39 protein-coding genes are annotated in these 50,254 nt (G+C 74.4%); 20 read left to right on the top strand and 19 right to left on the bottom strand.

All coding sequences use genetic code 11. From position 1 onward, the window contains the following. Window positions 1–252 precede the first annotated feature (252 nt). Window positions 253–1,152: an MmpS family transport accessory protein gene (locus Ani05nite_RS07835; RefSeq protein WP_203766391.1), complete on the top strand. Its 900-nt coding sequence runs from the start codon at window positions 253–255 to the stop codon at window positions 1,150–1,152. A 3-nt stretch (window positions 1,153–1,155) separates the two neighbouring features. Here the strand turns inward: Ani05nite_RS07835 and Ani05nite_RS07840 are convergent, their stop codons facing one another. Next, window positions 1,156–2,301, bottom strand: coding sequence for a DUF5925 domain-containing protein (locus tag Ani05nite_RS07840; protein ID WP_203766392.1), 1,146 nt, complete (start codon window positions 2,299–2,301; stop codon window positions 1,156–1,158). A gap of 151 nt (window positions 2,302–2,452) precedes the next feature. On the opposite strand from Ani05nite_RS07840, the gene Ani05nite_RS07845 reads away from it, so the two are divergent. The 4 genes from Ani05nite_RS07845 to Ani05nite_RS07860 all read left to right on the top strand — a co-directional run bounded on the left by Ani05nite_RS07845 (window position 2,453) and on the right by Ani05nite_RS07860 (window position 6,361). Continuing rightward, entirely contained in the window at window positions 2,453–3,466 is a 1,014-nt protein-coding gene (locus Ani05nite_RS07845) for an ABC transporter substrate-binding protein (protein WP_203766394.1), read from the top strand. Window positions 3,467–3,564: 98 nt separating this feature from the next. Then, a complete protein-coding gene (locus tag Ani05nite_RS07850; RefSeq protein WP_203766437.1) occupies window positions 3,565–4,527 on the top strand; it encodes a FecCD family ABC transporter permease in 963 nt (320 codons plus the stop codon). After that, on the top strand, window positions 4,524–5,555 hold the full coding sequence (locus tag Ani05nite_RS07855) for a FecCD family ABC transporter permease (RefSeq protein ID WP_239129465.1): 1,032 nt from the start codon (window positions 4,524–4,526) through the stop codon (window positions 5,553–5,555). The genes Ani05nite_RS07850 and Ani05nite_RS07855 overlap by 4 nt, the downstream gene beginning before the upstream one ends. Further along, window positions 5,555–6,361 carry an ABC transporter ATP-binding protein gene (locus Ani05nite_RS07860; RefSeq protein ID WP_203766396.1) on the top strand — a complete coding sequence of 269 codons (807 nt, stop codon included), beginning with the start codon at window positions 5,555–5,557 and terminating at the stop codon, window positions 6,359–6,361. The genes Ani05nite_RS07855 and Ani05nite_RS07860 overlap by 1 nt, the downstream gene beginning before the upstream one ends. A gap of 7 nt (window positions 6,362–6,368) precedes the next feature. Here the strand turns inward: Ani05nite_RS07860 and Ani05nite_RS07865 are convergent, their stop codons facing one another. Genes Ani05nite_RS07865 through Ani05nite_RS07875 form a run of 3 tightly spaced genes read right to left on the bottom strand, consistent with a single transcriptional unit; the run spans window position 6,369 to window position 8,134 of the window. Beyond that, window positions 6,369–6,803 carry a nitroreductase family deazaflavin-dependent oxidoreductase gene (locus tag Ani05nite_RS07865; protein WP_203766399.1) on the bottom strand — a complete coding sequence of 145 codons (435 nt, stop codon included), beginning with the start codon at window positions 6,801–6,803 and terminating at the stop codon, window positions 6,369–6,371. Between the two features lie 27 nt (window positions 6,804–6,830). Continuing rightward, complete coding sequence (locus Ani05nite_RS07870) at window positions 6,831–7,226, bottom strand: GNAT family N-acetyltransferase (RefSeq protein WP_203766401.1); 396 nt, start codon at window positions 7,224–7,226, stop codon at window positions 6,831–6,833. Continuing rightward, window positions 7,223–8,134 carry a GIY-YIG nuclease family protein gene (locus tag Ani05nite_RS07875; RefSeq protein WP_203766403.1) on the bottom strand — a complete coding sequence of 304 codons (912 nt, stop codon included), beginning with the start codon at window positions 8,132–8,134 and terminating at the stop codon, window positions 7,223–7,225. The genes Ani05nite_RS07870 and Ani05nite_RS07875 overlap by 4 nt, the downstream gene beginning before the upstream one ends. Before the next feature lie 43 nt (window positions 8,135–8,177). On the opposite strand from Ani05nite_RS07875, the gene Ani05nite_RS07880 reads away from it, so the two are divergent. Next, a complete protein-coding gene (locus tag Ani05nite_RS07880; RefSeq protein ID WP_203766405.1) occupies window positions 8,178–8,987 on the top strand; it encodes an alpha/beta fold hydrolase in 810 nt (269 codons plus the stop codon). A gap of 92 nt (window positions 8,988–9,079) precedes the next feature. Here the strand turns inward: Ani05nite_RS07880 and Ani05nite_RS07885 are convergent, their stop codons facing one another. The 5 genes from Ani05nite_RS07885 to Ani05nite_RS07905 form a co-directional block, all read right to left on the bottom strand. Next, window positions 9,080–10,267 carry a VWA domain-containing protein gene (locus Ani05nite_RS07885; RefSeq protein ID WP_203766406.1) on the bottom strand — a complete coding sequence of 396 codons (1,188 nt, stop codon included), beginning with the start codon at window positions 10,265–10,267 and terminating at the stop codon, window positions 9,080–9,082. Further along, entirely contained in the window at window positions 10,264–13,077 is a 2,814-nt protein-coding gene (locus Ani05nite_RS07890; protein WP_275410520.1) for a DUF5682 family protein, read from the bottom strand. The genes Ani05nite_RS07885 and Ani05nite_RS07890 overlap by 4 nt, the downstream gene beginning before the upstream one ends. Then, window positions 13,070–14,131, bottom strand: a complete 1,062-nt coding sequence (locus Ani05nite_RS07895; protein WP_203766407.1) for an ATP-binding protein — start codon at window positions 14,129–14,131, stop codon at window positions 13,070–13,072. The genes Ani05nite_RS07890 and Ani05nite_RS07895 overlap by 8 nt, the downstream gene beginning before the upstream one ends. Window positions 14,132–14,234: 103 nt before the next feature. After that, a complete protein-coding gene (locus Ani05nite_RS07900) occupies window positions 14,235–17,069 on the bottom strand; it encodes an SWIM zinc finger family protein (RefSeq protein WP_203766408.1) in 2,835 nt (944 codons plus the stop codon). A 103-nt stretch (window positions 17,070–17,172) separates the two neighbouring features. Then, complete coding sequence (locus tag Ani05nite_RS07905; protein ID WP_239129466.1) at window positions 17,173–18,186, bottom strand: EamA family transporter; 1,014 nt, start codon at window positions 18,184–18,186, stop codon at window positions 17,173–17,175. A 91-nt stretch (window positions 18,187–18,277) separates the two neighbouring features. On the opposite strand from Ani05nite_RS07905, the gene Ani05nite_RS07910 reads away from it, so the two are divergent. Further along, window positions 18,278–18,766, top strand: a complete 489-nt coding sequence (locus tag Ani05nite_RS07910) for a MarR family winged helix-turn-helix transcriptional regulator (RefSeq protein WP_239129468.1) — start codon at window positions 18,278–18,280, stop codon at window positions 18,764–18,766. Here the strand turns inward: Ani05nite_RS07910 and Ani05nite_RS07915 are convergent. Next, window positions 18,763–19,584 carry an SAM-dependent methyltransferase gene (locus tag Ani05nite_RS07915; protein WP_239129470.1) on the bottom strand — a complete coding sequence of 274 codons (822 nt, stop codon included), beginning with the start codon at window positions 19,582–19,584 and terminating at the stop codon, window positions 18,763–18,765. The genes Ani05nite_RS07910 and Ani05nite_RS07915 overlap by 4 nt on opposite strands. A gap of 10 nt (window positions 19,585–19,594) precedes the next feature. Continuing rightward, the gene (locus tag Ani05nite_RS07920; protein WP_203766410.1) at window positions 19,595–20,602 is read right to left on the bottom strand and encodes a glutathione S-transferase family protein; all 1,008 of its coding nucleotides are present in this window, start codon (window positions 20,600–20,602) and stop codon (window positions 19,595–19,597) included. Between the two features lie 45 nt (window positions 20,603–20,647). Between Ani05nite_RS07920 and Ani05nite_RS07925 the strand changes: the two genes are divergently transcribed. Next, window positions 20,648–21,748 (top strand): calcium:cation antiporter, encoded by a 1,101-nt coding sequence (locus Ani05nite_RS07925; protein WP_203766411.1) that lies wholly within the window; start codon window positions 20,648–20,650, stop codon window positions 21,746–21,748. A 5-nt stretch (window positions 21,749–21,753) separates the two neighbouring features. Here the strand turns inward: Ani05nite_RS07925 and Ani05nite_RS07930 are convergent, their stop codons facing one another. Further along, window positions 21,754–21,987: a hypothetical protein gene (locus Ani05nite_RS07930; protein WP_203766412.1), complete on the bottom strand. Its 234-nt coding sequence runs from the start codon at window positions 21,985–21,987 to the stop codon at window positions 21,754–21,756. A gap of 50 nt (window positions 21,988–22,037) precedes the next feature. Next, window positions 22,038–23,096 carry a LacI family DNA-binding transcriptional regulator gene (locus Ani05nite_RS07935; protein ID WP_203766414.1) on the bottom strand — a complete coding sequence of 353 codons (1,059 nt, stop codon included), beginning with the start codon at window positions 23,094–23,096 and terminating at the stop codon, window positions 22,038–22,040. Window positions 23,097–23,331: 235 nt separating this feature from the next. On the opposite strand from Ani05nite_RS07935, the gene Ani05nite_RS07940 reads away from it, so the two are divergent. After that, window positions 23,332–24,732 (top strand): DUF1996 domain-containing protein, encoded by a 1,401-nt coding sequence (locus Ani05nite_RS07940; protein ID WP_203766416.1) that lies wholly within the window; start codon window positions 23,332–23,334, stop codon window positions 24,730–24,732. 67 nt (window positions 24,733–24,799) lie between these two features. Here Ani05nite_RS07940 and Ani05nite_RS07945 read toward each other — a convergent pair whose 3' ends face one another. Next, the gene (locus Ani05nite_RS07945) at window positions 24,800–25,336 is read right to left on the bottom strand and encodes a DUF305 domain-containing protein (protein ID WP_203766418.1); all 537 of its coding nucleotides are present in this window, start codon (window positions 25,334–25,336) and stop codon (window positions 24,800–24,802) included. Window positions 25,337–25,458: 122 nt separating this feature from the next. Between Ani05nite_RS07945 and Ani05nite_RS42225 the strand changes: the two genes are divergently transcribed. Next, window positions 25,459–25,866, top strand: a complete 408-nt coding sequence (locus tag Ani05nite_RS42225; protein ID WP_369076844.1) for a LuxR C-terminal-related transcriptional regulator — start codon at window positions 25,459–25,461, stop codon at window positions 25,864–25,866. Here Ani05nite_RS42225 and Ani05nite_RS07955 read toward each other — a convergent pair. Then, complete coding sequence (locus tag Ani05nite_RS07955) at window positions 25,790–26,590, bottom strand: endonuclease/exonuclease/phosphatase family protein (protein ID WP_203766421.1); 801 nt, start codon at window positions 26,588–26,590, stop codon at window positions 25,790–25,792. The genes Ani05nite_RS42225 and Ani05nite_RS07955 overlap by 77 nt on opposite strands. Before the next feature lie 36 nt (window positions 26,591–26,626). Here Ani05nite_RS07955 and Ani05nite_RS07960 point away from each other — a divergent pair, with 36 nt between their 5' ends. Further along, the gene (locus Ani05nite_RS07960) at window positions 26,627–27,103 is read left to right on the top strand and encodes a hypothetical protein (protein WP_239129472.1); all 477 of its coding nucleotides are present in this window, start codon (window positions 26,627–26,629) and stop codon (window positions 27,101–27,103) included. Here Ani05nite_RS07960 and Ani05nite_RS07965 read toward each other — a convergent pair whose 3' ends face one another. Next, window positions 27,104–27,478 carry a VOC family protein gene (locus Ani05nite_RS07965; protein WP_203766422.1) on the bottom strand — a complete coding sequence of 125 codons (375 nt, stop codon included), beginning with the start codon at window positions 27,476–27,478 and terminating at the stop codon, window positions 27,104–27,106. 103 nt (window positions 27,479–27,581) lie between these two features. Next, complete coding sequence (locus Ani05nite_RS07970; protein WP_239129473.1) at window positions 27,582–30,938, bottom strand: galactose-binding domain-containing protein; 3,357 nt, start codon at window positions 30,936–30,938, stop codon at window positions 27,582–27,584. A 379-nt stretch (window positions 30,939–31,317) separates the two neighbouring features. On the opposite strand from Ani05nite_RS07970, the gene Ani05nite_RS07975 reads away from it, so the two are divergent. Genes Ani05nite_RS07975 through Ani05nite_RS07995 form a run of 5 tightly spaced genes read left to right on the top strand, consistent with a single transcriptional unit; the run spans window position 31,318 to window position 35,521 of the window. Next, window positions 31,318–31,677 carry a YciI family protein gene (locus Ani05nite_RS07975; RefSeq protein WP_203766424.1) on the top strand — a complete coding sequence of 120 codons (360 nt, stop codon included), beginning with the start codon at window positions 31,318–31,320 and terminating at the stop codon, window positions 31,675–31,677. Then, window positions 31,674–32,903, top strand: a complete 1,230-nt coding sequence (locus Ani05nite_RS07980) for an RNA polymerase sigma factor (RefSeq protein ID WP_203766425.1) — start codon at window positions 31,674–31,676, stop codon at window positions 32,901–32,903. The genes Ani05nite_RS07975 and Ani05nite_RS07980 overlap by 4 nt, the downstream gene beginning before the upstream one ends. A gap of 41 nt (window positions 32,904–32,944) precedes the next feature. Beyond that, the gene (locus Ani05nite_RS07985) at window positions 32,945–33,634 is read left to right on the top strand and encodes a response regulator transcription factor (RefSeq protein ID WP_203766427.1); all 690 of its coding nucleotides are present in this window, start codon (window positions 32,945–32,947) and stop codon (window positions 33,632–33,634) included. Continuing rightward, entirely contained in the window at window positions 33,627–34,976 is a 1,350-nt protein-coding gene (locus Ani05nite_RS07990) for a sensor histidine kinase (RefSeq protein ID WP_203766429.1), read from the top strand. The genes Ani05nite_RS07985 and Ani05nite_RS07990 overlap by 8 nt, the downstream gene beginning before the upstream one ends. A 41-nt stretch (window positions 34,977–35,017) precedes the next feature. Further along, entirely contained in the window at window positions 35,018–35,521 is a 504-nt protein-coding gene (locus Ani05nite_RS07995; protein ID WP_203766431.1) for a hypothetical protein, read from the top strand. 83 nt (window positions 35,522–35,604) lie between these two features. Here the strand turns inward: Ani05nite_RS07995 and Ani05nite_RS08000 are convergent, their stop codons facing one another. Both Ani05nite_RS08000 and Ani05nite_RS08005 read right to left on the bottom strand, forming a co-directional pair. Continuing rightward, window positions 35,605–36,375, bottom strand: a complete 771-nt coding sequence (locus Ani05nite_RS08000; protein ID WP_203766445.1) for a DUF5995 family protein — start codon at window positions 36,373–36,375, stop codon at window positions 35,605–35,607. A 174-nt stretch (window positions 36,376–36,549) separates the two neighbouring features. Then, window positions 36,550–39,402, bottom strand: a complete 2,853-nt coding sequence (locus Ani05nite_RS08005) for a helix-turn-helix transcriptional regulator (RefSeq protein ID WP_203766432.1) — start codon at window positions 39,400–39,402, stop codon at window positions 36,550–36,552. A gap of 212 nt (window positions 39,403–39,614) precedes the next feature. Here Ani05nite_RS08005 and Ani05nite_RS08010 point away from each other — a divergent pair, with 212 nt between their 5' ends. The 4 genes from Ani05nite_RS08010 to Ani05nite_RS08025 all read left to right on the top strand — a co-directional run bounded on the left by Ani05nite_RS08010 (window position 39,615) and on the right by Ani05nite_RS08025 (window position 50,240). Further along, window positions 39,615–40,205, top strand: coding sequence for an adenylate/guanylate cyclase domain-containing protein (locus Ani05nite_RS08010; RefSeq protein WP_239129475.1), 591 nt, complete (start codon window positions 39,615–39,617; stop codon window positions 40,203–40,205). A 69-nt stretch (window positions 40,206–40,274) separates the two neighbouring features. Then, entirely contained in the window at window positions 40,275–45,542 is a 5,268-nt protein-coding gene (locus tag Ani05nite_RS08015) for a diguanylate cyclase (RefSeq protein WP_203766434.1), read from the top strand. 107 nt (window positions 45,543–45,649) lie between these two features. Further along, a complete protein-coding gene (locus tag Ani05nite_RS08020) occupies window positions 45,650–47,704 on the top strand; it encodes a DNA gyrase/topoisomerase IV subunit B (protein ID WP_203766435.1) in 2,055 nt (684 codons plus the stop codon). Between the two features lie 13 nt (window positions 47,705–47,717). Then, the gene (locus Ani05nite_RS08025; protein WP_203766436.1) at window positions 47,718–50,240 is read left to right on the top strand and encodes a DNA gyrase/topoisomerase IV subunit A; all 2,523 of its coding nucleotides are present in this window, start codon (window positions 47,718–47,720) and stop codon (window positions 50,238–50,240) included. The last annotated feature ends 14 nt before the right edge of the window (window positions 50,241–50,254 follow it).

Consider the following 50,254-nt stretch of genomic DNA (forward strand, 5'->3'; position numbering starts at 1 on the left):
GGCGGGGGCGGTCGGTCGGGCGGGGGCGGTCGGTCGGGCGGGGGCGGTCGGTCGGGCGGGGGCGGTCGGTCGGGCGGGGCGGCCGTTGGAGCGCGCGGTCGAGCGGGCGGGCGGGGCGATTGAGCGGTCGGTCGGTAAGCGCTCGGCTGGTTGAGCGGTCGGTCGGGCTGGCGATTGAGCGGGAGATCGCGCCGGCGGCGGTCGGACGATCGGGCGGTGGCAGCGTTGCGGGCCGGCTCTAGCTTGGACGGTGTGACCAGTCCTGATGGTGACGATCCGGCCGACCGCCGGCCCGCCGACGGCACGCCGGACGACAGTGATCCGGTCCGGCTGTCCCCACCCGTGGATCCCTGGCTGACCGAGGCGCCGACCTCGGTTCTCGGCGATGCCGGGTCCGCTCCCGACCAACTCCCGCCCACCGACCAACTCCCGCCTCCCGGCCAGCTGCCACCCACCGAGCAACTGCCGCCCACCGCCCACGCAGCGCCGGCCGGCCAGACACCACCGGCCGACACGGCACGGTTCGGCAGCGCGGCGGCGTTCGACGGCCCGCCGTCCGGCTGGGCGGATCCGTCCCCGCAGCGCCGGCGCGGTCGCCGTGCGGCCCGGTGGGTGGTGGCGGTGCTCGCGGTCGGCGCGCTGTTCATCGCCGGAATGCTCGCCACGGACGTTTTCGGGTCAGGCGGCGACGGCCGGGGGACTGGCCCGTCGACTGCGGCGAGCCCCGCGGCCGTGCCCGTAGTGGCCACCACCACCCCCGCCGCCCGGAAGACCACGTCGGCGCCGGCGTCGGAGGCGGGCGGGCAGCCCAGTGCCACGGTCAGTGACCAGCCCGGCAGCTCCGGCAGTGCGGCGGCGCCCGGTGCCGGCGGCCCGGTGGTGGTCTACGAGGTCACGGCGAGCGGGTCGCGCAACGTGGGCAGCGTGAGCTACACCGACCAGGACGGCGACATCATCCGCCGCAACGGGATCCGGTTGCCGTGGCGCACCACCTTCACCGTCGGCGGCCAGCGTAAGCCGCTGGTGCTCATCGCCCAGCGTAACGGCGGCGGGGACGCCGGACCGGTGACGTGCACCATCACCCTCGACGGCAAGGTGCTGAGCTCCACCACCGCCGACGGCCGGTACGCCGCCCCGGAGTGCAGCGGTTAGCGGCTACAGGTACATGCCGGTGGCGGGCGGGGTCACCGGCACCGTCACCGGCTGGGCGCCCGTGCGCAGCGCGTACAGCTCGGCCAGCGTCGCCCCGTGCGGCCCGACGCCGGCCGGGGTGCCCAGCCACGCGACCGCCTCCCCGTACGGCAGGCGGCCGACCTCGATGCTGGCCAGGCACCGCCCCGGCCGGACCACCGCGGGGTGCAGGGTGGCCAGGTCCTCGTTGGTGGTGATGCCGATCAGCGCGTTACGGCCCTGCCCGAGCAGGCCGTCGGTCAGGTTCAGCAGCCGCGACAGCGACTGCCCGGCGCTGGCCTTGGCGTCGCCGCTGATCAGCTCGTCGCAGTCCTCCAGCATGAGCAGCCGCCAGCGCGGCTCGTCGTCGTCGCCGCTGCCCAGCGCCACGCTCATCAGGTACGCGGGATCGCCGAACAGCCGTTCCGGGTCGAGGACGCAGTCGACCTGGCACCACGAGCGCCACTGCTGGGCCAGCGCGCGCAGCGCGGTCGTCTTGCCGGTGCCCGGCTCGCCGTGCAGCAGGAGCAGCCGGCCGTTGACCGCGGTGCCGTCGATGGCCATCAGCCGTTCGAGGGTGCGCGCCACCGGCCCGGCGTAGTTGGCCCGGATCTTGTCCCACGGCGCCGCGTCGATCTCGCGTTGCACCCGGCGCGGCCCGTGCGCGCCGTAGTGCCAGAAGCCGATCGGCACGCTGTCGTCGGCCGGCTCGGGCGCCTCGACGGCGTCCTCGATCGCGACCGCGAGCACCGACTCGGCCAGTTCGGAGGTGGTCGCGGTGACCGTCACCCGGGCCCGGCGGCTCTGCCGCCAGCGGGTCACGTGCAGGGTCCAGCCTTCGCCGACCGACAGCCGGCCGTGGCCGTCCTCCTCCACCGCGTCCCGCACGATGCGGGCGTCCTCGGTGGTCAGCAGCGCCTCGGCCCGGACGTTCTCCAGGTACGTGGTGCGGCCGAACGGCTCCCGCCCGGTGACGAACGCGTCGAGGGCGAGCAGGTCGACCACATCCACCAGCCGGTCACCGTCGTCGACGGCGCCGGACAGCGGCAGGGCGGTGGCGGTGGCCGGGGTGGCCGCCGCTTCCACCGGGCGGCTGCCGAGCCGGTCGACGGACTGATGGGGGGTGCGCATTACCCCATGATCGGCCCCGGGTGGGGGATGAGCACCCGGTTTTCCGCCAGGTCCAGCCGATCGGGGCCGGCTATGCGGAGGCTCACTTCCGTTTCCCAAGATCCTTGTCCGTCGGTAAGGTGAGGGTTACCTAACCTGAACGGAGCTCGACATGGCGACCCATCCGCTCATCTCGCGCCGCCACCTGCTCTTCGGCGCAGCGGGCGTGGCGGCCGCCGGACTGCTCGCGGCCTGCGGCGACGGCGACGGCGACAGTCCCGGCGCGAGCGGCTCGTCCGCCGCGGCCACCGGCGGCGCGTTCCCGGCCGCGGCGACCCACCAGTTCGGCAGCACCACCGTCGAGCAGGCGCCCAAGACGGTCGTCTCGCTCGGCTGGGGAGACGCCGACGCGTTGCTCGCCCTCGGGGTGGTCCCGGCCGGCATCCTCGACTGGTTCCAGGCGTGGCCGACCGGCGTCGGGCCCTGGGCCCAGGACCGGCTCAACGGCGCCCGGCCGGTCGTCCTCAAGGGCCCGGAGATCAACTTCGAGAGCGTCGCCACCCTGCGCCCCGACCTGGTCACCTTCACCAAGAGCGACAACGTCAAGGCCACCTGGGAGCAGCTGGAGAAGCTCGCCCCGACGCTGTCCGGCCCGGCCGGCACGGCCCCGTACGGCACCACGCTCAAGGACCAGACGCTGCTGATCGCCGAGGCGCTGGGCCGCCGGGCCGAGGGTGAGGCGCTGGTCGCCGCCAACGACGAGGCGCTCGCCGCGGCCAAGGCGGCCAACCCCGGGTTCACCGGCCGGAGCGTGGTCGTCGCGGCGGCGTTCAGCGGGCAGTACGGCGCCTACACCCGCGGCGACGGCCGGGTGCAGTTCATGGAGGCGCTGGGCTTCCGGAACTCCCAGCGGATCGAGGACCTCAAGCCGGCCAACTTCTACGCCCCGGTGTCCAAGGAGAAGGTCGGCCTGCTCGACGCCGACCTGACCGTGATCTTCGGGCTCGGCGCGGGCGCCGAACTGAAGAAGGACGCCGTGCTCAGCAGCATCCCGTCGGCCCGGGCCGGCCGGCTGCTCATCATCGACGACGCCGACCTGGTCAACGGCTTCTCCACGAACTCCGTGCTGAGCACGCCGTACGTCATCGAGAAGTTCGTGCCGCTGGTCAAGGCCGCCCTGGCGTGAGCCACACCGCCGCCGAGCGCGCCGGTTACACCCCCCTCGAGGCGCGCGTCCGGGCCCGCGGGGGGCTGACCGCCCGCGGCCTCGGGCTGGTCGCCGCGGTGGTCGCGCTGGCGGCGGTGACCGTGCTCAGCATTCTGGTCGGCACCAAGTCGATCCCGCCGGGCACGGTCTGGGACGCGTTGCTCACCCGGGGCGCCGAGTCGGAGGACGTGCGGATCATCCTGGACCTGCGGGTGCCGCGTACCGTCCTGGGCCTGGCCGCCGGGACCGCGCTCGGCCTGGCCGGCGCGCTCATGCAGGCGCTCACCCGCAACCCGCTGGCCGACCCGGGCATCCTCGGCATCAACGCGGGCGCGGCCACCGCCGTCGTGCTGGCCATCCGGGTGCTCGGCGTCGGCTCGCTGACCGGCTACATCTGGTTCGCCTTCGGCGGCGCGGCGCTCGCCTTCGGCGCGGTGTACCTGCTCGGCACCCGCGGCCGCTCGGGGGCCTCACCGGAACGCCTGGCCCTGGCCGGCGCCGCGGTCGGCGCGGCCCTGCTGGCGGTCACCAACGCGGTCGCGCTGCTCGACGTCACCACCTTCGACCGGTACCGCCTGTGGACGGTCGGCACGCTGGCCGGGCGCGACCTCGGCGTGTTCTGGGGGGTGGCGCCGTTCCTCCTGGTCGGCGTGCTGCTCGCCCTCGGCCTCGGGCCGTCGCTCAACGTCATCGCGCTCGGCGAGGACACCGCGCGGGCGCTGGGCGCGAACCTCAACCGGACCCGGGTGCTGTCCGCGGTGGCCGTCACCCTGCTCTGCGGCGCGGCCACCGCGGCGGTCGGGCCGATCGCGTTCGTCGGGCTCGCCGTCCCGCACATCGCCCGCACCGTGGTCGGACCGGACCAGCGCTGGCTGCTGCCGTACTCGCTGGTGCTCGCGCCGGCGTTGCTGCTGCTGGCCGACGTCGCGGGCCGGGTGATCGCCCGCCCCGGCGAGATCCCGGCCGGGCTGATCACCGCGTTCATCGGCGCCCCGGTCTTCCTGGCCGTCATCCTGCGCCGCCGGATCGTGCCGCTGTGAGGCGCCGGATCACCGTACGCGCGCCGGGCGTCGCCGTCCGCCTCGACCTGCGCACGCTCGGGGTCAGCGGCGCGCTGCTGCTGGCGGTGGGCGCGGCGGCGGCCTGGACCGTCGTCGCGGCCGGCGTGCGGCTGCCCGTGGCCGACATCGTGGCGATCCTCGACGGCGGCGGCCGGCGCGCCGACCGGTTCATCCTGCTCGACCTGCGGCTGCCCCGGGTCAGCCTGGGCCTGCTGGCCGGGGCCGCGCTGGCCATGTCCGGCGCGGTCTTCCAGAGCCTGTCGCGCAACCCCCTGGGCAGCCCCGACATCGTCGGCTTCACCACCGGCTCGGCCACCGGCGCGGTGCTGGCCATCGTCGTGTTCGGCGCCGGTCCGGCCGGCGCGGCCCTGGCGGCGATCGGGGGTGGTCTGCTCACCGCCCTGACCGTGTACGGGCTGACGGCGCTCGGCGGCGGCGCGGTGAGCCGCCTCGTGCTGGTCGGGATCGGCATCAGCGCGATGCTGGTCGCCGTCAACAGCTACCTGATCAGCCGGGCCCGGCTCGAAGCAGCGCAGGCCGCCTCGGTCTGGCTGGTCGGCACCCTCAACGGCCGCACCTGGGAGTACGTGCGCCTGCTGGGCCTGGCGCTGCTGGTGCTCACCCCGCCGCTGCTGCGGTACGGCCGCCGCCTGCACCTGCTGGAGATGGGCGACGACGCGGCGCAGTCGCTGGGCGTACGCGTGCACCGCTCCCGCCTGGTCCTGGTGCTGCTCGCCGTCGCGGCCTGCGCGGTGGCGACCGCCGCCACCGGGCCGGTGGCGTTCGTGGCCCTGGCGGCACCGCAGATCACCCGCCGGCTCACCGGCTCACCGGCGCTGCAACTGCTGCCCACCGCCCTCACCGGGGCGCTGCTGATGGTGCTCAGCGACCTCGTCGCGCAACGGCTGCTGGCCCCCGCCCAGCTCCCGGTCGGGGTGGTGACCGGCGCGGTCGGCGGGGTCTACCTGGCCTGGCTGCTCGCCGGGCAATGGCGGAAGGGGAACTGATGACCTCGCGGCTGTCCGGGTCCGACCTGACCCTGGCCTACGGCGACCGGGTGATCACCTCCGGCCTGGACGTGACGGTCCCCGACGGCTCGTTCACCGTCATCATCGGACCGAACGCGTGCGGCAAGTCCACGCTGCTGCGGGCGCTGTCTGGGCTGCTGGCCCCCAGGCACGGCACGGTGGTGCTGGACGGCGCGACGATCGGCTCGTACCGGGCCAAGGAAGTCGCCCGCCGCCTCGGCCTGCTGCCGCAGACGGCGACCGCCCCGGAGGGCATCTCGGTGGCCGACCTGGTGGCCCGCGGCCGCTACCCGCACCAGCGGCTGCTGCGCCAGTGGACGCCCGAGGACGAGAACCAGGTGGCCGCGGCGATGGCGGCGACCGGCGTCACCGCGCTGGCCGACCGGGCGGTCGACGAGCTCTCCGGCGGCCAGCGCCAGCGGGTGTGGATGGCGATGGCGCTGGCCCAGCAGACCGGGATCCTGCTGCTCGACGAGCCGACCACGTACCTGGACATCGCCTACCAGATCGACCTGCTGGACCTCTGCGCCGACCTGAACGAGCAGGGCCGCACGTTGGTCGCGGTGCTGCACGACCTCAACCAGGCCTGCCGCTACGCGAGCCACCTGATCGTGATGAAGGCCGGCCGGATCGTGGCCGAGGGCGAGCCGGGGCAGACCGTCACGGCGGAGCTGGTGGAGGACGTCTACGGGCTGCGGTGCGAGGTGATCGCCGACCCGCAGACCGGGACGCCGCTGGTGGTGCCGGCCGCCCGCGCGCTGCGGGCGGCCCGGCTGGAGCGCTGACGGCCCGTCAGGCGGGGGTCAGCACGAAGACCGGGATCAGCCGGTCGGTCTTGGTCTGGTAGTCGGCGTACGCGGGCCACGCCTCGACGGCCCGCTCCCACCACACGGCCCGCTCGTCGCCGGACACCTCCCGGGCGGCGTAGTCCCGCTTGACGGCGCCGTCCTGGAGCTCGACGTGCGGGTTCTTGGCGAGATTCCAGTACCAGACCGGGTGCGTCGGTGCGCCGCCGCGGGACGCCACCACCGCGTACTCGCCGTCGTGCTCCACGCGCATCAGCGGGGTCTTGCGCAGCTTGCCGCTCTTGGCGCCGACCGAGGTCAGCAGGATGATCGGCTTGCCCTGCAGGTCGGCGGCCTCCTTGCCGCCGCTGGCCTCGAACTTCTCGGCCTGCTCGCGGGCCCAGTCCGACGGGCTGGGTTCGTACTCGCCGGTCAACGGCATGGCTTTCCTCCTGATGGGAACGACGGGTCAGAGCGCCACGAGACCCGCGGCGGTCGGTCGGAAACCGCAGGCCTCGAGGTAGAACGCGGCCAGGTGCGGCTCGTAGTCCACGTGCAGCCAGCGGCAGCCCGCGGCGCGGGCGCCGGTCACCGCGGCCGACACCAGGGCGGTGCCGACGCCGTGCCCGCGGGCCGCCGCGGCCACCACGGTGTCGACCAGGAACGCGTGCACGCCGCCGTCCCCGGCGACGTTGACGAAGCCGACCAGCTCGTCGTCGCGGTGCGCGCAGACCCAGCCCACGCTGTGCCGCTCCAGCCGGGCCCGCCAGTCGGCTCCCTGCGCGGCGTAGCCGAACCCGGCCGCGTGCAGCGCGTCGAGGGCGGCGTTGTCGACAACCGGCCGCCACGCGTACGTGATGGTCACTCCGCGAGCCTAGCCAGTGTCGCGGCCAGTTCGGCGTTGCGCCGGGCGAAGGCCGCCCACGCCGGCGGCGGCTCCGGCGGGGGCCGGACGGACCGGCGCTGACTCCACGCGCGGACCCGGCCGGCGCGGACGGCGAAGGTCACGAGCCAGCCCTCGGCCCACCCCTGCACCGCCAGGTCGACCGGCTCCAGCGCCGTGACCTGCTGCGCGGCGGTCACCCAGGCCAGCGCGCGGATCTCGTCCCGCACCCGGCCGGCCAGTTCGAAGGCGAGCGCGGCGGCGGCCCGGTCGCGTACCCGGACCAGCTCGGCCAGGGCGGCCGCGACCGCGACCGGGTCACGCCGCAGCACCGCCGCGACGCCCTCGGCCAGCTCGGCGCGGTCGGCGGCGCTGACGCCGCGCCGCGCGGCCAGCTCCCGCTCCGCGCCGGTCAGCGTCGAGCCCGCGGCCGCCAGCGGATGGACCCGGTGCAGCGCGGAGACCGCCAGCCGGGCCCGCGTCCCGCCGAGATAGGGCCCGAAGATCCGCACCCCCGCGACCGGCGGCCCGGCCTCGTGGGTGAGGCGCAGCCCGGCCGTCGCCGGCCGGGCATCGAGCCGCAGGTACGCCGGGACCTCCTCGCCGCCGGCCGTCCTGTTCCACCGGGGCAGCGACTCCTCCAGCAGGTTGCGTTCCAGCCAGGCCGCCTCGTGCACGGAGTCGCAGGCCACCGCCTCGACCCGGGTGACCGCGGGCACCATCCGGCGCAGATGCCGGCGGTCGCGCAGGTCGCCGCCGTACGAGCCGACCCGGGCCCGCAGCTCGGTGGCGCGGCCGACGTAGAGCACCCGTCCCCGGGCGTCGCGGAACCGGTAGACCCCCGGAGCGCGCGGCAGCCCGGCGGCCAGCCGGCGGATCTCCGGTCGCATCGCGCCATTATCCGCCCCCGGCGGCTCGGCTAGCCTTCCGCACATGCCAGCGATCGGTGTCGGCGACATCACCTTGCACTACGAGGAGTCCGGCCGGGGCGCACCCGTCCTGCTGCTGCCCGGTTCGGCCGCGTCCGGCCGCACCTGGGCCCTGCACCAGGTGCCGGCCCTGGTCGAGGCCGGCTACCGGACGATCGCGCTGGACCACCGCGGCGCCGGTCGCAGCGGCCCGGCGGCGCCCGGCCTGACGGTCGCCGGGCTGGTCTCCGACGCGGTCGCGGTGCTGGAACGCGTCGCCGGCGGACCGTGCCGGCTGGTCGGCACGTCGATGGGCGCGTACGTGGCCCAGGAGCTGCTGCTGGCCCGCCCCGAGCTGATCAGCCAGGCGGTCCTGATGGCGAGCCGGGCCCGGCCGGACACGCTGTCGCGGGCGCTGGCCGCGGCGGACCGGGTGATGGCGGGCGCCGGGATCACGCTGCCGCCGGAGTACGACGCGGTCAACCGGGCGCTGCTGAACCTGTCGCCGCGCACCCTGGAGGATCCGCAGTCGGCGCAGGACTGGCTGGACATCCTGGAGATGTCGCCCACCGACTGGGCCGGCCCGGCCCAGCGGGCCCACCTCGACGTCGTCGTGGACACCGACCGGCGAGCGGCGTACCGCGGGATCCGGGTGCCGGTGCTGGTGCTGTCCTTCGCCGACGACCTGGTCGCGCCGGAGGCCCGCGGCCGCGAACTGGCCGACGCGATCCCGCAGGCCCGGTACGTGCGCATCCCGGACGCCGGCCACTACGGCTACCTGGAGCAGCCGGCCGCGGTGAACGACGCGATCCTGGGGTTCTTCGCCGGCGCCTGAGGCGCATCCGGCCGCTGGCTCAGCCGCTGCCCTCCTCCGCCGGCTCAGCTGCTGCCCCCGCCGCCGGCTCAGCCGCTGCCCCCGCCGCCGGCTCAGCCGCTGCCGTTCTCCGCGGCCAGGCGGTGCGCGAACGCCGTCAGGTCCCGCCGCTCGATCGCCGCCGCCATCAGCTCCGGGAACGCGTCCGGCGTGCAGGCGAAGGCCGGCACCCCCAGCGCCGCCAGCGCCGCCGCGTTCTCGTGGTCGTAGGCCGGCGCACCCTCGTCGGACAGCGCCAGCAGCACCACCACCTGCACGCCCGCGGCCGTCATCTCCGCCACCCGGCGCAGCATCTGCTCCCGGACCCCGCCCTCGTACAGGTCGCTGATCAGCACGAAGATGCTGTCCCGGGGCCGGGTGATGAGCTGCCGGCTGTAGCCGATCGCCCGGTTGATGTCGGTGCCGCCGCCCAGCTGCGTGCCGAACAGCACCTCCACCGGATCGCTGAGCTGGTCGGTCAGGTCGACCACCGCCGTGTCGAAGACCACCAGCGACGTCCGCAGCGACCGCATCGAGGCCAGCACCGCCGCGAACACCCCGGCGAACACCACCGAGGCGGCCATCGAACCGGACTGGTCGACGCACAGCACCACGTCCCGCTGGACCGCCGTGGCCCGCCGGCCGTAGCCGATGAGCCGCTCCGGGACCACCGTGCGGTGCTCGACCTGATAGTGCTTCAGGTTCGCCCGGACCGTCTTGTCCCAGTCGATGTCGGCGGGCCGCGGCCGGCTGATCCGCGCGGCCCGGTTCAGCGCGCCGCTGACGGCCGCCCGGGTCTTCTGCTCGATCCGCCGCTCCAGCTCGGTGACGACCGTGCGCACCACCTGCCGGGCCGCGTCCCGGGCCCGCTCCGGCATCACCCGGTTGAGGGAGAGCAGCGTGCCGACCAGGTGCACGTCCGGCTCGACCGCCGCCAGCATCTCCGGCTCCAGCAGCAGCCGGGTGAGGTCGAGCCGCTCGATGGCGTCGGCCTGCATCACCTGCACGACGGTGCTCGGGAAGTACTCGCGGATGTCGCCCAGCCACCGCGCCACCCTGGGCGCCGAACTGCCCAGCCCCGCCGACCGTGCCGTCCGGCCGCCCTCACCGTCACCGCCGCCGTCGTACAGCGCGGCCAGCGCGGCGTCCATCGCACCGTCGCGGCCCTGCGCCGCCCCCAGCGACTCGTCGGCCGGCCCGCCGAGCACGAGCCGCCAGCGGCGCAGCCGCTCCCGGTGCGCGGGATCGTCCGTGTCCGTCATGAGACCTCCCGGCCCAGCAGCGCACTCAACGTGGGCAGCACCAGCGCCGCCCGGTCGTGGTCCAGCACCAGCGGCCCGGCCGCCGCGCGTCCGGCGCCGGCCCGGCCCGCGACCCGCTCACCGATTGCGCGCCGCTCACCGGCGGCGAAAGCCCCGAAGGTACGGCGCAGCAGCGGCAACACGTCACCGAAGGCGTCCGCCGGGATGTCGGCGAGCCAGCCGTCCAGCAACTCCAGCAGGGCGTCGTCGTGCACGAGCAGCAGGCCCCCGCCGGCCAGGAAACCCTCCACCCAGGCCGCGCCGTGTGCGGGCGGCGTGCCGACGGTCAGCGGCAGCCGCAACCGCCGCTGCACCTCCGCGATCCCCAGCCGGCCCGCGTCGAGCAGCAACCGGGTGAGCCGCCCGGCGAGCAGCCCGTGCAGATCCGCGCGCCGCGACAGCGACTCCAACGTGGTCAGCCAGCGGTCCCGCAACTCCTCGTCGTCGAGCAGGCTCACCGCCGCGTGCACACCGTCGAGGTGACCCCGCAGATCCTGGGCGGCCTCGTCGGACAGCGACCCGCCCGCGGCGGGCAGACCCGCGCAGACCCGGGTGAGCAGGCTGGCGGTGACGGCGGACAGCCCGGCGACGTCGGTGCGGCGTACGTCGCCGTAGCGCAGGGTGTGCGCCAGCGCGGGGATCGCGGCCATCAGATGACCGATGTCGGCATCCAGCGCGGCCCGGGTGTCGAGCGCCGCGAGCACCGGCGGGTACGCGTCGGCCAGATCGGCCAGCAGGCACACCTCGACCAGCGCGGTCACGGCGCCCAGCGAAGCCGCCTGGCGGGCCGCGTCGGTCACCTTCGTGGTGGCCGCGGCGACGACCGTGGTGCCGTACATGCTGCCCTCGACCAGCTGGACGGCGAAGTCCGGCTGCCACCGCAGCCGCCACTGCTCCCGGAACGTGCCGGTGCCCCGCCGGGCCGTGTCGGCCTCGCCCCACGGCACGCCGATCGCCCGCAACCGGTGCAACAGCCGGCTGCGCCCGAGGTCGATGTCGCGGCGCAGGTCCAGATCGAGGACGCGTTCGAGCGCCTCGGGCTTGAGCCGCACGGACCGCTGCTGCGCGGCCAGATCCCGGGCCAACGGCACGGCCGGCATGGCGTCGGGCACCGCCCCGAGCCGCTCCCCGACGACGAGACGGCGCCCGATGAGCTCCACCCGCAACGGCTCGCCGTCGCACATGACGGCCTCGGCCGCCTCGGTCACCTCGGCCAGCCCCGCCAGCGGCCGCCCCCGCACACCGGCCAGCGCCTCGGCGAGCCGGGTGGCCTCGATGACGTGGGCGGAGGAGGTCGGCACCCCCTCGGCCCGCAACACCTGAGCGGCGTCGACCAGCCAGCGCGGCACGACGTCGGCGCCGGTGGTGAACAGATGGTGGTACCACCCGGGCGAGCGCACCCCGGCGCCGTAACCCGACCACGACGCGAGTCGCCCGTAGGTCCACGGCACCCAGGTGAAAGCGACCTTGGCCCGCTTGCGCCCCTTGAGCACGGCGGCGTCCTCGCGCGCGGTGACCTTGCGGGCCAGCGCGGGCACATGCCAGGCCCCGCAGACCACGGCGATGTTGTCGTGGGTGCGCCGGACCTCCCGCAGCACCGTGCGCATGTAGGCCTCCCGCACCAGGTCGTCGGGATCGTCCGGGGCGTTCTCCCGGATGGCGGTCATGGCCTCGGCGATGGCTTCGAAGGCGGGCATCCCGCGGTGCTCGACGACGTCCTCCCACCACCGCTCCGGGTCGTCGTAGCCGGCGGCGGCGGCGAGCTCGCCGATGGGATCCACGGGCCGGTGGCGCATCGCCGGCTGGGTGTCGTCGGGCGGGGCGGAAGAGGTTTCGGGGGTGGTGGTTGGCCGGGTGGGTTGCGTGGCTGGTTGGCCCACGGCGGGCGGTGTGGGTGGTCCGCCGGCAGAGGCTTGCCCGCCGGCGGGGGTTGGTTCGGTGCCGGGAGTTGGTTCGCCGACGAGGGGAGGTTCGCCGACAAGGGCCGGCTCGTCGGCAGAGGCCGGCGTGGCCGATCTGGCGCCACTCCGGTCCACAAGGGACTTCGGGGCCGAGTCCGAGCAGGCATCCGCCGGAACATATCCGACTTCTACGTTTTGGTGCTCCGCGCCCTCCCCGCCGAGCGCTCGTGCAGGAGTCTCGGCCGGAGGATGCGCGGCCGGGGAGCCGACAGTCGGCGAGCTTCCGGACGATGAGCCGGGAGGTGAGGTCGTTGCGGAGGGCGGGCCGCCAGGCGCGATGGTTGCCGACGGCGATGGGCCGGGAGACACCGTGCTCACGGACGGCAGGCCGGCAGGAGCGGTGGCCGCGGTCGGCGTGCCGGCCACAACCGGTGGTGCGGCTGGCGAAGCGGCCGGGTTCGTTCCAGACGGTGACCCGGTGGGGGCGGTCTCCGCGGAAGGCAGCGCCGCGGTTGGCGGCCCCGCCGACGGGGGTGTGTCCGGGGTGCGGTCGTCGGTCAGGCGGTAGGCGTACGGCAGGTCGAAGAAGCGGACCGGCACCCCGTGCCGCACCGCCCACCGCATCGCCTGCCATTCCGGGGAGAAGACCGCGAACGGCCAGAACGCCGCCCGGGCCGGGTTGTCCGCCGCGTACCCCAGCAGCGCCACCGGCGGTTGCAGGCCCTCGTCCGCCACCCAGCGGACCAGCTCGTCGGCCTCGGGCGGACCCTCGATCAGCACGATGTCGGGGCGCTGGCGGTCGAGCTCCTGCACCACCCCCCGGGCCGAGCCGGGGCCGTGGTGCCGGATGCCGTAGAGCCGTTCAGGCATCGCGGGCGGCTCGGTAGAAGTCGCGCCAGTCGGTGCGTTCGCGGACGACGGTCTCCAGGTATTCGCGCCAGACCACGCTGTCGGTGACCGGGTCCTTGACCACCGCGCCGACGATGCCGGATGCCACGTCGCCGGGGTGCAGCAGGCCGTCGCCGAAGTGGGCCGCCAGCGCCATGCCGCTGGTGATCACCGAGATGGCCTCCGCGGGGGACAGCGTGCCGGTGGGCGACTTGAGCTTGGTGCGGCCGTCCTCGGTCAGGCCGGTACGCAGCTCGCGGAAGATCGTGACGACCCGGCGGATCTCCTCGAGGGCGGTCGGCACCTCGGGCAGGTCCAGGGACCTGCCGAGCTGCGCCACCCGGCGGGCGACGATCTCCACCTCCTCGTCGGCGGAGGCCGGCACCGGCAGGACCACCGTGTTGAACCGGCGGCGCAGCGCACTGGACAGCTCGTTGACGCCGCGGTCGCGGTCGTTGGCCGTGGCGATGAGGTTGAACCCGCGCTGGGCCTGGACCTCGGTGTTGAGCTCCGGCACCGGCAGCGTCTTCTCCGACAGCACGGTGATCAGCGCGTCCTGCACGTCGGACGGGACGCGGGTCAGCTCCTCCATCCGGGCGATCGCGCCGGTGCGCATGGCGCGCATGATCGGGCTGGGCACCAGCGCCGCGTCGGACGGGCCGTCGGCGAGCAGGCGGGCGTAGTTCCAGCCGTACCGGATGGATTCCTCGGCGGTGCCGGCCGTGCCCTGCACCAGCAGGGTGGAATCGCCGGAGATGGCCGCCGCCAGGTGCTCCGACACCCAGGTCTTGGCCGTGCCGGGCACCCCGAGCAGGAGCAGCGCCCGGTCGGTGACCAGCGTGGACACCGCCACCTCGATCAGCCGCCGGGGCCCGACGTACTTCGGAGTGATCTTGGCGCCGTCGCCGAGCAGGTAGGTCACCACCGCCTGCGGGGACAGCCGCCAGCCGGGCGGGCGGGGCCGCTCGTCCGTGGCGGCGAGCAGGGCGAGCTCCTCGGCGTACTCGTCCTCGGCGTGCGGTCGCAGTGCGGTCACTCGAACTCCCTGTCTGTCTTCACGACCGGCCGGCCTTCCGCCCGGATCGCCGGCGATCCCGGTGCCGGGAACGTTACTCAGCACCTCCGACAAGATTGGCCCGTCAGCGCAGCTCCTGGAGCATCTCGTAGCGGAAGTCGAGCGTGCGGGCGAGATCGGCCACCGGACGGACCCGGGAGACGTCGCCCTGCTGCTGGTCCAGCTGCTCCGCCAGGGCCGCCACGGGCGACGCGTACCGGGGCGGCATGGCCAGCGCCGCGGCCCGGCACAGCTCCGCCAGCTGCCAGCTGTGCCGGTCCGTACGGGCGCGGTGCGCGATCGTCTCCACCACCGCGACCGCCAGCTCGTCCGGCCACTCGCCCGGGTGCACGGCCAGCAGCCGGTGGGCGAGGTGGTCCTCGCGCCGCAGGAAGTCCGCCGCGATCCGGGCCAGATCGGCCGGGGGCAGCAGCAGGTGCAGGTCCCACCGCAGCGCCTCGCGCAGCCGCGCGGCGTCGCCGGTGTCGTTGTGGACCAGCGCCGTGGCCCACTCGGCATCGCCCTGGACGATGGCGGCCTTGGCCCACCCGTGCAGCAGCGGCGTCTCCCAGTCGTGGCCACGGGCCAGCTCGAGCACCGCGGCGGGGGACCGGTCGAAGGCCGCCGTCCAGCTCGCCAGCGGCGTTCCGGCGACGATCTCCTCCAGCAGCCAGGCCTGCACCCCGGTGCCGCGCGCCGGCTGCGCGGCCACCCCGTCGCGCCGCAGCTCCGCGGTCAGCTCCGCGGGCGGATCGACGACGAGTCGGCCCTCCAGGCGCACCGCCGCGTGGGCGCGGGCGGCCATCCGCCGGGCCAGCGCCGCGCCGGGAAGCCGTTGCAGCAGGTCGAGGGCGGCCTCGCGGACCTCCTTGCGCCGGTCGTCCAACACCTCCTCCAGGAAGGCGTCGTCGGCGGTGGACAGTCCGGTGTCGAGCGCGCCCACGAAGCGGGCCCGGTCCTCCGGCGCCTCCGTCGCCCACGTGCCGCGCAGCAGCGCGAGCGCGGCGGCCGGGTCGGCGCCGCGCAGCCGGGACAGGTACGCGAGCCGCTCGCCGGTCGTGCCGGTCTCCCACACCTCGGGGTCGGTGGGCGCCGCGGCCGCGGGGGCCTCGTCGCGCAGCCAGCGCCAGTCGGGCCGCATTCCGGCCAGCCAGACGCCGCGCAGGCCCGCGACCCGGCCCAGCGCCGGCCGGATCGCCCCGTTGCGCCGGCCGGCCTCCAGCAGGGCGGGCAGCGTCTCGGGCGGCACGTGACCGCCGTGCGCCGCGGCCGCCGCCAGCCACTGTGCCAGCAGCTCCTGGGCCTGCTGGGCGCCGCCCGGCGCGGCGCCGTCGGTGAGCAACCGCAGCAGCCGGGCCCCGGCGGCCGCCGGCAACGGCGGCTCGGTCTCCGCGGGGGCGGGCTCGACCGGGGCGTGTCCGGTGGCGGGCGTGATCCCGGCGCGACGATAGGTCAGCGCGGTCGCGGCCGCCGCCAGCAACGTCGGCGCCGTGCTCAGCGTGCGATCTCCGATGTGGACGGTGTCGGCCGTCCACGGCCGGCGTGCGGTGCCGACCAGCGCGGCGGCCAGGAGGTCGGCCGGCAGCTCGGGCGGCCGGCCCGCAGCGCCGTCCGGCACCGGCGGGGGCGCCGGCACGTGCCGCCCGCCGACCCAGGCCGCGAGCGGCCGCAGCCCCGACGGCGACCATTCGCCCGCCACGGTGGCCGGTGCCCCGCCGGCCGCGGCCAGCAGCCACCAGGGCTCACGATGCCCGGGCGCCAGGGGCAGCGACTCGCCGGCGGGGTCGGTGAGGTAGCCGTCGGCGGTGGGCACCACCGCGGCGAGCAGCACGGGCGCGTCCGTTCGCCACGGCTCGCCCGCCAGCGTCGCGGACCATCCGGCCAGCGCCGCCCGCAGCCCGGTCGCGCCGGCCGGGGCGGTCAACGGCCGCGGCGGGCCGGTCCGTTCCCGCACCAGCGCCCGCAGCGGCGCGGCGCCGGGATAGAAACACAGCTCGGCGTCGAGGACGGTGCCGGGCACCAGGTCGGCCACCAGCGACTGGCCCGGCGCCGCGAACGACAGGACCAGCGCGAACCGTCCGGTGGCGGCGCCCAGCAGCCACGTCCGCCGGGTGGTGATGGCGCCCTCGTCGCTGTCGACCTGGCCGAGGATCTGCCACCGGTCGCGGACCGGGGCGGTGGCGAGCACGTCCTCCTGGGCGACCGGGAAGCCGATCCGGGATCGGACCGTGGCGGCCAGCGCGGGCGGCAGGGTGTCGAGGCGCTCGTGCCCCTCGACCAGCAGCCGGATCATCGCCAGGCCGCCGAGCAGCCGGTCGGCCCAGTGCGCCCCGATGCCCGCGACGCCGCCCAGCCGGCGCACCGCCGAGGCCACCGTCGGAGCCTGCGCGTCCACGAGGCGGGCGGCCATGACGTCGTACGGCTGATGCCCGGCCTGCTGGGCCGCGGCCAGGCCCTGCTGCACCTGGTCGTCCAGCCACCGCCGCAGCTCGGCCAGGCCCGCCGCGACCCGCTCGGCCCGCTGACGCCCGCGTTTGCGGGCCGCCTCGGGGTCGCCCGGCCCGGCCGGCCGGGGAGCGGCCCGTGCCGCCCGGCCGGCCAGCCATTCCGTCGCGAAGGCCGGCGGCGCGCCGCCCGGCCTGGCCCCGGCGCCTTCGGCCCAGAGCAGCAGCAGGCCGAGCGCGTGCTTGCAGGGGAACTTCCGGCTCGGGCACGAGCACTTGTAGGCCGGACCGGCCAGGTCGACGCAGACCTGGTACGGATTTTTCCCGCTGCCCCGGCACAGCCCCCACAGCGCCTCGTCGAGCTGCCCGGCCTCCTGCCACTTCGAGGCGCTGGCGACCCCGCGCGCGCCCCGCAGCGAGCCCGGATCGGGGGCCAGGGCGGTGACGTGGGCGACGGACCAGCGTTCAACGGGCACGGAAGCACTCTAGAAGCCGGGTACGACATCGCCGGACGACTCGGCCGGCCGGTGGGTCGGCCAGGCTTCTCCTCTCAACCCCGCGATGACCTTCATCTACGTGTCAGGCGCCGGGACGAACCCGGACGGCCGGCAGATGTGGGCCCGGGTCAAGGCCCGCACGGAGGCCGAGGTCGTCAGGACCTTCAGGAACGGGTACGGCTTCCGCCCCGGTATCGTCCAGCCGACCCACGGCGCCACCTCGGGCTTCGGCACCCCCATCGTGGAGAACGCGGACCTGCGCTGACGACCCGGCCAGCACCGCGCCGAAGGCGAGCACCATGCCGAGCACCTGCGCCGCGGTGAGCCTCTGACCCAGGGCGGCCCATCCGACGACGGTCGCCACCAGTGGGGACAGCAGGCCGAGCAGGGAGACCCGGGCGGCGTCGAGGCGCTGCACCCCGCGGAACCAGATCGTGTACGCCAGCGCGGTGCCGACCAGCGACAGGTACGCGTACCCGGCGAGGTTGACGCCGGTCACCGCCGCCGGCAGCCCCTCCACGCCCAGCGTCAGCGGCGCCAGCAACAGGCCACCGGCGGTCAGCTGCCACCCCGTGGTGACCAGCGGCGACCCGGCCGGCTGCCCCCAGCGCTTGGTCAGCACCAGCCCGAACGCCATCGAGGTGGTTCCGGCCAGCCCGGCCAGCAGCCCCACCGGGTCGAGCCGTGCCTCGGCCGTCAGCACCGCCAGCGCCACCCCGCCCGCGCCGGCGACGGCGGCCAGCACCGTGCGCAGGGCCACCCGTTCGGTCAGCAGCAGCACGGTGAGGGCGGCGACGATCAGCGGCTGGGCGGCGCCGAGCACGGCCGCCATCCCGCCGGGCAGCCGGTACGCCGAGACGAACAGCAGCGCGAAGAACACGCCGATGTTGAGCGCCCCGAGCACCAGCGAGCGCCACCACCATTCGCCGTGCGGCAGCCGGCGGGTCAGCGCGAGGAGCAGCAGCCCGGCCGGCAGGGCGCGCAGGGTGGCGGCGAGCAGCGGGCGGCCCGGGGGCAGGAATTCGGTGGTGACGGCGTACGTGGTGCCCCAGGCCACCGGGGTCAGGGCGGTGACCAGCAGGATCGGCGGCCGCATGGCAACTCCTCGACGCAAAGTATCTCGATATCAAGAGACTTGCCCGTAGCTGTCTTCTTGTCAAGAAGCTTGGCATCGAGACAATGGTGGGGTGACAGACCCCGACGGCGTCGACCGGATCACCGAGCAGTGGCGTCGCGAGCGCCCCGACCTGGACACGACCGCGATGGCGGTGTTCGGCCGGATCTTCCGCCTGGCCCGCCTGGCCGGCGACGAGGTGGAGCGGGCCTACGCGGAGTTCGGCATCGGGCGCCCCGAGTTCGATGTGCTGGCCACGCTGCGCCGCGCCGGGGAGCCGTACGAGCTGTCGCCGGGCGCCCTGGCCGCCTCGATGATGCTGAGCACCGGCGGGACCACCGCCCGGCTGGACCGCCTGGAGAAGGCCGGCCTGGCCGAGCGCCGCCCGTCACCCACCGACCGCCGGGGCGTGCTGGTGCGGTTGACGGCCCGCGGGCGCGAGGTCGTCGACCGGGCCGTCGGCGCCGGCCTGGCCCGGCAGCAGGGCCTGCTCGCGCATCTGCCGGCGGCCGACCAGCGCCGGCTGGCCGACCTGCTCCGCCAGGCGCTCGGGGGGTCCTAGGGCTTGCGGCCGACCCCGCCGTACATCGCGATGTGGGCCGGATCCGGGCGCGGTTCCGGCTCGTCCTGCGCGCGCCACTCGCTGACCGGCGTCACCCCCGGCTCGATCAGCTCCAGCCCGGCGAACAGGTCGGTGAACTCGGCCCGGTCCCGGGGCCAGATGTTGGTGGTGCCGGCGGCCAGCGCGGCGTCGTAGTCGGCCGCCATCCGGGCCGGCAACGGGTCCTTGGTGGCGTTGGTGACCACCAGGAAGCTGCCGCTGGGCAGGGCGTCCATCAGCGTGCGGACGATCGGCGCGCCCGCGCCGTACCCCGCGACGAAGTGCAGCACCGCGACCAGCATCAGCGCGACCGGCTCGCGCAGGTCGAGCGTCTCGCGCAGCTGCGGCTGGGCCAGGATGGCGCCGGGCGACCGCAGGTCGGCCTCGAGATAGGTGGTGCGGCCCTGCGGCGTGCTGGTCAGCAGCGCCCGCGCGTGCGCCATGACCATCGGGTCGTTGTCCACGTAGACCACCCGGGTCTCCGGCGCGATGCGCTGCGCGACCTCATGGGTGTTGTCCGCCGTCGGCAGGCCCGTGCCGATGTCCAGGAACTGCCGGATGCCCGCCTCCGCGGCCAGGAAACGGGTGGCGCGCTGCAGGAACCGGCGGTTCTCCAGCGCGGCCAGCCGGGCCGTCGGGAAGGTCCGGAGGATCTCGTCGCCGGACGCGCGGTCGACCGCGAAGTTGTCCTTGCCGCCGAGCCAGTAGTTGTACCGGCGGGCGGGCTGCGCGGTCGTGCTGTCGATCTGGTCGCTCACGGGACCCTCCAGGATGGACACCACGGGCATCCTAGGCGGCGGCGCCATGCCCGGCGGGAACCACCTCCGCCTCCCGCGGCGGCGGGGGCGGGCTGCCGTCGCCGAACGGCCGGCCGCCGAGCGCCTCGCGCCCGTGCTCGGTGAGCCAGTTGCCCAGCTCGGGCCCGGCCGGCACGATCCCGGTCGGGTTGATGTCCCGGTGCACCTCGTAGTAGTGCTGCTTGATGTGCACGAAGTCGATCGTGTCGCCGAAGCCGGGCGTCTGGAACAGGTCCCGGGCGTACGCCCACAGCACCGGCAGCTCGGTGAGCTTCTGCCGGTTGCACTTGAAGTGGCCGTGGTAGACGGCGTCGAAGCGCACCAGCGTGGTGAACAGCCGCACGTCGGCCTCGGTGATGGTGTCCCCGGCCAGGTAGCGCTGGCCGGACAGCAGCTCGGAGAGCTGGTCGAGCCGGTCGAAGAGCCGGTGGTACGCCTTCTCGTAGGCCGACTGGGTGCCGGCGAAACCGGCCCGGTAGACGCCGTTGTTGACGTCGGCGAAGACGACCTCGTTGACCCGGTCGATCCGCTCGCGCAGGTGCTCGGGATACAGCTCCGGGGCGCCCGGGCGGTGATACTTCTTCCACTCCACGCTCAGGTCGATGGTGAGCTGCGCGAAGTCGTTGGTGACCACCTGGCCGGTCGGCACGTCCACGATCGCCGGCACGGTGATGCCCTTGTCGTAGTCGGGGAACCGGGCCAGGAAGGCCTCCTGGAGCCGTTCGATGCCGAGCACCGGGTCGCGGCCGCCGGGATCGAGGTCGAAGGTCCAGCTGCGCTCGTCGTGCGTCGGGCCGGCGACGCCCATGGAGAGCACGTCCTCGAGCCCCAGCAGCCGGCGGACGATGATCGCCCGGTTGGCCCAGGGGCAGGCGCGGCTGACGACGAGCCGGTACCGGCCGGGCTCGACCGGGTAGCCGTCCCGGCCGTCCGCGGTGATCCGGGTGGCGATGTACCGCTGGTCCCGGGAGAACTCCCCGGACGGGTTGACGTAGGTCATACCGCTTATCGTGCCCGGTGCCGAGGATTCTGGCAGGGTTGACGGATGAAAGCCAAGATCACGAGCTACCTGTCCCGCTGGACGGCGTGGGTCCCGGTCCTCGCCGTGGCCGCGCTCATCCTGACCTGGGGCCGGGACCTGCCGCCGCCGGTGGTGATCGTCAGCGGCCTGCTGCTGGCCGGCGCCGTGCTGGCCGCGGTGCACCACGCCGAGGTCGTCGCCCACAAGGTCGGCGAACCGTTCGGCTCGCTGGTGCTGGCCGTGGCCGTGACCATCATCGAGGTCGCCCTGATCGTGACCCTCATGATCAGTGGCGGGGAGAAGACCCAGGCGCTGGCCCGCGACACGGTGTTCGCGGCCGTGATGATCACCCTGAACGGCATCCTCGGCCTGTCCCTGCTGGTCGGCGCGCTCCGCCGGCGCATCGCCGTCTTCAACCCCGAGGGCACCGGCGGCGCGCTGGCCGCGGTGGCCACGATCGCCACCCTCAGCCTGGTCCTGCCCAGCTTCACCACCAGCCGCCCGGGCCCGCAGTTCTCCCCGGCCCAGCTGGGCTTCGCGGCGGTCGCCTCGCTGGCCCTGTACCTGCTGTTCGTCCTGGTCCAGACCCGCCGGCACCGCGACTACTTCCTGCCGATCACGACGGCCGGCGAGGTCATCGAGGAGGAGGCGCACCTCGACCCGCCGACCGGGCGGGCGGCCCTGACCAGCCTGGGCCTGCTGCTGGTGGCCCTGGTCGCGGTGGTCGGCCTGGCCAAGGGCGTCTCCCCGTCGATCGAGTCGGCGGTGGCGGCGGCCGGGCTGCCGCAGGCGGTGGTCGGGGTGGTGATCGCCCTGCTGGTCCTGCTGCCGGAGACGATCGCGGCGGTACGGGCGGCGGCCCGCGACCGGATGCAGACGAGCCTGAACCTGGCGCTGGGCTCGGCGATGGCCAGCATCGGCCTGACCATCCCGGCGATCGCGATCGCCATGATCTGGCTGCCGGGGCCGTTGGTGCTGGGGCTGGGCGGGACGCAGACCGTGCTGCTGGCGCTCACGGTCGTGGTGGGGACGTTGACGGTGGTGCCGGGACGGGCGAACGTGCTGCAGGGCGGCATCCATGTCGGGCTGCTGGCGGTCTTCCTCTTCCTGGCGGCCAGCCCGTAGGTGGCTCAGTAGCCGAGCCCGTTGAGGATGCGTTGCACCGTTTCGGCCACCCCGGCCCCGGCTTTCCGGTCCTCGGGGCCGGCCGCGATGCGCTCGCCGGCGATCAGGCTCATCACCTCATCGACCCGGGCGACGACGTCCTGCCGGTCGGCGTCCGTCGCGGCGTCCCGCAGCTGCAGGCAGAGCCTCAGCAACGTGGCGGTCTGCTGGGCGGCCTCGCCCGCTGGTCGGCGCTCCATGCCACCAGCGTAGGCAGCGGCGGCCACGCCCGCCGGCCCGGGAAGTGCCGTCAGGCCGACTGGCGCGGCACCAGGGTCGGTTCGTAGATCACCGAGGAGATACGCATGGTCGGGTCCTCGATGCGGGCCATCAGCAGGCGGGCGCTCTCCGCCGCCATGTCCTCCAGCGGGTGCCGCACCGTCGTCAGCGCCGGGCTGGCCGCGATCGCCGCGCTGCTGTCGTCGAAGCCGACCACCGCCACGTCGCCCGGGACGTCGCGGCCCGCGTCGCGCAGGGCCAGCAGGGCGCCCAGCGCCATCAGGTCGTTGGCCACGAAGACGCCGTCCAGCCCCGGTTGCTCGGTCAGCAGCGTCCGCATCGCCCGCCGGCCGCTCTCCTGGGTGAAGTTTCCCGAGGCCAGGGGCACCCAGGCGTGCCCGTGCCGGGCCATCGAGCGGCGGAAGCCGGCGATCCGGTCGTTGCTGGCCGGCACGTCCGCCGGGCCGGAGATCATCGCCACCAGTTGGCAGCCGCGGGCGACGAGGTGGTCGGCGGCCAGCGCCGCGCCGGTGTCGTTGGCCAGGTCGACGTAGTTGATCGGCACCGGGTCGGCCGGCCGGCCGATCATCACGGCCGGCACGCCGGCGTCGGTGAGCATGCGCGGCAGCGGGTCGTGGCCGGGCAGCGACAACACGATGACACCGTCGGCCTGGCCGTGGCGCAGGTCGCCGACCAGCCGGGTGCGCTGCTCCTCGGTGCCGACGATCTGCAGCGCGAGCTGGATGCCGGCCGCGCGCAGCACGCTCATCAGGCCGCCGACGACCCGGCCGAAGTACGGGTCGGCGAAGAACCGGCCCATGAACGGGTCGTCGTCGTGCGACTCGGAGTCGGAGACGACCAGCGCCACCGTGCCGGTGCGGCGGGTCACCAGCGAGCGGGCCAGCCGGTTCGGGACGTACCCGGTCTGGCCGACCGCGTTCCACACCAGCTCGTGCAGCTGGGGGTCGACGTTGCGGATGCCGTTGATCACCCGGGACACCGTGGCCCGCGAGACGCCGGCCACCGCGGCCACGTCCTCCAGCGTCGGCAGCCGCTCGCCGACGGGCACCCGGCGGGTGCCGGCGGTCATGGGGTCGTGCTCCCGCTCTGCATAACAGTTTTTATAGCACACCTCGGAGAGCGCTCTCCGAGGCAGCGTCCGGAGAGCCCCGCAGGGGGTGCCGGGTTCCGGAACCACGCGGTCGTATTGACGTACGTGCGAGCCCGGCGTAACACTTCGGAAAGCGCTCTCCAAGCCCGACGGCCGATCCCCGCTCCGCCTCCGGCCGCCGGTGCCATCCGTCCTCACCCCCGTGGGAGAACTCATGAAATCAGGGAAAAGCCGGCTCAGACGGCTCATCGCGCCGCTGGGCGTGGCCGCCGTGGCCGCCTCGTTGCTGGTGGCGGGGGTGCAGTCGGCCCAGGCCGCCGACACCCTGCTGTCGCAGGGCCGGCCGGCGCTCGCCTCGTCGCTCGAGAACGGTGAGTCGCCCGCGGCGGCCGCCGTCGACGGCCGGGCCGACACCCGGTGGGGCAGCCAGTGGGCCGACCCGCAGTGGCTGCGCGTCGACCTCGGCGGCACCGCCACGATCAGCCAGGTCGTGCTCCAGTGGGAGGCCGCGTACGCCAAGGCGTACCAGATCCAGACCTCGCCGGACGGCGCCGCCTGGACCACCGTCTACAGCACCACCACCGCGACCGGCGGCACCCAGACCCTGACGGTCACCGGCAGCGGCCGCTACGTGCGCATGTACGGCACCCAGCGCGGCACCGGCTACGGCTACTCGCTGTACGAGTTCAAGGTCTACGGCACCAGCAGCGCCCCGCCCCCCTCCGGCGGCGGCTACGTCCTGGCCGACCCGCCCGTCACCGGCGTGACCCCGTCGACGGCGACCCCGCCGGCGACCAACCCGCCCACCACGCACCACGAGTTCCAGGCGAACTGCTCGGTGAGCCGGTCCAACCTGCCCGACGACCCGATCGTGTTCCCGAACCTGCCGGGCGCCTCGCACTCGCACACCTTCCTGGGCAACACCACCACGAACGCCGCGACGACGCTGGCCGGCCTCAATGCCGGCGGCACCTCGTGCATCACGCCGGGCGACAAGACCGGCTACTGGATGCCGACGCTGTTCAACGGCGACACCGCCGTGCAGCCGGTCGGCCGCCAGGTCATCTACTACAAGAGCGGCGTGCTCGACTACCGCAGCGTGCGCCCGTCGCCGCCCGGCCTGCGGTACGTGGTCGGCAGCCCGTCCGCGACGCTCGACGAGTTCCGCAACGCGCCGGGCGCGGTCGAGGGCTGGGAGTGCGGCGACAGCGTCCGCAACTGGGACTTCCCGGCGTCCTGCCCGGCCGGCACCCAGCTCAACATCCGCTACCAGGCGCCGAGCTGCTGGGACGGCATCCACCTGGACACGCCCGACCACAAGAGCCACATGGCGTACCCGACGGTCGGCGTCTGCCCGGCCGACCACCCGGTGGCGGTGCCGATGATCGAGTTCAAGATGGCCTTCCCGGTCAGCGGGAACATGGCCGGCGTGCGCCTGGCCAGCGGCCGGGCGTACTCGTTCCACTACGACTTCTACAACGCCTGGGACGCCCCGACGCTGAACGCGCTGGTGACCCACTGCATCAACGGCGGGCTCCAGTGCGACCCCCGCGGCTTCGACCAGTACAAGCCGGAGCGCGGCGCCGCACTGAATGCGAACTACGTCCTGCCGTAACGGCGGAATAATGGTCCGGGTGCCGACCTGAGGGCGCCCGGACCGTTTCGCTGCCCACGAATAACAATTATCCGGGAGGGAGTTTCTCGAGGAATCGGATGCGGTTCGCGACGGCTTGGGCGGCCAGCGTCCTGGTCTGCGGTTCGACGCCGGCCCGCTGCTCGCTGCCGGCGAGCCGGACGCCCTGTTCGAGGTGGGCCCGCAGGTGCCGCGCCAGCAGCTCGTCGAATGCCGGCCCCCGGGCCGCGGCGGCCTCGGTGACCTGCTCCGGGGTGACCATGCCGGGCATCGGCATGCCCTCGTGCGGGTTCTCCGCGGGCAGCCCCGCCTGGTCGTGCAGGGCACGCAGGACGGTGAGCTCCTGCTCGTGACCGGCCCGGACGTCGGCCGCGAGCGCCCGCAGGCCCGCGTCCGCACCGCGGCCGGGCGCCAGCGCCAGCAGCGGCAGCAGTTGCTCGTCCATGGCGATGGTGATCTCGACCCAGGCCAGGTCCGTGCCGCCGAAGAAGCCGCTGCGACCGGGGACCGGAGAGCTCGCGACGGCCGCGGGGGCGGTGGCGACCGGCCCGGGGTCGCACGCGGCCGCGCCAAGCAGCAACGTCAACAGACAACCGCCGGTCACGGCCCGCATTCCGACGCTCACCGGCAATTCCATTCCGGGAAGTCTCGGCGTCCCGGGCCCGGCCTGTCAACATTTCGCCGCGGTTCCGGAACCGCGGCGGCTTATTGACGTGGCGCAACACCACGGCAACAATCGACACAGTCGGAAAACGCTCTCCCGGCTATTCAGAATTCCCCTGCGCGCCAGGGTGCCACCGAGGCTGTGGCGCGCAGGGGCTTCCATCCGGGTGCGGTCAGCCGACGCCAGCCGGGGACGCCTTTCCCCAGCTGACGCCGCGCAAGCGGGAGGTGCTCACCCTGATCGCCGCGGTCCTGGGCAACGCGGCGATCGCGGGACGGCGGCGCCTCGCCGCGGCGACCGTGGGCAACCACATCACCAGCATCTTCGGCAAGCGTCAGGTGCCCAGGCCCGCTCCGCCGGCCCGGGCGCCTGGCGTCACGGGTCCAGGTCGGCGCCGATCGCGTAGTGGTCGGAGGGGTAGAGACCGTCGATCGGCCGGTCGCCGGCGATGAACGCGCCGCGGACGGTCACCGGGGCGCCCGGCCGTCCCGGCCGCACCAGGACGTGGTCGATCCGACGGTCGATCAGCGTCGTGGCCTCCAGCGGCGCGTACGGCAGCAACGAGTCCAACGTGGTCGCCGTGGGATCGCCGCCCCCGGCCTCCCAGGTGTCCACCGTGACGGCCCGCAGCGGCGCGAGTTCCGGCTCGTCCGGTGGCGCGTTCAGGTCGCCGATCAGCAGCACCGGCAGCGGGCCGTCGAACGCGGGATCCGTCACGAGCGCGGCGAGCGCCCGGGTCTGCGCGGCCCGGTCCTGCGCGTAGTGCGGTTCCCATTCCCGGCAGGTGACGATGACGTGCAGCTCGCCCCGGGGGTGGTCGAGGGCGGCGACCAGCGCGGTCGGGGGAGCACCCGGGCGTTGCGGGTGCGGCAGCTCGCGGACCTCGGTGCGCAGGATCGGCCAGCGGCTCAGCAGGCCCAGCCCGACCGTGGCGCCGGCCTGACCGGGCTCCTCGATCGGGTCCGGCGCCGGCGGCAGCGAGGTGGGCGCGAAGCACGCGTGCCGGCCGAGCTCGCCGGCCAGCACGTCCGGCTGCGTCGTGCCGTCGGCGGACCAGGCCTCCACCAGGCCCAGCACGTCCGGTTGGTACGTCTCGAGGGTGGTCCTGATCCCGGCGGCCCGCTCGCGCCAGTTGCCGCCGAAACGCCACCACACGTTCCAGGTCATGACCCGCATGCTCCGAACCTAAGCCCGGCGGGTTTGAATGGCACGGTGAGCCGACCCGTTCTGCTGCTGGATCTCGACGGGGTGCTGAACCCCTTCGCCGCGTCCTCCTGCCCCGACGGATACCTCGAGCACGAGTTCTATCCCGGTGAGGGCCCCGAGCGCTACTGCCCGGACCACGCCGGGTGGATCACCGAGCTGGCCGCCGCCGGTGACCTGCGCTGGGCGACCGGCTGGGGTGAGGACGCCAACGCCCTCTTCGGCCCGAAACTGGGCATCCCCGCGCTGCCGGTGGTGACCTTCCCGCCGCTGCCGTTCCCGCCGGAGGAGAAGGTGCCGGCGATCGCGGCGGCGGTGGGCGACCGGCCGGCTGCCTGGATCGACGACAACCACACCGAGGCGGGCCGCCGCTGGGCCGCCGGGCGGGCGGCGCCCACCCTGCTGGTGCCGATCGACTCGGCGGTCGGCTGGACCCGGCCCGACGTGGACCGGGTCCTGGCCTGGCTGGCCGGGCTGGCCGGCTGATCAGGCGTTCTGCCAGAGCCCGATCAGGTTGCCCTCGGTGTCGTGGACGTAGGCGGCGAAGCCCATGTCCCCGACCGGTTGCCGGCCGATGGCCACCGAGCCGCCGAGCTTCTCGATGCGGGCCAGCGCGTCGTCCAGGTCCTCGACGCCGATGGTGATCACCGGGCCGGTGATGGGGCCCTGCTTGGCCAGCATGCCGCCGTTGATGCCGCCGGGCTCGCCGGGGCCGCCGGACTCGTCGGCCGGCGTGGTCGTCACCATCGTGTAGCCCATGTCCGGCATGCTCTGCAGCTGCCAGCCGAAGGCCTCGCGGTAGAAGGTGTGCGCCCGGTCGGCGTCGTCGAACGGGACCTCGAAGTGGACCACTCTGTCCATGACCCCTCCTCCAGGGGATGCGGAAGTGATGCGGTCGACGGTAGACCCGCCCACCGACAAAAGGGCGCCCCCGCCGGAGGGGGGGGCGCCGGAAAAAACGTGATCAGCTGCGGTACACGCCGAACTCCCAGAGCGAGTACCCGTAGTCGGTCGCCCGGGCGGTGCCGGAGACCCGGACATAACGGCCCGTGCCGCCCACGGCCAGGTCGTCGAAGCCGCCGTTGCCGTTGGTGGTCGTGTGGATCGTCTGCCAGGTGGTGCCGTTGTCGGACACCTGCACTGTGTAGCCCCTGGCGTACGCCGCCTCCCAGGCCAGCAGCACCCGGTCGAACGACTGCACCGAGCCGAGGTCGACCTGCAGCCACGCGGTGTCGACCCACTCGCTGGCCCAGCGGGTGCCGTAGTCGCCGTCCACCGCGTACGCCGGCAGCTGCGGCCCGTTCGTGCCGGTCGGCTGGTACGTCGACGCGGTCGCCGCCCTGCCCCGGGCCAGGTTCGTGCCGGGGACGGTCGGCGGGACCACCCGGAACGAGCGCTGCTCGATGCCCACGTTGCCCTGGCCGTCGAAGGCGTACACGTAGACCTTCCAGACGCCGAGCTGCTCGGGCGCGCGGGCGGTGAACGTGCCGTTGCCGTTGTCGGTGAAGACCACGTTGGTCAGGCCGGTGCCGCCGGTGATGTGCTTGTCGCTGTACATCAGGTTGTAGCGGATCAGGTCGCCGTTCGGGTCGTTGGCCGTCGCGCTGACCGTGAACGTGCCGCCGGCCGGCACGGCCGTCTGGTTGCTCACGGACATGGCGGTGATCTCCGGCGGGGTGTTCGCCGACGGCTGGCCGGTGTACGCCTGTTTGAGCGCGTGATAGCCGAGTCGCCGCCAGCCGCCGGTGAAGGTGTTGAGCCAGACGCCGCCGAAGTCGTTCTCCAGCCCGTAGTGGAACTCGGTCGCGCCCAGCGCCACGCCGGGATGCGATTTGATCGCGTTCCAGCTGGCCGTGTAGCCGGCCCGCTTCTGCAGATCGGTCGGCTCGGTCGGCACCCCGTTGACGTCGGCGGGCACCTCCCACTCGCCGGCCGGGCCGCCCTCGGTGACGATGTACGGCTTGGTGTAGCCGCCGCTGATCCAGTCCTGTTTGATGTTCCCGATCGCCCCGTAGGAGTTGACCGCGAGCAGGTCCAGGGCCGGCGAATCGGCCTTGTAGTACTTCCACGCCCCGGTGTACGCATCCGTCGAGGTGACCGGGTGGTTCGGGTCGGCGGCATGGATGGCGACCGCCAGTTCGTTGACGTACCTGGCGTAGGCGACCCGCCGCGCCTCGACCTCGGCGGCGGGGAGGCCGTGGTCCTGCATGGTCAGGATGACCTCGTTGCCGACGTCCCACATCAGCACGCCCTGGCGGCCCTTCAGCGCGTTCACCCGGGCCACGATCTCGTTCTTGGTGTTCGTCTTGTAGGCGGTGTCGTTGACGTAGTCGGCGCCCTGGTTGAGCCAGTGCCCCACGACGACCTTGATGCCCTGCTGGGCGGCGCGGTCGAGCAGCAGCGGGGTGTTGGTGTCGTCCACGCCCCAGATCCGGATCGTGTTGACCCCCATGTTCCTCAGGTCCCGCAGGTAGCCGTCGGCCGCGGCCTGCGGCGGGCCGTAGGTCAGACCCTTCAGCTCGTACGGTGAGCCGTTGACGGTGAGCTGCCAGTTGCCCTGCGTGCCGGTGACCCGGACGGTGGACGGGCCGGCCGGGGTGGCCGGGTCGGTCATCGCGGCCGGCGTGGTGCCGGCGGAGCGGGCGACCGTCACGGAGTCGACGCTGAGCACGCCGCCCGAGGTGGTGTCCGGGGTGGGCGTGGTGAAGCCGGCGATCGCGTTCGGCAGCGAGCCGCCGACGGCGAGGTCGAAGCGCAGGAAGAAGCCGTGGTGCACGGCCGCGTGCCACGCCGTGACGCCGACCTGCGACTCGCGGACCACCCAGGTCTGCCGACCGTCGAGGGAGAAGCGGATCTCCTCGTCGGTCTTCGTGCGGTCGACGACCTGGCTGTACTCGTGGAAGCCGGTCTGGCAGCCGGCGCAGCTCGCGAGCCCGCTCTGCCGGCCGTTGTACTCCGCGCACGGCCCGTCCGGCGCGGTGCCGCAGTGCAGGGTCTGGGCGAGCTGGCTGCGCCCGTTGACGTCGGTCATGATGTCGGTCTCGCCGACGCCGGGCCAGTTGGTGTAGTTGCCGCGGTACGCCGCCCCGGTGGCGCGGAAACCGGGCCAGTAGCCCAGGCCGTTGGTCACGTCGGGCTGCTTGAGCACGGCGCTGAACCTGGTCAGCTGGCCCGCGAGGGGCTCGAAGTCGGTGCGCTGGGTCTCGATCCGCCCGGAGGTCCACTTGCCGGCGCCGTCGCGGATCGCCTTGATGGTGAGCTTGCCCGCGCCGTCGAGGGAGACGTTGGCGGTGGAGTCCGAGGCGGTCTCGACCTCGCCGGTGCCCCAGTTGGCGGCGCCGCCCGGGTACTGGGTGCCGGTGCGCAGCAGCCAGTTCGCGGCGTCGGGCGAGGTGTTGGCCGGGCCCGAGAAGTCGTCGGTCCAGACGGTGGTGAAGGCGCCGGGCGGTTCCGTGGTGGCGCCCCCGCCGGTCGTGAAGACCTTGAACTCGTAGAGGGAGTAGCCGTAGCCGCTGGCGCGGGTGGTGCCGTACATGCGGACGTAGCGGCCGGTGCCGGTCACGGTGAGGGTCTCGGTGCCGCCCGCGCCGGTGGTCGTGCTGTGGATGTCGGTCCAGGTGGTGCCGTCGGCACTGGTCTGGATCTGGTACGCCTTGGCGTAGGCGCCCTCCCACTGCAGCACGACCTGACAGATCGTCTGCGAGCTGCCCAGGTCGACGCGCAGCCACTGGGGATCGCTGAACTGGCTGGACCAGCGTGAGCCCGCGTCGCCGTCGACGGCCCGGGCGGGTGCGACGTCCGCGCCCTCCTGCGACGAGGCGGTGGCAGGCCGGCCCTGTGCGGCGTTGGTCGAGCCGCAGGCGGAGGGGGTGCCGCCGGCCGAGCCGTAGACCTTGAACTCGTAGAGGGAGTAGCCGTAGCCGCTGGCGCGGGTGGTGCCGTACATGCGGACGTAGCGGCCGGTGCCGGTCACGGTGAGGGTCTCGGTGCCGCCGGCGCCGGTGGTCGTGCTGTGGATGTCGGTCCAGGTGGTGCCGTCACCACTGGTCTGGATCTTGTACGCCTTGGCGTACGCGCCCTCCCACTGCAGCACGACCTGGGTGATCGAGGCGGTGGCGCCCAGGTCGACGCGCAGCCATTGGGGATCGCTGAACTGGCTGGACCAGCGGGTGCCGGCGTTGCCGTCGACTGCGAAGCCGGCGGCGACGTCCGCGCCCTCCTGCGACGAGGCGGTGGCGGGCCGGCCCTGCGACAGCAGGGAGTCGGCGGCGTGCGCGGTGAGCTGCACGAAGCCCAGGGAGGCGGCGACGACGGCGAGCACGGTGACGGGGATCAGCCGTCGCCGGCGTCGGGGGCGGGGAGCGGGCGGGGGTGGCGCCGGGGGATGAGCCGGATGCACGGGAACTCCTGACGTTCGGGGACGGAGTCACGGGGAGAGGGATCGACGGAGAGCGCTCTCCATCTGAGCCCGCAGTGTTGCGTCCGCCTTTCCGATGTGTCAAGCGTTCGATGGCCGGTGCCGGGTTAATAACCTACAAAGACCGCAAATCCGAAGCGGGCCGGGCCGTTCTTGGAAAGCGCTCTCCCATGCCGCATCGGCCCGAAGATTGGTCCGGAGCCGTGTCGAGAACGGCGCGGGGACTCCGACCCACCGGTGGAAGTGCCCCACCGGGGGCGCCAGACGGCTGGGAGACTGAGCCATGAAGTACATGCTGATGATGTTCGGCGACGGCGCCACCATGATGCAGAGCCGCAGCCAGGAGTGGTTCGGCGAGATGATCGCGTTCATGCAGTCGTTCAACGCCGACCTGGAGAAGTCCGGCGAGCTGGTCGAGGCCCGCGGGTTGGCCGACCCCACCACGGCCCGGACCGTCACCCTGGTCGACGGCCAGGTCGTCGTCACCGACGGGCCGTTCGCCGAGGCCAAGGAGTCGCTGGCCGGCTACTGGGTGCTCGAGGTGCCCGACGAGCGGCGCGCGATCGAGCGGGCCGGCGAGGTCGTCGTCTGGGCCGAGCGGGTCGAGCTCCGCGAGGTCCCCGACGGGCCGCCCGAGCAGTGACCACGGACCGGCCCGGGGTCGAGGGCCTGCTGCGCGAGCTCGCGCCGCAGGTCCTCGGCGTCCTCGTGCGCCGGCACGGCCAGTTCGACGCGGCCGAGGACGCGGTGCAGGAGGCCCTGCTCTCGGCCGCTGTGCAATGGCCGGTCGAGGGCGTGCCCGACAACCCGCGCTCCTGGCTGCTCACGGTGGCGGGCCGCCGGCTGGTCGACGAGTGGCGCAGCGAGAGCGCCCGCCGCGCGCGGGAGGAGCGCGTCGCGCTGCTGGAGCCGGCCGAGCCGGGGCCCACAGTGGACCGCGACGACACGCTCACGCTGCTGTTCCTGTGCTGCCACCCGTCGCTGTCGGCGCCCTCGCAGCTCGCCCTCACGCTGCGCGCGGTCGGTGGCCTGAGCACCGCCGAGATCGCCCGGGCCTTCCTGGTGCCCGAGGCCACGATGGCCCAGCGGATCAGCCGGGCCAAGCAGCGCATCCGCGGCAGCGGCCTGGGCTTCGAGGCGCCGCCCGAGGCCGAGCGGGCCGACCGGCTGCGGGTGGTCCGGCAGGTGCTCTACCTGGTCTTCAACGAGGGCTACACCACCAGCGCGGGGCCCGAGCTGCACCGCGCCGACCTCACCGCCGAGGCGATCCGGCTGACCCGGATGCTGCACCGGCTGCTGCCCGGCGACGGCGAGACCGCCGGGCTGCTGGCCCTCATGCTGCTCACCGACGCCCGCCGGGCCGCGCGGACCGACGCGCACGGCGCCCTGGTGCCGCTCGACGAGCAGGACCGCAGCCTGTGGAACGGCGCGGCCGTCGCCGAGGGGGTGGCGCTGATCTCCGGGACGCTCGGGCGCGGGCCGCTGGGCCCGTACCAGTTGCAGGCCGCGATCGCCGCGGTGCACGACGAGGCCCGCACCGCGCAGGAGACCGACTGGCCGCAGATCCTGGCCCTGTACGAGGTGCTCGAGCGGGTCTCGCCCGGCCCGGTGGTCACGCTGAACCGGGCGGTGGCCGTGGCCCGGGCGCGTGGGCCGCTGGCCGGGCTGGCAGTGCTGGCCGAGCTCGACGGCGACGAGCGGATGGCCGACAACCACCGGCTCGAGTCGGTCCGCGCCCACCTGCTCGAACTGGCCGGGGACCGGGCGGCCGCGCACGAGGGCTACCTGCGCGCGGCCGCGATGACGGCCAGCCTGCCCGAGCAGCGGTACCTCACGCTGCGCGCGGCGGCGCTGGGAACCCGTACCTGATCCGAACATGGACCCGGCGCCCGGACGGGCATGATGGTGCGGTGAGCGACGCGGGCGGCAAGGGCCTGATCCTGCTGGTGGAGGACGAGCGGCCGATCGCCGACCTGGTCCGGCTCTACCTGAGCCGGGACGGGTTCGGCGTGCACGTCGAGCACGACGGCCCGGCCGGGCTCGCGGCGGCCCGGCGGCTGCGGCCGGTCGCGTGCGTGCTGGACATCGCGCTGCCCGGGATGGAGGGCACGGAGATCTGCCGCCGCCTGCGCGACGAGGGGGACTGGACGCCCGTCGTGTTCCTCACCGCCCGCGACGACGAGGTGGACCGGATCCTCGGCCTCGAGCTCGGCGGCGACGACTACCTCACCAAGCCGTTCAGCCCGCGGGAGCTGGTGGCGCGGGTCCGGGCCCTGCTGCGCCGCGCCGCCGGGCCGCCCGACGGGGGCCGGGTCCGGACGCTGGGGCCGCTCCAGCTCGACTCCGGCCGGCACCTGGTGACCGTGGACGGCGCGCCGCTGACGCTCACCCCGACCGAGTTCGATCTGCTCGCCCATCTGCTCGGCCGCCCGGGCCGGGTCTTCACCCGCGAGGAGCTGCTGGCCAGCGTCTGGGGGTACGCCTCGCCGGCCGGCACCCGTACCGTCGACGTGCACGTGGCCCAGGTCCGGGCGAAGCTCGGGCCGGCCGCCCACCTGATCCGCACGGTCCGCGGGGTCGGCTACACCGCCGATGCGTAGGTTCCTCGGCACCCTCAGCGGCCGGACCGTGCTGGTCACCGCGGCCACCGCCGTCGTCGCCGTCATCATCACGGCCCTGGTCGCGCTCCCCGTCGCCGTGCGCTCGACCAACAACGCCGCCCGCGACGAGCTGCGGGAGAAATCCGCGCTCGCGGTGGAGCTGCTCACCACGGAACGTCAGGTGGCCCGCGAGCGGATCGTCGCCCGGCTGCGGGCCGACGGCGTCGACGTCTACCTGATCCGGCGGGGCACGGTCGACCGGGCCGGCCTGCCGGACCGGGTGATCACCCAGGTCGCCGGCGGCGCGAGCGTCGACACCCGGGGCGTCGTCGGCGGGCGCACGGTGCTGATCGTCGGCCGGCCATTGCGCGGCAACACCAGCGGGGTGGTGCTGACCCGCGACGTCGCGTCCGGCACGGCCGCCCGGTTGCTGGGCGGAGTGTGGGTCGCTCTGCTCGCCGGCCTGCTCGGTGGCGTCCTCGCCGGGGCGCTGCTGGCCCGCTTCATCGCCCGGCCGCTGCGGCAGGCGGCGGTGGCGGCGGGCCGGCTGTCGGCCGGGGACCGGTCCGTGCGTCTCGCGGTGCGGCCGCCGGCCGAGGTCGCCGAGCTGGCGGCGGCCCTCAACCAGCTGGGCGCGGCGCTGCAGATCAGCGAGGGCCGGGAGCGGGACTTCCTGCTGTCGGTGTCGCACGAGCTGCGGACCCCGCTGGCCACGATCCGGGGCTACGCCGAGGCCCTGGCCGACGGCGTGGTCGCCGCCGACGACGCGGCCCGGGCCGGGCAGACCATGGTCGCCGAGGCGGACCGGCTCGGCCGGCTGATCTCCGACCTGCTCGTGCTGGCCCGGTTGGAGGCGGCCGACCTGCCGGTCGACGTCGTGCCGGTGGACCTGGCCGACCTGGCCGGGTCCGCCGCCGAGGCGTGGGCGCCGCGCTGCGGGCCGGACGGCCCCCGGCTGAGCACCGAGCTGCCCGCCGGGCCCGTCCCGGTGGCCACCGATCCCGGCCGGATCCGCCAGGTCATCGACGGGCTCTGCGAGAACGCCCTGCGGGTGCTGCCGCCCGGCGCGCCGCTGATCCTCGCGGTGCGGGCCGGTCCGACGGGCGGGGTGCTCGAGATCCGCGACGGCGGGCCGGGCTTCTCCGACGAGGACCTGGCGGTGGCGTTCCAGCGCGGCGCGTTGCAGGCCCGCTACCGGGGCGTACGGCCCACCGGCAGCGGGCTCGGGCTGGCCCTGGCCGCCCGGCTGGTCGGGCGGCTCGGCGGCGCCATCACGGCCGGGCACGCCCCGGAGGGCGGCGCGATGTTCACCGTCACCCTGCCTTACCCAACCCGAACATGACGCTGATCCGGTTCGAGCACGGCGCGGGCAGGCTCGACGCCATGACACGAACCCGAATCGCGCTGACCCTGACCACCGTGAGCCTGGCCGGCCTGCTCGCCCTGAGCGGCTGCGGCGGCGGCGCGGCGCCCGTGGATCTCGCGGGTGAGGCCTCCGCGCTGACCGCCGTCGGCCTGACGACCGGACTGGAAGCCGACCCCGCGCCCTCCGCCTCGGCCGAGCCCGGCGCCAAGGGACGCAAGCATCCCGGTGTCCGCCGGTACCTCCGCAAGAACACCCTGCACGGGGAGATGACGGTGCAGGGCAAGGACGGCGTACGGACGGTGGCCGTGCAGCGCGGCACGGTCACCGCCGTGGACGCCACGACCGTGAGCGTCAAGTCGGCCGACGGCTTCGCCCAGACCTGGACCTTCGGCGACAAGCTGCGCGTCGTGCAGGACAAGAAGACCGTCGCGACCACCGCGATCAGGACCGGCGCGGAGGTCGGCGTGGCCGGGGCCAAGGACGGCGACAAGAGCGTCGCCCGCCTGGTCGTCCTCCCCTGACCCGGCCGTGGAGTCCAGGGCCCGCGCTCGTCGCCGAGCGCGGGCCCTGTCCCCGCCCCCTCTTCAATAAGGTCTGTGCCGGCTCACTGCAGGAGGGCGCCCATCGGCGACATCAGCAGCTTGCCGAAGGCCTCGGCGGTGCCGTCCAGGCGCGCCCGCTCCCGGCCGAGGGCCGGCAGGTCATGGCGTACGCACCAGAGCTTCTGCGAGTTGCGCCAGGCCACGTTGCGGGTGTACTCGATCAGCCCGCCCTGCCACCAGTCGTCCAGGTCGCCGTTCATCGTGTCGATGATCAGCTGCCACTTCTCCAGGAAGCCGCGGCGCAGCCCCGGGATGGACTCCGCGAAGATGTCGTTGATCTGCAGGTAGTCGTGGTGCTGGTCGCTGTCGTCGACCGGGTCCGAGCCCAGGTGGTCGAAGGTCGTCACGAGCGCGAACGGCAGGTCGTAGTTGATGTGGGCGTTCACCCCGGCCGCGGCGGACGGCAACGGGCGCGCGTCCGGGCCGGGGATCCGGTGGAACAGCACGGACCAGGCCCGCGGGCAGCCGGCGCTGGCGTCCGACCACTGGCGCAGGGCGTCGAAGTAGCGGGCGGCGAACTCCACGTCGAGGCGGGACAGGAACGCCGGGTCGGCGAACCGGCCCGCGTACAGGCGCTCGAGCACGCTGGTCGTGATGGTCAGGTAGAGCTTGTTGAAGTCGGCGAGCGGGTTGCTGTCCAGCAGCGGCGGCACCCGGTCCAGCACGTCCTGGAGCTTGGTGAGCTGGTCGACCACCGCCGGTACGTCATCGGGGTGACCGGCCAGCACGTCGGCCATGTCCTGTTGCACAGGTCCCCAGACGGAATCGGTGATCATTGCGGTCCTCCACACGCGGAAACTCCTGGCGGAGGTCCTCCAGCACCGCCCGGCGGCCCGTGGTGCCGGCCGGCCGGGCGGTGCTCCCCCGAACGAGAGTCAGCCTTTCAGCCGGAGCCGGTGCGGGGATCGGTAGAACGACGTATTCCGGGTACGTAGATAACGGTAAGGTCACGCCGCGCGCAGGAAGACCCGGCTCGCCTGCACCCGGGTGCGCACCTGGAGCTTGTCGAAGATGTGCCCGACGTGCACGCCGACGGTCCGCTCGCTGATGAACAGCGCCTGGCCGATCTCCCGGTTGGTCAGCCCCTCGGCCACCGCGGCCAGCACCTCGCGCTCGCGGTCGGTCAGCGCGCCGAGCTCGTCGCCGGTCTCGTGACCCGGCATCGGCATCGGCACCGTGTCCTCGTCGCCGCTGAGGGCCACCTTGGCCCGGGCCGCCACCGCGGTGATCTCGGCGGCGAGCGGGTTGGCGCCCATCGTGCGGGTGGTCGCGTACGCCTCGCGCAGCGCCATCGTGGCCGCCGCCCGCCCCCGGTGCGAACGGCCCGGCCGGCGGGCGAAGGACGCCTCGGCCTGCCGCAGCCGGGAGTACGCCGCCGGGTAGGGCTGCTTGCGCCGGTCCCACGCCGCCGCCGCGCGGGCCCACAGCTCCGGGTCGTTGCGCTCGTCGATGCGGCTCTGCTCGGCCGCGCACAGGTCCAGGTAGCCGTCGACCACGGCGCGGACCGGCGGGGCGGCGTTGCCCGCGCCCCGGGCCATCCGCTCCACCACGGCCTGCAGCCGGCGCACCGCGGCCGGATCCACCGGCACCTTGCCCCCGGCCTGCGCCTCGGCCTCGGCCCGCAACCCGTGCCAGGCCAGCACGCCCAGCAGCACCAGGTCGTCGGAGCGGGTCTCGGTCAGGCCGCGCTGCACGGCCGCCCGCGCCTCCGCGTGCCGGCCCTGCCACATGGCCAGCCCGGCCCGCAGGGTCAGCATCGGCAGCACGTGCCGGGCGCCCCCGCCGGCCAGGATCGTGGCCACCGCGTCCAGGTCCCGGTCGGCCTGCGCCACGTCGCCGAAGCCGACCCACAGCCGGCACCGGGCCAGCAGCAGCTCGACCGCGTCGGCGCCGGACGGGCGGTGCCGCATCGCCGCGTCGAGCACCTTCTCCGCCTCGGCCCAGTCGCCGATGCGGAACAGCCCGTTGCCCGCGATCGCCAGCAGCCGAGTCTGGTACGTGCGTCCGAGCCCGATCGAGGCCAGCTTCTCCGCGCCCCGGCGGGCCACCAGCACGCCCTCCTCGACGCTGTTCAGCGGCCCGGTGAGCAGCTCGGCCAGGTGCAGGTAGGCGCAGCCGATGTCGTCCGGGTGCCCGGCCCGCTCGGCGATCTCCACGGCCTGCCGGATGACCGCCAGCCCCGCGTCCGGGTCCTCGCGGAAGGCCAGGCTGAAGCCCAGCGCCGCGCTGGCCCGGACCAGGTCGGCGGTCGAGCCGTCGGCCCTCTCGGCCAGCTCCAGCGCCTCCCGGGCGCGCACCCCCGCGTCGGCGTACCGGCCCAGGTGGACCAGCAGCTCGGCCAGGTGCGCGGCGGCGGTGGCCTGCTCCGCCGAGGTGCACTCGGCGAACGCCAGCGCCCGCTCGTACTCGATCTCCGCGGTCGCCGACCGGCCGGCCGCGGCCAGGTACCGGGCCCGGCGCAGGTGGATCTCGCAGGCCCCCGGGCCGTCCGGGCGGGCGGCCAGCTCCTCCAGCCGGGTCAGCGCCCGCTGGTGCTCGCCGCAGCGGTGCGCCGACTCCGCGGCGTGCGCCAGCAGGTCGGTGCGCTCGGGCGCCTCGTCGCAGCCCAGCTCCAGCGCCATGCTCCAGTAGCGGTGCGCCTCGGCGAAGCCGTAGAGCTGCTCGGCCGTCCGGGCGGCGGCGACGACCGACGGCATGGCCCGGGCCGGCTCGCCCGCCTGGCGCCAGTGGTGGGCCAGCCGCGCGTGGTCGACGGCCGACGGGGCGGCCTCCAGGGCCTCGGCGTACCGGCGGTGCCGGGCGGCGTGCTCGGCGGGCAGCACCTCGTGCTCGAGCACCTCGGCGACGACCTGGTGGCGCAGCCGGTAACCGTCGGCGGCGCTGGTCACGAAGCGGTGTGCGACCGCGGCCCGGACCGCCTCGATCAGCTCGGCCTCCGGCAGCGGCAGGACCCGCGCCAGCAGGGCGTGCTCGACCGGCTCGACGCCCGCGGCGACGGCGTGCACCACGTCGTGGGCGTGCTGCGGCAGCTCGTCGACCCGGGACAGGAAGATCTCGCGCAGCGTGTCGGACAACTCCACCCGGCCGTCGCGCAGGTCGCGGGAGAGCTCCTCGACCACGAACGGGTTGCCGCCGCTGCGCTTGTAGACCCGGTCCGCGTCCTCCGGCGCGACGTCCTGGCCGGCGATCGCGGCGACCAGCTCGCGGGTCGCGTCGCGGTCGAGCGGGGCCAGGTCGAGCACGCGTACCGAGCGCAACCGGCGCAACTCGGCGAGCACGCGGCGTAACGGGTGCGAGCCGTGCAGCGACTCCGAGCGGACCGCCGCCAGCACCGACAGGTTGATCTCGCCGAGCCCGGCGAGCAGGTAGAGCAGCAGTTGCCGGGTGCTGCGGTCGGCCCACTGGAGATCGTCGAGGACGAGCAGCAGCCGGCGGCCCTGGGCCAGCGAGCGCAGCTGCTGGGACACCCGCTCGAGCAGCACGCCGGCGCCGTCCTGGTTGGCGGCGGCGTCCACCGGGCCGGTGTCGGTCTGCACCCCGGCGCGGCGCAGCGCCTGCAGGACCGGGTGCAGGGGGGAGGCGTCGCCGATGTCCAGGCAGGTGCCGGACAGCACGGCGGCACCCGCGTCACGCAGGGCGTGCGCGGTCTCCCGGAGCAGGCGACTCTTGCCCACCCCGCTCTCGCCGGTGACGAACACGGCCGAGGTGCCGCCCGGACCGGCGTCCAGCAGGTCCGTGCGAACTGCCGTCAAAGTGCCGGTACGTCCGACAACAGGCGCGTCGTCCCCCTCGCTGGCCATGCGTGGCAGCCTAGTGCCGATCCGGGTAGCACGTTCTCGTCGGTTCGGACTGTTCTGCGTCACAAATTCGACGCCGCGCCCCCTGTCACAGATACGTCATTCTGCGGATCCGCTGTATCACCGCGGCTGGCACCGTACTCCTCGCCAATGCGGCGAAGGGGTGTGGAGCAATGAACGCAATGACGGCCGGCCTTCGGTGCCGGAGACAGACAGTGACCGTGCTGTTCGTCGACATCGTGGGATTCACCAGCATCGTCGACGAGCTGGACTGCGCCGACGTGCGGGACCTCCAGATGGACTACTTCGCGGTCGTGTCGGCCCAGGTGCGGGCCGCGGGCGGCGTGGTGGAGAAGTTCATCGGGGACGCGGTCATGGCGGTCTTCGGGGTGGCCGGGCCCGGCGCCGGCGCGCCGGACGAGGTGAGCTGCGCGGCGGCCGGAGCGGTGCGGGCGGGCCTGCGGATCCAGGAGGCGCTGCGGGGGCGTCTTCTGGCCGGCCGGTTCCCGGTCCGCACCCGGGTCGGGCTGGCCACCGGCGACGCCATCGTCGACCTGGAGCAGACCCGCGACGGCGGGTACGGGATGGTCAGCGGCAGCGTGGTGAGCACGGCGGCGCGGCTGCAGGCGTACGCGCCGCACGACACGGTGGTGGTGTGCGCGGCCACCCGGGCGGTCACCGACCTCGCGGTGGCGTACCAGGAGATGCCGCCGGTCTCGGTGGCGGGCAAGTCGGCGCCCGTGGAGCTGTCCCGGGCGCTGCACCCGCAGGTCAACGCGGCCGGTGCCCTGCAGACCTGCGGCTGAGCCGGGCGCCCGGCGGATCGGGCCCGGGCCAATCCTTCAGCGGGACCGACCCGGGCCGATAGAGGCAGCGTGGGTGCCTTGCCTTCGCTGCCGGCCGAGCCGGTGGTGCCGCAGCTCGAACCCGGCGATGCCGCCGGGCTCGAAGTGCTGGGCGAGCTGGGGCGCGGCGCGCAGGCCGTCGTGCACCGGGTGCGTCAGCGGGGCCGGGAGTACGCCCTCCGGCTGCTGCGCGACAACGCAGCCACCCCGGAAGCCGTCCGCGAGTTCCGCCGCCAGTGCGCGCTGCTGGCCGCGATCGACAGCCCGGGTCTGCCGCGCGTGCACAAGGCGGGCACGGCCGGCGGCCGCCCGTACGTGATCATGGATCTGGTCGAGGGCGAGCCGCTCTCCGCCCGGCTGGCCCGGGGGCCGGTCCGCGAGGCCGCGGCCCTGCGGATCGCCACGGACGTCGCCGGCGCCCTGCGCGCCGCGCACGCCCACGACCTGGTGCACCGCGACGTCAAGCCGGACAACGTCGTCGTCGGCCCCGGCGGCTCGGCCGCGCTGGTCGACTTCGGGCTGGCCACCCGCGGCGCGGCCGGCCCGGCCGGGCTCGCCGACGAGCCGGTCGCCGGCACGCTCAGCTACAGCCCGCCCGAGCAGAGCGGCATGCTGAACCGGCCCGTGGACGGCCGCTCGGACCTGTACGCCCTGGGCGCGGTTCTCTTCGAGTGCGTCACCGGGGCCCCGCCGTTCGCCGCCGCCGACCTCGGCGAGCTGCTGCACCTGCACGCCACGGCCCCCGTGCCGGACCCGCGGGCGCTGGCGCCCGGCCTGGGCGCGACCTTCGCCGCGATCATCGTGCGGCTGCTCGCCAAGGACCCCGACGACCGGTACCAGAGCGCCCACGGCCTGCTGGCCGACCTGCGGCGGCTCGCCGGCGACCCGGCCGCGGCGTTCCCGCTCGGCGAGCAGGACGGCCCGGCCACCCTCGCCGTCCCGCCGCTGACCGGCCGGGACGCCGAGTTCACCGCGCTGCGGGACCGGTGGGCCGCGGCCGCGGCCGGCCGCGGCGGCATCGCGGTGCTGCACGGCATCACCGGCAGCGGCAAGACCCGGCTGGCCGCCGAGCTCGGCGAGCTCGTCGAGACGGCGGGGGGCACCGTACTGCGGGGCGCCGCCTCACTGAGCGACCGCCGGCCCATGGCGCCGCTGCGGGCGGCCGTCGACGCGTACGTCCGGGCTCTGCTGCGCCGGCGCGGCGCCGCCGCGGCCGCGCACCTGCTCCGGTCCGCCGCCGGGCAGGGCGCCGGCCTGGTGACCAGCCTGTCCCCGGCCCTGGCGAGCGTGTTGGGCGTGCCCGGGGTGGCCGGCGAGATCGGCTCGGAGCGGCCCTCGGCCGCCGTCGCCGACCTGCTCACCGGCCTGGCCCGGACGACCGGCCCGGTGCTGCTGCACCTCGACGACGTGCAGTGGTTCGACGACGGCACCGTCCGGGTGCTCGAGCAGCTCGCCGCCGGCCTGGCCGGGGTGCCGCTGCTCGTGGTCGCCACCGCGCGCAACGACGACGAGGGCGCGCCCGCCGCCGCGGTCGTCCTCAACCGGCTGCAGCCCGGTCCCGACACCGACATCACGCTGGCGCCGCTGGCCGACGCCGCGGTCGGCGCGCTGATCGCCGCCCTCTCCGGCGGGATCGGCATCGACGAGCACAGCGCCGCCGTGATCACCCGGCTGACCGGCGGCAACCCGTTCGTGGCCCTCGGATACGCCCGGGCGGTGATGGACGCCGGGCTGCTGACCCCCGACTGGGGCTGCTGGCGGGTCGACGTGGCCGGCGTCCAGGAGCTGGCCCTGCCCGCCGACTCCGCGCAGCTGCTGCTGCGCCGGATGGGCTCCCTGCCGCCCGAGAACCGCCGGTTGCTCCAGCTCGCCGGGGTCATCGGCACCACCTTCGCGGCCGGGCCGGTGGCCGAGGTGGCGGGCGTCGGCCGCCGCCGGGTCCTCGACGTCCTCGCCGACGCGGGCCGCCGGGGCCTGGTCGAGCAGCGCGAGGGCACCGTGCGGTTCGTGCACGACAGCATCCGGCTCGCCCTGCTCGAGGAGCTGCCCGAGGACGAGGTGCGCGGTCTGCACCAGCGCATCGCCGACGTGCTCGACCGCGAGGGCGCGGACGAGTACGCCCTCGCCCGGCACTGCGCCCTCGGCGACCCCGGCTACGAGCCAGCCCGGATGCTGCGGGCCGGGCAGGCCGCCGGAGCGCGGGCGCTGGCCGAGCACGCCCCCGACACGGCGCTGACCTTCCTGGAGTACGCCGCCGACGCCGCCGCCACCGGCGGGCTCACCGTCGGCAGCGAGTTCCACCAGCTGCTCGGCATCGCGTACCACCAGAACGGCCGCTTCCACGAGGCGATCGCCGCCCTGACCGCCGCGCTGGACGCGACCACCGACCGCATCGCGCGCGCCCACCTGTACCTGCACCTGGCCCGCGTGCACGAGAGCAACTGGGGCGGCGCCGAGCAGATCCGCGCCGTCGAGCAGGGCCTGGCCGAGCTGGGCCGGCCGATGCCGCGCAACGCCTTCCTCGCCGCGCTGTCCGGCGTCTGGCTGTTCTTCGTCGGCTGCCTGATCGGCGTCACCCGGCTCGGCTACGGCACCGCCAAGGGCGCCTACCGGGAACGGCTGCGGCTGCAGACGACGCTGTACCACTACGGCGGCTCGGGCAGCGTGCGGACCCTGCGCCCGCTGCGGTCGCTGCTCTACGGCCTGCGGTTCATGCACCCGACGAGCCGGCTGGGCCGGACCCCGGAACGGGCCCGCGACCTCGTCGGGCTCACCATGGCGCTGCGGATGCTCGGGTTGCAGCGCGCCTCGGACCGCATCACCGCGGCCGCCGTGCGCCAGGCGGACGAGTTCGGCGACCCCACGCTGCGCGCCCGGATCGACTGGATGACCGCGATCGGCGTGCACGGCAGCGGCGCGGACTCCGGCGAGCGGGTCCGCCGGGTGCTGGCCGAGCGCGACCGCTTCCTCGACGTGGGCCTGATCCTGGACTGCTACGCCGTACTGGGCTGGGACTGGATGCTGCGCGGCGAGATCACCGAGGCCGAGGCCGCCCGTCCCGGCCGCCAGCGTTGGCTGGAGGTGGGCGGCAACGCCGACCGCAGCGCCGTGGTGGCCGTCGACGCGGGCCTGCTGGCCATGCGCGGGCGGGCCGGTGAGGCGCTGGCCGCGCTGGCCCGGGCCGGCGACGGGCCCAAGGAGATCCACGAGGTGGTCGACACGATCATCGCCCGGATGCTGTCCGCCCTGGAACGCGACGACCTCGACGGCGCCTTCGACGACGCCGTCGCCGAGTTCGGGACCCTGGGCCTGCGCCCGCTCGACGTGCTGCCCGCGCAGCACTGCTACTACGTCTACCAGGCGTACGGGCGGTTGGAGCAGGCCCGCCGCGCCGCGCCCGCCGGCCGCGACGCCGCGGTGGCCGCCGCCGCGGCCGCCGTCGCCGCCCTCGGCCGGGTCAACCGGCGGCCCGTGGTCGCCGCGCACCACCGCATCGTCCGCGCGGCGCTGCTCGCGCTCGACCCGGCCGGCGCCACCGCGGCGCTGGACCTGCTCGCCGAGACCGAGCCGCTGCTGCGCAAGGTGGACGCGCCGCTGCCGGCGTACGAGGCCGCGCTGGTCCGGGCCCGGGCGCTCGCCGCCACCGGCAGCGCCGGGGAGGCCGACCGGCAGGCCCGGATGGCCGCCGGCATCGCCGAGGACCGCGGCTGGCCGCACCGCGCCCGCCGGGTGGCGGCGGAGTTCCGGCTCGACGCCGGGCGGCGCAACCGGGTTCCCCTGGCGCCCGCCCCCGGCCGGTCAGGTCAGCGCTGGGCCGCCCTCGAGCAGCTCAGCGTGGCCGCGTCCCGGGTCATCGACCCGGACCGGCTGACCCGGGTCGCGCTGGACGAGACCACCCGTCTGCTCGGCGCCGAGCGCGCCATCCTCTTCCTGATGGACGCCGAGACGCAGGTCCTGGCGCCGTTCGTGGGCCGCGACTCCGGCGGCCGGGACCTGGCCGAGCTGACCGGCTACAGCGCCACCGTCGTCGACCGGGTCCGGCACAGCCGGGAACCGCTGGTCGTCACCGGCACCGAACAGGGCGAGGCGCTGGGCGCGCAGAGCGTCGTGCGGTACGGCCTGCGCAGCATCCTGGTTGCCCCGCTGGAGCTCGACGACCGCCTGCTGGGCGTGGTGTACCTGGACAGCCGGGTCGCCAAGGGCGTCTTCACGGTCGACGACGCGGACGTGCTGACCGCCATCACGCACCACATCGCGGTCGGGCTGGAGACGGCCCGGGCGGCCCAGCTCGAGGTCGCGGTGGCCGCCGCCAACCGCCAGCGGGACCTGGCCGAGACGCTGCGCCGCGCCATGGCCCGGCTCACCGGCACCCTGGACCCGCAGCTGGTGCTGCGCCGGCTGCTGCTCACCGCCCGACAGACGCCCGGGGCCAACCGCGGCTGGCTGCTGCTGGGCACCTCCGCCTCGACCGAGATCACCGTGCTCGGCGGGCCGGCCCCGGTGCAGCTCGTCCTGGCCGAGCACCCGGACCTGCGGGCGCTGCTGGACAACCGGCAGGCCGACATGATCAACGGTACGCCGCCCTGGGCCGGCGCGTTCGACGACTCCACCGGGCAGAGCTGGCTCACCGTCACCCTCGACGACCGCGACGGCGCCCTCGGCGTGCTCGTGCTGGCCTCGGACCGGCCGGGGGCGTACGCGGCCGCCGACCTGGGGCTGGCCGCGGCGCTGGTCGGGCAGGGCATGGTCGCCTTCGACAACGCCCGGCTGTTCAGCCGGGTCACCGAGCTGGCCACCACGGACAGCCTCACCGGCGTGGCCAACCGGCGGCGGTTCTTCGAGCTGGCCGAGCGTTCGCTGGCGGCCGCCCGGGCGGCGGACGGCCCGGTCACCGCGCTGATGGTCGACATCGACCACTTCAAGCGGATCAACGACGCGCACGGCCACCAGGTCGGCGACGACGTGATCAAGGCGGTGGTGCAGCGCCTGCTGGGCGGCCTGCCCGCCAACGGCCTGGTCGCCCGGTACGGCGGCGAGGAGTTCGCGGTGCTGCTGCCGGGCGTCGACGCCGAGGGCGAGCGGCTCGCCGAGGCGCTGCGGGCCGCCGTCGCCGGCAGCCCGGTCGACACCCGGTCCGGGCCGATCCCGGTCACCATCAGCGTCGGCCTGGCCCGGCTGCGCCCCGGCGACCCGACCCCGGACACCCTGCTCGGCCGGGCCGACGCCGGGCTCTACGCGGCCAAACAGGCCGGGCGCAATCGTGTCGTGGCTCACGACCCGGCTCATTTGCCCCTTTAGTCGTGTGTTATCGGGGGCCGGTCACGGTCGGCCTGACGAAAGTCGTCGGAGGTGCCCGGTAGGCTCGCCGCGTCGTTGACAGCTGCCACTGCCGGGAGTAATACCTCGTGACTGCGCAACCAGAGATCCTCTACGGGGCTGATGACCTCACGCACCTCGAAGGACTCGATGCGGTCCGCAAGCGGCCGGGCATGTACATCGGCTCCACCGACAGCCGCGGCGTCAACCACCTCGCCAACGAGATCCTCGACAACGCCACCGACGAGGGCGTCGGCGGGCACGCCGAGCACGTCGCGGTCACCCTGCACGCCGACGGCTCGGTCCAGGTCGACGACGACGGCCGCGGCATCCCGACCGACATCAACGCCAAGTCCGGGCTCAACGGCGTCGAGCTGGTGCTCACCCGCCTGCACGCCGGCGGCAAGTTCGGCGGCTCGGGCTACAAGACCTCCGGCGGCCTGCACGGCGTCGGCGCCTCGGCGGTCAACGCGCTCTCGCTGCGCTTCGACGTCACGGTCAAGCGCGACGGCAAGGTGCACGAGCTGTCCTTCCAGCGGGGCGTGCCCGGCGTGTTCGCCGGCGCCGGCCCGGGCGCGCCCTTCGAGCCGCAGTCCGGCCTGCGCGTGGTGCGCAAGATGAAGCGCGGCGAGCGCACCGGCACCTCGATCCGGTACTGGTACGACGCCCGCTACTTCGAGACCGGCGCCCGCCTCGACGTCGAGGTGGTCCGGGCCAAGCTGCGCAACACCGCCTTCCTGGTCCCCGGCGTGGCGTACGTGCTGCGCGACGAGACCGGCGAGGAGCCGACGGAGGAGAAGTTCCACTATCCGCACGGACTGACCGACATGGTGGAGTTCCTCACCCCGGCGGGCGACAAGCCGGTCTCCGGCATCCTCATGGTCGCCGGCGAGGGCACCTACAAGGAGAACGCCGCCGACGCCAACGGCGTCATGCAGTCCAACGTCGAGCGCCGGGCCCAGGTCGAGGTCGCGTTCCGCTGGGGCACCGGCTACGACCGCCGGGTCGAGTGCTTCACCAACACGATCCGCAACGTGCACGGCGGCACCCACCGCAAGGGCTTCGAGCGGGCCCTGGTCCGTGCCCTGAGCGACGCCATCCGCAACGCCCGCGGCCTGCTCAAGCCCAAGGAGGACGTGCCGGTCCTGGACGACCTGCTGGAGGGCATGGTCGCGGTGATCCACGTGCGGGTGCCGGAGCCGCAGTTCACCTCGCAGACCAAGGACGAGCTCTCCACCGCCGGCCTCACCCGGGTGCTGCAGACCCTGGTCGAGCAGCACCTCAAGGCCTGGATCGACGACCGGCGGACCAAGAGCGAGGCCCGCACCGTCCTGCAGAAGGTGGTCGACGCGGCCCGGGTCCGGCTGACCCAGAAGCAGCAGAAGGACGCGGCGCGCCGCAAGACCGCCCTGGAGGGCGCGTCCATGCCGCCCAAGCTCGTCGACTGCCGCTCCACCGGCATCGGCCGCAGCGAGCTCTACATCGTCGAGGGCGACAGCGCGCTGGGCACCGCCCGGATGGCCCGCAGCTCGGAATACCAGGCGCTGCTGCCGATCCGCGGCAAGATCCTCAACGTGCAGAAGGCCAGCCTCCAGCAGGTCCTGGACAATGTCGAGTGCTCGGCCATCGTGCAGGTGCTCGGCGCCGGCTCGGGGCGCACCTTCGACATGAGCACGATGCGGTACGGCCGCGTCATGATCATGGCGGACGCCGACGTCGACGGCTCGCACATCCGCACCCTGCTGATCACCCTGTTCGCCAAGTACATGCGCCCGGTGATCGAGGAGGGCCGGCTGTTCGCCGCGATGCCGCCGCTGCACAAGATCACCACGCGGGGGCGCAACCCCGAGACCATCTTCACCTACACCCAGCAGGAGATGGAGACCACGCTCACCCGGCTGGAGCGCGCCGGCAAGTCGGTGGCGCCGGTGAGCCGGTTCAAGGGCCTCGGCGAGATGGACGCCGACGAGCTGTGGGACACGACGATGAACCCGGCCACCCGGACGGTCCGGCGCATCACCCTGCACGACGTCGAGCGCGCCGAGGCCACGCTCGAACTGCTGATGGGTGAGCGGGTGGAGCCGCGGAAGAACTGGCTGATCGAGGCGGCCGGCCGCATCGACCAGGAAACGATCGACGCCTGAGGGGCTTTCAGACATGGCACGCCGCAAGAACGAGCAGTCCCGGGTGGACCTGTCGGCCTTCGACCAGGCCGGCGCCCGGGTCATCGACAACCCGCTCACCACCGAGGTCGAGGACTCCTACCTGGAGTACGCCTACTCGGTCATCCACTCCCGCGCCCTGCCGGACGCCCGTGACGGCCTCAAGCCGGTGCACCGGCGCATCCTGTGGTCGATGCAGGAGCAGGGCTACCGCCCCGACCGGGCGTACGTGAAGTCCGCCCGCGTCGTCGGTGACGTGATGGGCCGCTACCACCCGCACGGCGACCTGGCGATCTACGACGCGATGGTCCGGCTCGCGCAGAATTTCTCGCTCAACGCGCCGCTCATCGACGGGCACGGCAACTTCGGCTCCCCCGACGACGGCCCGGCCGCCTCCCGGTACACCGAGGCCCGGATGTCGCGCGAGGCGATGCTGCTGGTCGGCGAGCTCGGCGAGGGCACCGTCGACTTCAAGCCCAACTATGACGGCTCCGAGCTGGAGCCCCGGGTGCTGCCCGCGGCCTTCCCCAACCTGCTGGTCAACGGCACGTCCGGGATCGCCGTCGGGATGGCGACGAACATGATCCCGCACAACCTCGGCGAGGTGGTGGCGGCCGCCCGGCACCTGATCACCCGGCCCGACGCCGACCTCGACGACCTGATGCGCTTCGTGCCCGGCCCCGACCTGCCCACCGGCGGCCAGCTGCTGGGCCTGGACGAGGTGCGCCGCGCGTACGAGACCGGCCGCGGCGTCGTGCGCATGCGGGCCCGCGCCCAGACCGGCCCGCTGGAGGGCGGCCGCGGCCGGCAGGCCATCACCGTGGTCGAGCTGCCGTACGGCGTCGGCACCGAGAAGATCATCGAGGCGATCACCGACGAGGTGAAGGGCAAGCTCATCACCTCCGGCCCGCGCAAGGGCCAGCGCCAGCCGGCCCGGCTGCAGGGCATCGCCGACGTCAAGGACCTCACCGACCGCGAACACGGCATCCGCCTGGTCATCGAGTGCAAGGTCGGCGTCAACCCGCAGGCCCTGCTGGCCGACCTCTACCGGCTGACCCCGCTGGAGTCGTCGTTCGGCATCAACAACCTGGTGCTGGTCGACGGCCAGCCCCGGACGCTCGGGCTCAAGGCGCTGCTCGAGGTGTTCCTGGCCCACCGCTACGACGTGGTCACCCGGCGCACGACACACCGGCGGACCAAGCGGCAGGACCGCCTGCACCTGGTCGACGGCCTGCTCATCGCGCTGATCGACATCGACCGGGTGGTTGCGATCATCCGCGGCAGCGACGACGCCGCGGCCGCCAAGGCCGGCCTGATGGACGAGTTCGGGCTCAGCGACATCCAGGCGACCTACATCCTGGACACCCCGCTGCGCCGGCTCACCCGCTTCGACCGGATCGAGCTGGAGACCGAGCAGGAGCGGCTGCGCGGCGAGATCGCCGAGCTGAGCCGGATCCTGGACAACGACGACGTGCTCAAGCAGCTCGTCTCCGACGAGCTGGCCGAGGTGGCGTCGGCGTTCGGCGGCCCCCGGCGCACCACGCTGATCGACGGCGACCTCAAGGAGGTCCTCGCGGCGTCCGTGCCGGCCGGCCCGCTCGAGGTCGCCGACGACCCGTGTCAGGTCATCCTCTCCGCCACCGGGCTGATCGCCCGCACCGCGGCGGAGAGCGAGGAGGCGACCGAGGGCCGCCGGCGCAGCGGCCGGGTCAAGCACGACGCGGTCCGCGCGGTCGTGCACTCCACGGCCCGCGGCCGCGTGCTGCTGGTGACCAGCGCCGGCCGGGCGTTCAAGACGGACGTGCTGCCGCTGCCGGTGCTGCCGGAGCAGTCCGGCACGGTGTCGGTCCGCGGCGGCATGTCGGCCTCCGAGCTGATCCCGCTGGAGCCGGGGGAGCGGGTGGTCGGCCTGGCCCCGCTCGGCGCGGAGGGCTCACCCGGGCTCGCCCTGGGCACCCGCCAGGGCGTGGTCAAGGTGTGCGCCCCGGAGTGGCCGGTCCGCTCGGACGAGTTCGAGGTCATCACCCTCAAGGACGGCGACGAGGTGCTCGGCGCGACGTGGCTGGCCGACGGCACGGAATCGCTGGCCTTCGTGTCCTCGGACGCCTCGCTGCTGCGCTTCCCGGCGAAGCTGGTCCGGCCGCAGGGGCTCAAGGGCGGCGGCATGGCCGGCATGAACCTGTCGGCGGGCGCCGAGGCGGTCTCGTTCAACGTGGTCGACACGACCGACCCGCAGCACGGCGAGCCGATGGTGGTGACCTCGACCGGCACGCAGGTGAAGGTGACGCCGTTCGCCCTGTACCCGGCGAAGGGGCGGGCGACCGGCGGGGTCCGGGTGCAGCGGTTCCTCAAGGGCGAGACCCAGCTGACGGTGGCCTGGGTCGGGCCGCGGCCGGTGGGCGCGAGTTCTACCGGGGATCCGGTGGAGCTGCCGGGGCCGGACGGTCGCCGGGACGGGTCCGGGGAGGCTGTGCTCATGGGGCCGCAGATCGTGGGGCATCTGATCGAGCGGGGGTGACTCTCGCGGTGGGA

The sequence above is a fragment of the Actinoplanes nipponensis genome, assembly GCF_016862275.1.
Lineage (GTDB): Bacteria > Actinomycetota > Actinomycetes > Mycobacteriales > Micromonosporaceae > Actinoplanes > Actinoplanes nipponensis.

Excerpts from the sequence above, each read along its gene's own strand:
- Ani05nite_RS07840 (WP_203766392.1), bottom strand. The coding sequence starts at position 2,301 with ATGCGCACCCCCCATCAGTCCGTCGACCGGCTCGGCAGCCGCCCGGTG.
- Ani05nite_RS07845 (WP_203766394.1), top strand. The coding sequence starts at position 2,453 with ATGGCGACCCATCCGCTCATCTCGCGCCGCCACCTGCTCTTCGGCGCA.
- Ani05nite_RS07865 (WP_203766399.1), bottom strand. The coding sequence starts at position 6,803 with ATGCCGTTGACCGGCGAGTACGAACCCAGCCCGTCGGACTGGGCCCGC.
- Ani05nite_RS07965 (WP_203766422.1), bottom strand. The coding sequence starts at position 27,478 with ATGGACAGAGTGGTCCACTTCGAGGTCCCGTTCGACGACGCCGACCGG.
- Ani05nite_RS07860 (WP_203766396.1), top strand. The coding sequence starts at position 5,555 with ATGACCTCGCGGCTGTCCGGGTCCGACCTGACCCTGGCCTACGGCGAC.
- Ani05nite_RS07995 (WP_203766431.1), top strand. The coding sequence starts at position 35,018 with ATGACACGAACCCGAATCGCGCTGACCCTGACCACCGTGAGCCTGGCC.
- Ani05nite_RS07940 (WP_203766416.1), top strand. The coding sequence starts at position 23,332 with ATGAAATCAGGGAAAAGCCGGCTCAGACGGCTCATCGCGCCGCTGGGC.
- Ani05nite_RS07990 (WP_203766429.1), top strand. The coding sequence starts at position 33,627 with ATGCGTAGGTTCCTCGGCACCCTCAGCGGCCGGACCGTGCTGGTCACC.
- Ani05nite_RS07975 (WP_203766424.1), top strand. The coding sequence starts at position 31,318 with ATGAAGTACATGCTGATGATGTTCGGCGACGGCGCCACCATGATGCAG.
- Ani05nite_RS07905 (WP_239129466.1), bottom strand. The coding sequence starts at position 18,186 with ATGCGGCCGCCGATCCTGCTGGTCACCGCCCTGACCCCGGTGGCCTGG.
- Ani05nite_RS07955 (WP_203766421.1), bottom strand. The coding sequence starts at position 26,590 with ATGCGGGTCATGACCTGGAACGTGTGGTGGCGTTTCGGCGGCAACTGG.
- Ani05nite_RS08005 (WP_203766432.1), bottom strand. The coding sequence starts at position 39,402 with ATGGCCAGCGAGGGGGACGACGCGCCTGTTGTCGGACGTACCGGCACT.
- Ani05nite_RS08025 (WP_203766436.1), top strand. The coding sequence starts at position 47,718 with ATGGCACGCCGCAAGAACGAGCAGTCCCGGGTGGACCTGTCGGCCTTC.
- Ani05nite_RS07890 (WP_275410520.1), bottom strand. The coding sequence starts at position 13,077 with ATGCCTGAACGGCTCTACGGCATCCGGCACCACGGCCCCGGCTCGGCC.
- Ani05nite_RS07885 (WP_203766406.1), bottom strand. The coding sequence starts at position 10,267 with ATGACGGACACGGACGATCCCGCGCACCGGGAGCGGCTGCGCCGCTGG.
- Ani05nite_RS07920 (WP_203766410.1), bottom strand. The coding sequence starts at position 20,602 with ATGACCTACGTCAACCCGTCCGGGGAGTTCTCCCGGGACCAGCGGTAC.
- Ani05nite_RS07875 (WP_203766403.1), bottom strand. The coding sequence starts at position 8,134 with ATGCGACCGGAGATCCGCCGGCTGGCCGCCGGGCTGCCGCGCGCTCCG.
- Ani05nite_RS07930 (WP_203766412.1), bottom strand. The coding sequence starts at position 21,987 with ATGGAGCGCCGACCAGCGGGCGAGGCCGCCCAGCAGACCGCCACGTTG.
- Ani05nite_RS07935 (WP_203766414.1), bottom strand. The coding sequence starts at position 23,096 with ATGACCGCCGGCACCCGCCGGGTGCCCGTCGGCGAGCGGCTGCCGACG.
- Ani05nite_RS07880 (WP_203766405.1), top strand. The coding sequence starts at position 8,178 with ATGCCAGCGATCGGTGTCGGCGACATCACCTTGCACTACGAGGAGTCC.
- Ani05nite_RS07925 (WP_203766411.1), top strand. The coding sequence starts at position 20,648 with ATGAAAGCCAAGATCACGAGCTACCTGTCCCGCTGGACGGCGTGGGTC.